The 55,639-nt window shown below is 69.9% G+C and carries 60 protein-coding genes and 1 riboswitch (2 of these 61 only partly in view); of the genes, 27 read left to right on the top strand and 33 right to left on the bottom strand.

The window, feature by feature from the left end; translation table 11 throughout:
• The 7 genes from ACWEPG_RS15340 to ftsH all read right to left on the bottom strand — a co-directional run.
• A protein-coding gene (locus ACWEPG_RS15340) for a DUF6779 domain-containing protein (RefSeq protein WP_450112353.1) crosses the window boundary here: on the bottom strand, positions 1–847 show its 5' portion. It extends 215 nt beyond the left edge of the window; only the first 847 of its 1,062 coding nucleotides appear in the window; the start codon lies at positions 845–847; its stop codon lies off the left edge, out of view.
• A gap of 70 nt (positions 848–917) precedes the next feature.
• Positions 918–1,385, bottom strand: coding sequence for a DUF3180 domain-containing protein (locus tag ACWEPG_RS15335; protein ID WP_452594815.1), 468 nt, complete (start codon positions 1,383–1,385; stop codon positions 918–920).
• Entirely contained in the window at positions 1,385–1,891 is a 507-nt protein-coding gene (gene folK, locus ACWEPG_RS15330) for a 2-amino-4-hydroxy-6-hydroxymethyldihydropteridine diphosphokinase (RefSeq protein WP_452594736.1), read from the bottom strand. The genes ACWEPG_RS15335 and folK overlap by 1 nt, the downstream gene beginning before the upstream one ends.
• The gene (gene folB / locus ACWEPG_RS15325) at positions 1,888–2,262 is read right to left on the bottom strand and encodes a dihydroneopterin aldolase (protein ID WP_452594735.1); all 375 of its coding nucleotides are present in this window, start codon (positions 2,260–2,262) and stop codon (positions 1,888–1,890) included. Before folB ends, folK begins: the two co-directional genes overlap by 4 nt.
• Positions 2,255–3,106 carry a dihydropteroate synthase gene (gene folP / locus ACWEPG_RS15320; protein ID WP_450112356.1) on the bottom strand — a complete coding sequence of 284 codons (852 nt, stop codon included), beginning with the start codon at positions 3,104–3,106 and terminating at the stop codon, positions 2,255–2,257. The genes folB and folP overlap by 8 nt, the downstream gene beginning before the upstream one ends.
• Positions 3,103–3,720 carry a GTP cyclohydrolase I FolE gene (folE, locus tag ACWEPG_RS15315; RefSeq protein WP_450112357.1) on the bottom strand — a complete coding sequence of 206 codons (618 nt, stop codon included), beginning with the start codon at positions 3,718–3,720 and terminating at the stop codon, positions 3,103–3,105. Before folE ends, folP begins: the two co-directional genes overlap by 4 nt.
• Before the next feature lie 106 nt (positions 3,721–3,826).
• Positions 3,827–6,208: an ATP-dependent zinc metalloprotease FtsH gene (gene ftsH / locus ACWEPG_RS15310; protein WP_450112358.1), complete on the bottom strand. Its 2,382-nt coding sequence runs from the start codon at positions 6,206–6,208 to the stop codon at positions 3,827–3,829.
• 240 nt (positions 6,209–6,448) lie between these two features.
• Between ftsH and ACWEPG_RS15305 the strand changes: the two genes are divergently transcribed.
• Together ACWEPG_RS15305 and ACWEPG_RS15300 are read left to right on the top strand one after the other, a co-directional pair.
• A complete protein-coding gene (locus ACWEPG_RS15305; protein WP_452594734.1) occupies positions 6,449–7,081 on the top strand; it encodes a maleylpyruvate isomerase family mycothiol-dependent enzyme in 633 nt (210 codons plus the stop codon).
• A gap of 101 nt (positions 7,082–7,182) precedes the next feature.
• Complete coding sequence (locus ACWEPG_RS15300) at positions 7,183–9,204, top strand: serine/threonine-protein kinase (protein ID WP_452594733.1); 2,022 nt, start codon at positions 7,183–7,185, stop codon at positions 9,202–9,204.
• 40 nt (positions 9,205–9,244) lie between these two features.
• On the opposite strand, the gene ACWEPG_RS15295 is transcribed toward ACWEPG_RS15300, so the two are convergent.
• From ACWEPG_RS15295 to dacB, 5 genes are all read right to left on the bottom strand, one after another.
• Entirely contained in the window at positions 9,245–10,579 is a 1,335-nt protein-coding gene (locus ACWEPG_RS15295) for an amidase (RefSeq protein ID WP_450112361.1), read from the bottom strand.
• Positions 10,580–10,693: 114 nt separating this feature from the next.
• On the bottom strand, positions 10,694–11,248 hold the full coding sequence (gene hpt, locus ACWEPG_RS15290) for a hypoxanthine phosphoribosyltransferase (protein ID WP_450112362.1): 555 nt from the start codon (positions 11,246–11,248) through the stop codon (positions 10,694–10,696).
• Between the two features lie 20 nt (positions 11,249–11,268).
• Positions 11,269–12,324, bottom strand: coding sequence for a tRNA lysidine(34) synthetase TilS (gene tilS, locus ACWEPG_RS15285; protein ID WP_450112363.1), 1,056 nt, complete (start codon positions 12,322–12,324; stop codon positions 11,269–11,271).
• A complete protein-coding gene (locus tag ACWEPG_RS15280) occupies positions 12,321–13,373 on the bottom strand; it encodes a zinc-dependent metalloprotease (protein WP_450112364.1) in 1,053 nt (350 codons plus the stop codon). The genes tilS and ACWEPG_RS15280 overlap by 4 nt, the downstream gene beginning before the upstream one ends.
• A complete protein-coding gene (dacB, locus tag ACWEPG_RS15275) occupies positions 13,370–14,803 on the bottom strand; it encodes a D-alanyl-D-alanine carboxypeptidase/D-alanyl-D-alanine endopeptidase (RefSeq protein ID WP_450112365.1) in 1,434 nt (477 codons plus the stop codon). Before dacB ends, ACWEPG_RS15280 begins: the two co-directional genes overlap by 4 nt.
• A 76-nt stretch (positions 14,804–14,879) precedes the next feature.
• On the opposite strand from dacB, the gene ACWEPG_RS15270 reads away from it, so the two are divergent.
• Both ACWEPG_RS15270 and lexA read left to right on the top strand, forming a co-directional pair.
• On the top strand, positions 14,880–15,371 hold the full coding sequence (locus ACWEPG_RS15270) for an inorganic diphosphatase (RefSeq protein ID WP_450112366.1): 492 nt from the start codon (positions 14,880–14,882) through the stop codon (positions 15,369–15,371).
• A gap of 123 nt (positions 15,372–15,494) precedes the next feature.
• Positions 15,495–16,157, top strand: coding sequence for a transcriptional repressor LexA (gene lexA, locus ACWEPG_RS15265; protein ID WP_450112367.1), 663 nt, complete (start codon positions 15,495–15,497; stop codon positions 16,155–16,157).
• 8 nt (positions 16,158–16,165) lie between these two features.
• Here the strand turns inward: lexA and arcA are convergent, their stop codons facing one another.
• From arcA to ACWEPG_RS15240, 5 genes are all read right to left on the bottom strand, one after another.
• The gene (gene arcA / locus ACWEPG_RS15260) at positions 16,166–17,404 is read right to left on the bottom strand and encodes an arginine deiminase (RefSeq protein WP_450112368.1); all 1,239 of its coding nucleotides are present in this window, start codon (positions 17,402–17,404) and stop codon (positions 16,166–16,168) included.
• 10 nt (positions 17,405–17,414) lie between these two features.
• Positions 17,415–18,851 (bottom strand): basic amino acid/polyamine antiporter, encoded by a 1,437-nt coding sequence (locus tag ACWEPG_RS15255; RefSeq protein ID WP_450112369.1) that lies wholly within the window; start codon positions 18,849–18,851, stop codon positions 17,415–17,417.
• 116 nt (positions 18,852–18,967) lie between these two features.
• Positions 18,968–20,674, bottom strand: coding sequence for an MDR family MFS transporter (locus ACWEPG_RS15250; RefSeq protein ID WP_452594732.1), 1,707 nt, complete (start codon positions 20,672–20,674; stop codon positions 18,968–18,970).
• Positions 20,671–21,141: a MarR family winged helix-turn-helix transcriptional regulator gene (locus ACWEPG_RS15245; RefSeq protein WP_450112371.1), complete on the bottom strand. Its 471-nt coding sequence runs from the start codon at positions 21,139–21,141 to the stop codon at positions 20,671–20,673. The genes ACWEPG_RS15250 and ACWEPG_RS15245 overlap by 4 nt, the downstream gene beginning before the upstream one ends.
• A gap of 148 nt (positions 21,142–21,289) precedes the next feature.
• On the bottom strand, positions 21,290–22,135 hold the full coding sequence (locus ACWEPG_RS15240; protein WP_450112372.1) for a crotonase/enoyl-CoA hydratase family protein: 846 nt from the start codon (positions 22,133–22,135) through the stop codon (positions 21,290–21,292).
• Positions 22,136–22,257: 122 nt separating this feature from the next.
• On the opposite strand from ACWEPG_RS15240, the gene ACWEPG_RS15235 reads away from it, so the two are divergent.
• Positions 22,258–22,782, top strand: coding sequence for a 2-oxo-4-hydroxy-4-carboxy-5-ureidoimidazoline decarboxylase (locus ACWEPG_RS15235; RefSeq protein ID WP_450112373.1), 525 nt, complete (start codon positions 22,258–22,260; stop codon positions 22,780–22,782).
• 95 nt (positions 22,783–22,877) lie between these two features.
• On the opposite strand, the gene ACWEPG_RS15230 is transcribed toward ACWEPG_RS15235, so the two are convergent.
• Positions 22,878–23,447 carry a TetR/AcrR family transcriptional regulator gene (locus ACWEPG_RS15230; RefSeq protein ID WP_450112460.1) on the bottom strand — a complete coding sequence of 190 codons (570 nt, stop codon included), beginning with the start codon at positions 23,445–23,447 and terminating at the stop codon, positions 22,878–22,880.
• Positions 23,448–23,636: 189 nt separating this feature from the next.
• On the opposite strand from ACWEPG_RS15230, the gene ACWEPG_RS15225 reads away from it, so the two are divergent.
• The 4 genes from ACWEPG_RS15225 to ACWEPG_RS15210 all read left to right on the top strand — a co-directional run bounded on the left by ACWEPG_RS15225 (position 23,637) and on the right by ACWEPG_RS15210 (position 26,557).
• Positions 23,637–24,695, top strand: coding sequence for a hypothetical protein (locus tag ACWEPG_RS15225; RefSeq protein ID WP_452594731.1), 1,059 nt, complete (start codon positions 23,637–23,639; stop codon positions 24,693–24,695).
• A gap of 48 nt (positions 24,696–24,743) precedes the next feature.
• Positions 24,744–25,217, top strand: a complete 474-nt coding sequence (locus ACWEPG_RS15220; protein WP_450112375.1) for a YbaK/EbsC family protein — start codon at positions 24,744–24,746, stop codon at positions 25,215–25,217.
• A gap of 215 nt (positions 25,218–25,432) precedes the next feature.
• Positions 25,433–25,993, top strand: coding sequence for a flavin reductase family protein (locus ACWEPG_RS15215; RefSeq protein ID WP_452594730.1), 561 nt, complete (start codon positions 25,433–25,435; stop codon positions 25,991–25,993).
• Positions 25,994–26,086: 93 nt separating this feature from the next.
• Complete coding sequence (locus ACWEPG_RS15210; protein WP_452594729.1) at positions 26,087–26,557, top strand: winged helix-turn-helix domain-containing protein; 471 nt, start codon at positions 26,087–26,089, stop codon at positions 26,555–26,557.
• Positions 26,558–26,661: 104 nt separating this feature from the next.
• Here the strand turns inward: ACWEPG_RS15210 and ACWEPG_RS15205 are convergent, their stop codons facing one another.
• Genes ACWEPG_RS15205 through ACWEPG_RS15195 form a run of 3 tightly spaced genes read right to left on the bottom strand, consistent with a single transcriptional unit; the run spans position 26,662 to position 28,717 of the window.
• Positions 26,662–27,285, bottom strand: coding sequence for a hypothetical protein (locus ACWEPG_RS15205; protein ID WP_452594728.1), 624 nt, complete (start codon positions 27,283–27,285; stop codon positions 26,662–26,664).
• Between the two features lie 48 nt (positions 27,286–27,333).
• A complete protein-coding gene (locus ACWEPG_RS15200; RefSeq protein WP_450112379.1) occupies positions 27,334–27,426 on the bottom strand; it encodes a putative leader peptide in 93 nt (30 codons plus the stop codon).
• 10 nt (positions 27,427–27,436) lie between these two features.
• The gene (locus ACWEPG_RS15195) at positions 27,437–28,717 is read right to left on the bottom strand and encodes an aminotransferase class V-fold PLP-dependent enzyme (protein ID WP_452594727.1); all 1,281 of its coding nucleotides are present in this window, start codon (positions 28,715–28,717) and stop codon (positions 27,437–27,439) included.
• 50 nt (positions 28,718–28,767) lie between these two features.
• Positions 28,768–28,884, bottom strand: a riboswitch (SAM riboswitch).
• Positions 28,885–29,072: 188 nt separating this feature from the next.
• Between ACWEPG_RS15195 and ACWEPG_RS15190 the strand changes: the two genes are divergently transcribed.
• Together ACWEPG_RS15190 and ACWEPG_RS15185 are read left to right on the top strand one after the other, a co-directional pair.
• A complete protein-coding gene (locus ACWEPG_RS15190; protein ID WP_452594726.1) occupies positions 29,073–29,702 on the top strand; it encodes a LysE family translocator in 630 nt (209 codons plus the stop codon).
• Between the two features lie 78 nt (positions 29,703–29,780).
• On the top strand, positions 29,781–31,013 hold the full coding sequence (locus ACWEPG_RS15185) for a L,D-transpeptidase (RefSeq protein ID WP_452594725.1): 1,233 nt from the start codon (positions 29,781–29,783) through the stop codon (positions 31,011–31,013).
• A 51-nt stretch (positions 31,014–31,064) separates the two neighbouring features.
• On the opposite strand, the gene ACWEPG_RS15180 is transcribed toward ACWEPG_RS15185, so the two are convergent.
• Positions 31,065–32,240, bottom strand: coding sequence for a 4-hydroxybenzoate 3-monooxygenase (locus ACWEPG_RS15180; protein WP_452594724.1), 1,176 nt, complete (start codon positions 32,238–32,240; stop codon positions 31,065–31,067).
• Positions 32,241–32,286: 46 nt separating this feature from the next.
• Positions 32,287–33,054, bottom strand: a complete 768-nt coding sequence (locus tag ACWEPG_RS15175) for an IclR family transcriptional regulator (RefSeq protein WP_450133236.1) — start codon at positions 33,052–33,054, stop codon at positions 32,287–32,289.
• A gap of 70 nt (positions 33,055–33,124) precedes the next feature.
• Between ACWEPG_RS15175 and pcaH the strand changes: the two genes are divergently transcribed.
• Positions 33,125–33,925 (top strand): protocatechuate 3,4-dioxygenase subunit beta, encoded by an 801-nt coding sequence (pcaH, locus tag ACWEPG_RS15170; protein WP_452594723.1) that lies wholly within the window; start codon positions 33,125–33,127, stop codon positions 33,923–33,925.
• Complete coding sequence (gene pcaG, locus ACWEPG_RS15165) at positions 33,922–34,515, top strand: protocatechuate 3,4-dioxygenase subunit alpha (RefSeq protein WP_450133238.1); 594 nt, start codon at positions 33,922–33,924, stop codon at positions 34,513–34,515. The genes pcaH and pcaG overlap by 4 nt, the downstream gene beginning before the upstream one ends.
• On the opposite strand, the gene ACWEPG_RS15160 is transcribed toward pcaG, so the two are convergent.
• From ACWEPG_RS15160 to ACWEPG_RS15135, 6 genes are read right to left on the bottom strand one after another with little or no spacing between them, the layout of a single operon-like run.
• A complete protein-coding gene (locus ACWEPG_RS15160) occupies positions 34,512–35,510 on the bottom strand; it encodes a heme-dependent oxidative N-demethylase family protein (protein ID WP_452594722.1) in 999 nt (332 codons plus the stop codon). The two genes, pcaG and ACWEPG_RS15160, sit on opposite strands and share 4 nt — an antisense overlap.
• A gap of 26 nt (positions 35,511–35,536) precedes the next feature.
• Complete coding sequence (locus ACWEPG_RS15155; protein ID WP_452594721.1) at positions 35,537–36,031, bottom strand: dimethylamine monooxygenase subunit DmmA family protein; 495 nt, start codon at positions 36,029–36,031, stop codon at positions 35,537–35,539.
• Positions 36,028–37,023, bottom strand: coding sequence for a heme-dependent oxidative N-demethylase family protein (locus ACWEPG_RS15150; RefSeq protein ID WP_452594720.1), 996 nt, complete (start codon positions 37,021–37,023; stop codon positions 36,028–36,030). The genes ACWEPG_RS15155 and ACWEPG_RS15150 overlap by 4 nt, the downstream gene beginning before the upstream one ends.
• A complete protein-coding gene (locus tag ACWEPG_RS15145; RefSeq protein ID WP_450112390.1) occupies positions 37,020–38,009 on the bottom strand; it encodes a PDR/VanB family oxidoreductase in 990 nt (329 codons plus the stop codon). The genes ACWEPG_RS15150 and ACWEPG_RS15145 overlap by 4 nt, the downstream gene beginning before the upstream one ends.
• A gap of 51 nt (positions 38,010–38,060) precedes the next feature.
• Positions 38,061–38,579, bottom strand: a complete 519-nt coding sequence (locus ACWEPG_RS15140) for a dimethylamine monooxygenase subunit DmmA family protein (protein WP_450112391.1) — start codon at positions 38,577–38,579, stop codon at positions 38,061–38,063.
• Positions 38,580–38,599: 20 nt separating this feature from the next.
• Positions 38,600–38,980, bottom strand: coding sequence for an ethanolamine utilization protein (locus ACWEPG_RS15135; RefSeq protein ID WP_452594719.1), 381 nt, complete (start codon positions 38,978–38,980; stop codon positions 38,600–38,602).
• A 319-nt stretch (positions 38,981–39,299) separates the two neighbouring features.
• Here ACWEPG_RS15135 and glnT point away from each other — a divergent pair, with 319 nt between their 5' ends.
• The 9 genes from glnT (at position 39,300) to ACWEPG_RS15090 (ending at position 48,037) form a co-directional block, all read left to right on the top strand.
• Positions 39,300–40,670, top strand: coding sequence for a type III glutamate--ammonia ligase (gene glnT / locus ACWEPG_RS15130; RefSeq protein WP_452594718.1), 1,371 nt, complete (start codon positions 39,300–39,302; stop codon positions 40,668–40,670).
• Positions 40,671–40,702: 32 nt separating this feature from the next.
• Entirely contained in the window at positions 40,703–41,590 is an 888-nt protein-coding gene (locus ACWEPG_RS15125; RefSeq protein ID WP_452594717.1) for a glutamine amidotransferase, read from the top strand.
• A gap of 100 nt (positions 41,591–41,690) precedes the next feature.
• Positions 41,691–42,392, top strand: a complete 702-nt coding sequence (locus ACWEPG_RS15120) for a GltB/FmdC/FwdC-like GXGXG domain-containing protein (RefSeq protein WP_450112395.1) — start codon at positions 41,691–41,693, stop codon at positions 42,390–42,392.
• Positions 42,393–42,459: 67 nt separating this feature from the next.
• Positions 42,460–43,785 carry an FMN-binding glutamate synthase family protein gene (locus ACWEPG_RS15115; protein WP_450112396.1) on the top strand — a complete coding sequence of 442 codons (1,326 nt, stop codon included), beginning with the start codon at positions 42,460–42,462 and terminating at the stop codon, positions 43,783–43,785.
• Entirely contained in the window at positions 43,782–44,105 is a 324-nt protein-coding gene (locus ACWEPG_RS15110) for a WhiB family transcriptional regulator (RefSeq protein WP_450133249.1), read from the top strand. The genes ACWEPG_RS15115 and ACWEPG_RS15110 overlap by 4 nt, the downstream gene beginning before the upstream one ends.
• Entirely contained in the window at positions 44,102–45,331 is a 1,230-nt protein-coding gene (locus tag ACWEPG_RS15105) for an allantoate amidohydrolase (protein WP_452594716.1), read from the top strand. Before ACWEPG_RS15110 ends, ACWEPG_RS15105 begins: the two co-directional genes overlap by 4 nt.
• Entirely contained in the window at positions 45,332–45,913 is a 582-nt protein-coding gene (locus ACWEPG_RS15100; protein ID WP_452594715.1) for a HutD family protein, read from the top strand.
• Between the two features lie 169 nt (positions 45,914–46,082).
• A complete protein-coding gene (locus ACWEPG_RS15095) occupies positions 46,083–47,276 on the top strand; it encodes an NAD(P)/FAD-dependent oxidoreductase (RefSeq protein WP_450112400.1) in 1,194 nt (397 codons plus the stop codon).
• A gap of 113 nt (positions 47,277–47,389) precedes the next feature.
• Positions 47,390–48,037: an SDR family oxidoreductase gene (locus tag ACWEPG_RS15090; protein WP_452594714.1), complete on the top strand. Its 648-nt coding sequence runs from the start codon at positions 47,390–47,392 to the stop codon at positions 48,035–48,037.
• Here the strand turns inward: ACWEPG_RS15090 and ACWEPG_RS15085 are convergent.
• Complete coding sequence (locus ACWEPG_RS15085) at positions 48,027–48,386, bottom strand: YybH family protein (protein ID WP_450133254.1); 360 nt, start codon at positions 48,384–48,386, stop codon at positions 48,027–48,029. The genes ACWEPG_RS15090 and ACWEPG_RS15085 overlap by 11 nt on opposite strands.
• Positions 48,387–48,481: 95 nt before the next feature.
• Between ACWEPG_RS15085 and ACWEPG_RS15080 the strand changes: the two genes are divergently transcribed.
• Entirely contained in the window at positions 48,482–49,351 is an 870-nt protein-coding gene (locus ACWEPG_RS15080; RefSeq protein ID WP_452594713.1) for a LysR family transcriptional regulator, read from the top strand.
• 4 nt (positions 49,352–49,355) lie between these two features.
• Here ACWEPG_RS15080 and ACWEPG_RS15075 read toward each other — a convergent pair whose 3' ends face one another.
• Positions 49,356–49,634, bottom strand: coding sequence for a DUF1905 domain-containing protein (locus tag ACWEPG_RS15075; protein WP_450133256.1), 279 nt, complete (start codon positions 49,632–49,634; stop codon positions 49,356–49,358).
• Between the two features lie 162 nt (positions 49,635–49,796).
• Here ACWEPG_RS15075 and ACWEPG_RS15070 point away from each other — a divergent pair, with 162 nt between their 5' ends.
• On the top strand, positions 49,797–50,444 hold the full coding sequence (locus tag ACWEPG_RS15070) for a helix-turn-helix domain-containing protein (RefSeq protein ID WP_450112405.1): 648 nt from the start codon (positions 49,797–49,799) through the stop codon (positions 50,442–50,444).
• Positions 50,445–50,449: 5 nt separating this feature from the next.
• Here the strand turns inward: ACWEPG_RS15070 and ACWEPG_RS15065 are convergent, their stop codons facing one another.
• Positions 50,450–51,220 carry an IclR family transcriptional regulator gene (locus tag ACWEPG_RS15065; protein ID WP_450112406.1) on the bottom strand — a complete coding sequence of 257 codons (771 nt, stop codon included), beginning with the start codon at positions 51,218–51,220 and terminating at the stop codon, positions 50,450–50,452.
• A gap of 201 nt (positions 51,221–51,421) precedes the next feature.
• On the opposite strand from ACWEPG_RS15065, the gene ACWEPG_RS15060 reads away from it, so the two are divergent.
• From ACWEPG_RS15060 to ACWEPG_RS15050, 3 genes are read left to right on the top strand one after another with little or no spacing between them, the layout of a single operon-like run.
• On the top strand, positions 51,422–52,189 hold the full coding sequence (locus ACWEPG_RS15060; protein WP_450133257.1) for a CoA transferase subunit A: 768 nt from the start codon (positions 51,422–51,424) through the stop codon (positions 52,187–52,189).
• Entirely contained in the window at positions 52,186–52,839 is a 654-nt protein-coding gene (locus ACWEPG_RS15055) for a 3-oxoacid CoA-transferase subunit B (protein WP_450112408.1), read from the top strand. The genes ACWEPG_RS15060 and ACWEPG_RS15055 overlap by 4 nt, the downstream gene beginning before the upstream one ends.
• Before the next feature lie 29 nt (positions 52,840–52,868).
• Positions 52,869–54,065, top strand: a complete 1,197-nt coding sequence (locus ACWEPG_RS15050) for an acetyl-CoA C-acetyltransferase (protein ID WP_452594712.1) — start codon at positions 52,869–52,871, stop codon at positions 54,063–54,065.
• 63 nt (positions 54,066–54,128) lie between these two features.
• Here ACWEPG_RS15050 and ACWEPG_RS15045 read toward each other — a convergent pair whose 3' ends face one another.
• Positions 54,129–55,639, bottom strand: partial view of a flavin-containing monooxygenase gene (locus tag ACWEPG_RS15045; protein ID WP_450112410.1) — the 3' portion only. 37 nt of this gene lie beyond the right edge of the window; the window shows 1,511 of its 1,548 coding nt (coding positions 38–1,548); the start codon falls outside the window, past its right edge — the gene reads right to left on this strand; its stop codon occupies positions 54,129–54,131.

Here is a 55,639-nt window from a genome sequence, read left to right as displayed (position 1 = left end):
GCACCTCGGCCACGGACGTATCGATCCGGGGCGCACCGGTCGAGGGCGCATCCGTCGAGGTCTTCGGCGGTGTCGGTGTCGCCGCCTGCGCCGGCACCGGCTTCCGCGGTCCCGACTCGGCCGACCGCGAGTGCGGCTGCGGCTGCGGCTGTGGCTTCGCGGGCTGCGGCTGTGCGGGCTGCGGCTGCAGGGACTGCGGCGCCGCCACCCTCGGGGGCTGGCCCGCATCCGTCGGCTCGTCCTCCTCCCCGACCACGGACACCTCCGCCGTCACCGGCTCGTCGAACGGTGTCGCGAAGGTGGGGCCGGACCCGGGATCGGCGTACGCGGGATTCGGCGCGAACGGTACCGGTGGCCGGACGCCCTCGCGCGCGGCCGAGAGCTGGCCCATCCGGGACCCCTCGGCCTCGATCGCCACCCGGTCGGCGGGCAGACGACCGTCGAACAGCACCTCGAGGCTGCCGCGCAGGGCGGCGAGTTCGACCCGCAGTGCCGCGATCTCGGACACGTCGACGTTCACTTCGCTGCGCACCCGCGCCTCGACCCCGGCCTCGTACTCGCGGCGGGCACTGATCTCCCGCTCGAGCTGGAGTTCGTACACGGTCTGCAGGTCGCGGATCTTGGCCTTGTCCGCCGCGGACTCCCGGCGGTAGCGGGTCATCGCGATTGCGCCGATGACAGCGGCCCACAGCGCAGCCATCAGACCGATGCGCAGCACCTGCACGCTGTCGCTGAAGATCAGGAACAGGCTTGCGACCACAGCCAGCACCACGAGGCCGGCCACGATCATCTGGCTCGCGCTGCGCTTGTTTCTCCGCATCGAACCCGCGCGACCAGAAAGCGTCATGGCGCCCAGGATAGCCGTCTCCGACGACTACTCCGGAGTACGTCCGCGGCGATTCCCGTACCTGCGCGAACTACATCGCCGGTTCGTCCGGGGGCTCGTCCGGCGTCTTGCAGCAATGTTCGAGCCACATCGCCGCGGCGGCCAGGGCCACGCCACCCACCAAACCCACCAGCGTTCCGGTGGTGTCCTGTGCCGCCGCGTCGACCTCCGCCCGCTCCGGCAACAGGAACAGCAGCAGACCGAGCCACACCCCCGCGCTCGCCGCACCGACCAGGGCGGACGCCTTGGCAAGGGCGACCGCGCGGGCCGCGGTGATCGGGTGCAGCTGATGCCGGTCCGTGCCGATTCGATGGTCCTCCACGCGTGACCGGATCACGAACGCCAGGACCACCTCGATCAGTGCCACCGGATACAGCGATGCACCCGCAAACATCGAGATCGGAGGGAGTGAACCGTAGAAGGTCCGGACGAGGAGCCAGGTGGCGAGGGCCGCGAACAGCGCCAACCCGAGCAGGTCACGGACCCGCGTGGGCTTCATCACGACGTCACCAGGACCGCGTCGGTGCGGCGGACACCCGCCGTCTCCGTCCGGTCGAGCCCGGCCAGCAGATCGCGGACCCGAACCCGCGCGCCGTCGACGACCAGCACCGCGTCCGGCTCGATCTCCAGCCACGGCATCAGTACGAACGCGCGCAGGTGGGCGCGCGGGTGCGGCAGCGTCAGCTCCGGGTCGTCACTGACCACGCCGTCGCAATCCACCACGTCCACGTCCAGGCTGCGCGGACCCCAGCGCACGTCCCGAACCCGGTCCGCCTGCTGTTCGAGTCCCTGACCGAAGGTCAACCAGCCCCGGCAGTCGAGATCGGGGTCGTCCACGATCAGCGTCGCGTTGAGGAAGTCCTGCTGTTCCACGCCGCCCCACGGCGCGGTGGCGTACACCCCGGACGCCGCGACCAGCCTCGGGCCCAGCGCCTCGACCACCGACCGCAGGTTCGCGAGCGGGTCACCGAGGTTCGATCCGATCGACAACACCGCCCGGCTCATCGGCGCAGACCCTCGCGGGAACGCCGGGCGACCACCGCCACGTCCGCAAACGTCAACGGGATCGGCGCCGACGGCTTGTGCACGGTCACCTCCACCGCGCTCACCCGCTCGTCACGCAGCACCGCCTCCGCGATCTCGGCGGCGACCGTCTCGATCAGGTCCCGCGGTGGTCCGGCGACGATGTCCGCAGCGGTCCGCGCCAGCGCGCCGTAGTCGAGGGTGTCGGAGAGATCGTCCGAGGCGGCGGCCGGCGCGAGGTCGAGCCAGACCGTCACGTCGATGAAGAAGTCCTGGCCGTCGCGCTTCTCGTGCTCGAACACCCCGTGATTTCCGCGCACCTTCAGCCCGCGCAACTCGATGCGGTCAGACATCACCGACCTCCTCCGCCGCGGACCATGCCCGCTCCACCGCGATCGCATCCCGTGACGCACGCACATCGTGCACCCGAACTCCCCAGGCGCCCTGCCGAGCGGCGAACGCCGACACCACCGCGGTCGCGACCTCGCGGCCGTCGGGGACGCGGTCACCGTCCGCATCCGCAAGCAGGGTGCCGAGGAACCGCTTGCGGGAGGCCCCGATGAGCACCGGGAACCCGAGCGCGTTCAGCCTCGGCAGCGCGCCGAGCAGGGCCCAGTTGTGCTCGGCGGTCTTCGCGAACCCGAGGCCCGGGTCGAGAATCAGCCGGGACGGGTCGACACCGGCGCCGACCGCGGCGTCGACCGACTGCATCAGCTCGTCGCACACGTCGGTGACCACGTCGCCGTAGTGCAGCACCCCACCCGCGTGCACGTACTCGCCGGCCGACCGCCAGTGCATCAGGATCCACGGCAGCCCGGCATCGGCCAGGACAGACGCCATCGCCGCATCCGCGCGTCCGCCGGAAACGTCGTTGACGACGCTCACGCCCGCTTCGATCGCCGCCTCCGCGACGGACGCGCGCATCGTGTCGACGCTGACCGGGATACCCTCTGCGACGAGGTCGGCGATGACCGGTGCCACGCGACCGGCCTCGACGTCCGGATCCACGCGCTGGGCGCCGGGACGCGTCGACTCACCGCCGACGTCGATGATGTCCACGCCGAGCCGACGCAACTCCAGCCCGTGCGCGACGGCCGCGTCCCTGTCCAGGTACCGGCCGCCGTCGGAGAAGGAGTCGCTGGTGACGTTGAGGACACCCATCACGACGCAGCGCCCCGGCGTCGGGAGCACGGTCACCTGCGGACGATGAGATCCAGCGCCTCGGCACGCGAGGCGGCACTGGACTGGAAGATGCCCCGGACCGCCGACGTGGTGGTGCTGGCGCCCGGCTTGCGGATGCCGCGCATCGCCATGCACAGGTGCTCGGCCTCGACGACGACGATGACACCGCGCGGATCGAGCTTGCGGACCATCGCGTCGGCGATCTGACTGGTCAGCCGCTCCTGCACCTGCGGGCGCTTCGCGTACAGGTCGACCAGCCGCGCCAGCTTCGACAGCCCGGTCACGCGGCCCGTGGCCCCCGGGATGTACCCGACATGCGCGACCCCGTGGAACGAGACCAGGTGGTGCTCGCAGGTGGAGTACAGCGGGATGTCGCGGACAAGCACCAGTTCCTGGTGTCCCTCGTCGAACGTCGTGTTCAGCACCTCGTCGGGCTCGGTGTACAGGCCCGCGAACACCTCCCGGTACGCCCGCGCCACCCGCGCCGGGGTGTCGAGCAGGCCGGGACGGTCCGGGTCCTCGCCAACGGCGATCAGCAGCTCACGGACCGCCGCCTCGGCCCGAGGCTGGTCGAAGGCACGACCGGTCTCGATCGACCGCAGCACCTCGTCTGCCTCATTCGTTCCCACGCCACCGAGTTGATGAACCGACACCTGATCGCACCTCCACTTCGTTCGAAACCCGCGTCCGCGGTCCGTTTCGGGACGGACCGTGCAAAACACTATGCGTCGCGACCTACTGCTGTCCGTTCGGCCCTTCCCAGCGCTGAGTGGAGACGTCCTTGTCCTCCACCGGCGGGTTCGGGTGCGTCGGCTGAGGCTGGTGCGTCGGCTGAGGCGGGTGCGGCGGCGGGTTCCACTGGGGGTACCCGGCATACGGGTTCTCCGCCTGCTCCGGATACGGGCTGCCCGCGGGGCGGGCGTGCTGCGCCTCACCGCGCGGAGGCCAGCCCGGCGCCGACCACCCGGCCGGGGCGCCGTAGTCCGGCATCGACCCTTGCGGCTGCTGCGGCGGCGGGTACGGCTGGTAGCCCGCGGGCGGAACCTGGTAGCCGTTCTGCGGCGGCTGCGGAACACCCTGCTGCGGGACGCCGGCCTGCGGCATCCCCGCCTGCGGGGTGGACGGCCCGGCCGGGACCGCCTCCCGAGTCGCGAACGTCGGCGTGCGCGACGGCTCCTCCGGCAACGGCTCACCGCGCTCGATGGCCAGCTCGCGCGGGGTCTTGATCGGCGGCTTCTCCGACGGGGTGCGGTCACCGAAGTCGTTGAACGCGGTGATCCGCGGCCGCTTCTCGACGCTGGTGAAGATCTTCTCCAGGTCCTTGCGGGTCAGCGTCTCGTGTTCGAGCAGTTCCGCCGCCAACACGTCGAGGACGTCGCGGTACTCGTTGAGGATCGACCATGCCTCGGTGTGCGCGGCCTCGATCAGGTTGCGCACCTCCTCGTCGATCTCCCGGGCCACCTCGTGCGAGTAGTCCGACATCTGCCCCATCGACCGGCCCAGGAACGGGTCGCCCTGCTCCTGGCCGTACCTGACGGCGCCGAGCTTGGCGCTCATGCCGTACTCGGTGACCATCGCGCGGGCGATCTTGGTCGCCTGGTCGATGTCCGAGGAGGCGCCGGTCGTCGGCTCGTGGAACACCAGTTCCTCGGCGGCACGGCCACCCATCGCCATCACCAGTCGCGCGATCATCTCCGAGCGGGTCATCAGACCCTTGTCGTCCTCGGGGACCGTCATCGCGTGACCACCGGTTCGCCCGCGGGCGAGGATCGTGACCTTGTAGATCGGCTCGATGTCCGGCATCGCCCACGCCGCGAGCGTGTGTCCGCCCTCGTGGTACGCGGTGATCTTCTTCTCGTGCTCGCTGATGATCCGGCTCTTGCGCCGCGGGCCGCCGATCACACGATCGACCGACTCCTCGAGCGCGGCCTCGGTGATCACCGCGCCGTTCTCGCGGGCGGTGAGCAGTGCCGCCTCGTTGATGACGTTGGCCAGGTCGGCACCGGACATGCCGACGGTCCGCTTCGCCAGACCCTCGAGGTCCGCGTGCTGGTCGAGCGGCTTGCCCTGCGAGTGCACCCGCAGGATCGCGCGGCGGCCAGCGAGGTCCGGGTTGGTGACCGGGATCTGCCGGTCGAACCGGCCCGGGCGCAGTAGCGCCGGGTCCAGGATGTCGGGGCGGTTCGTCGCGGCGATCAGGATGATGCCGGTGCGGTCGCCGAAGCCGTCCATCTCGACGAGCAGCTGGTTGAGGGTCTGTTCGCGCTCGTCGTGACCGCCGCCCAGGCCGGCGCCACGCTGGCGGCCGACGGCGTCGATCTCGTCGACGAAGATGATGCAGGGGCTGTTCTGCTTGGCCTGCTCGAACAGGTCGCGGACGCGCGAGGCGCCGACACCGACGAACATCTCGACGAAGTCCGAACCGGAAATCGTGAAGAACGGCACCCCGGCCTCACCGGCGACCGCGCGAGCGAGCAGCGTCTTGCCGGTACCGGGAGGGCCGTACAGGAGCACACCCTTCGGAATCTTCGCGCCCAGCGCCTGGTAACGGGCCGGGTTCTGCAGGAAGTCCTTGATCTCGTAGAGCTCTTCGACGGCCTCGTCGGCGCCCGCGACGTCCGCGAACGTGTTCTTGGGCATGTCCTTCGACAGCTGCTTGGCCTTCGACTTGCCGAAGCCCATCACGCCACCGCGGCCACCGCCCTGCATGCGGCCCATCACGAAGACGAACAGGCCGAGCAGGATCACCATCGGCAGCACGAACAGCAGGATCTGGGTCAGCCAGCCCTGCTGCGTGATCTTGGTGTTGTACTTGTCGAGCCCGGCCTGCTGCACCTCGGTGAAGATCTGCTCGGAGGCGGCGCTCGGGTACTTCGCGATGATCTGCGTCGAGTTGTCGGTGGCCTCGTTGCCCTGCTTGAGGGTCAACCGGATCTGCTGCTCCCGGTCGTCGATCTGCGCGTCGGTGACGTTCTTGGCGTCGAGCTGCGCGATCGCCACCGAGGTGTCGACACTCTTGTACCCGCGGGTGTCGTTGCCGAAGTAGCTGAACGCATAGATGATCAGCAGGATGCCGGCGACGATCGCCAGGTTGCGAAACACTGTCTTGCGGTTCATACAGGTTCAGCCGCTGGGGCCAGTCCTTTCCAGTTCCGGTCGAGCCTTACAGCTCGGGTCGAGCTCGGTGCGCCGGCGTTCCGGCTGCTCACCGGACAATCAAAGATTACCGCGAACACCACCGGTGATCGCCGTTAGCACGTCCGTGTGCGTGCACGACTCCCTTGCTCCAACGCGCGAGAGGGCGCGATGGTTCCGAGATCGCGCCGGGCGTGGCGGCGACCACTACTCTCTGCAGCCATGACGCTGTCCTATGCCGAGGTTGTCGATCAGGTCGCGCGGTCGCAGGCACGTGTCGAGGAGACACTGACCACCCTCACCGCGGCCCGGGCGCGGGCCGCGTCGGCGCTGCCCGGGTGGAGCCGCGGCCACGTGATCACCCACCTCGCCCGCAACGCCGACGGGCTGCGCCGGTTCGTGCTCGGGGTCCGGGCCGGAACGGCGAACGAGATGTACCCGGGCGGCCCCGACGCCCGCGCCGCCGCGATCGAGGAGGGCGCCGACCGGCCCGTGAACCTGCTCACCGCCGATCTGCGCTTCGCCGGCCGCCGGCTCGTCGACGACCTTCGCGCCGCCGCGCCCGACCGGCTCGACACCCCGGTGAAGTGGCGCAAACCGGTCACCGCGCGCGACATCCCGGTGCTGCGGTGGCGGGAACTCGAGATCCACCACCTCGACCTCGACCTCGGCTACGGCTGCACCGACTGGCCGACGGAATTCGTCGAGTCCACGCTCGCCACCCAGCTGCCCGAACTCGCGGCCGTCGCGCCGGACGTCGAGCTCCCCGACCTGCCGCCGGCCGAGCTGCTGTCCTGGCTGATCGGCCGGCCCACCCGCCCCGACCTGCCCGAGCTGCCCGGGTGGCCGTTCTGAACCCGTCGACGCCGCTGGAGCGGCACCGGTCGGGACTATCCTGAAGGTTCGAGGCTCCCTCCACGGCAGGTCACGGCCGCAAGCGGCCACGGGTAGATGTCATGACGCAGCGCCACTCCCGATCGATTCCCGACCCGACGACCGCGGCCCACGCGGCCGAGCAGACTGCTGCGTTCACCGACACCGCCGAGTCGGCCAACGAGCTCTCCCGCGAGGTCCCCGAACGGGCCGGTGAACTCGAGGACCTGATGACCGGCACCGCGCGTGATCCCGCCCATCCCGACGACCTGTCGACCCTCCCCGCCGGGGACCGCCGCACCCTCGACGACCTCGACGTCGGTGAGCGGGTCGACGACTTCGACCTGCTCGTCGCGCTCGGCCGCGGCGCCTTCGCGCGGGTGTTCCTGGCCCGGCAGCGGTCGCTGCAGCGGCTCGTCGCGGTCAAGATCTCCCGCGACCACGGCACCGAACCGGAGACGCTCGCCCAACTCGACCACGACTACATCGTCCGGGTCTTCGACCAGCGCGTCGTCCCCGACCTGGAGATGAAGCTGCTGTACATGCAGTACGTGCCCGGCGGCACGCTGCTCGGGGTGCTCCGCCGGGTGCGCGACACCCCGGCCGGGCAGCGATCCGGGGCGGTGCTGCTCGCGGCGATCGACGCCACCCTCGACGCGAAGGGTGAGATCCGCCCCAGCGATTCGAGCGTGCGCGACGAGATCGCGGCGCTGTCGTGGCCGGAAACCGTCGCGTGGATCGGGAGCCGCCTCGCCGAGGCACTCGACTACGCCGGGAAGCACGGAGTCCTGCACCGCGACGTGAAGCCCGCGAACGTGCTGCTGACCGCCGAGGGCGTCCCCAAGCTCGCCGACTTCAACATCAGCTTCAGCGACCGGATCGCCGGCACCAGCCCCGTCGCCTACTTCGGCGGTTCGCTCGCCTACATGTCGCCCGAACAGCTGTGCGCATGCCACCCGGGACTGCCCGGCGCCGCGGCCGACCTCGACACCCGCAGCGACATCTACGGGCTCGGGGTGGTGCTGTGGGAGCTGCTCACCGGGCACAGGCCCTTCCCCGATGTCGATCCCGCCGACCCGGCCGCGCTCGACCGGATGGTCGCCCTCCGCAAAGCCGGGGTCGGGCCCGAGGCGGACTCCAGCCTGCCCCCGGACTGCCCGGCGACGCTGCGGCGAGTGCTGCGCACCTGCCTTGACCCGGATCCGGAACGACGCTGGCCGAGCGGCGCCGAGCTGGCCCGGCAGTTCGACCTGTGCCTGGACCAGCACGCACGAGCCCTCGTCGACCCGCCGCCGAGCCGCTGGCGGTCAGGTCTGCAGCGCTGGGCGGTCCCGATCCTGATCGCCGCGGTGGTGATCCCGAACGCGCTGGCCGGCGCCTACAACTATCACCACAACAAGACGCTGATCATCAGCACGCTCGCCCCGCTGGTGCAGCGGCACTTCGAGCAGATCCAGTACGTGATCAACGCCGTCGCGTTCCCCCTCGGCGCGATCGTGCTGCTGTACATGTGCCGATATCCGCTGACCGTGCCGCGCGGTCTACGCAAGGGGCGCCGCTACGACGCCCAGACCCTGGCCCGGGCGCGCACGGACACACTGCTGCTCGGCGACCGCGTCGTCGTGGTGGTCTTCGGACTGTGGGCGATCGCCGGCCTGGTCTACCCGGTGACCCTGCAGATCCTCACCGGCGGCATCCCGGCGGGCGCGTACGTGCACTTCCTGGGTTCGCTGATCGTGTGCGGGGCGATCGCCGTGGCCTACCCGTTCTTCTTCGTCACCTTCTACGCCGTCCGCTACCTGTATCCGGTGCTGCTGCCGTACGGCATCAGCAGCAGCGACGACGACCGCAACCTCCGCGGCCTGGACCGTCGCAGCACCCGCTACCTCGCGGTCGCGGCGTCGGTACCGCTGGTCGCGGTCGCGGGCGTGACCTTCCTGTCCCCGCAGCAGATACCGGAGATCATCGGCGCGGTCCGGGTGCTTTCGGTCGGCGCGATCTTCGCGTTCGTCGGCGCCTACTGGCTGTTCCGGCAGCTGGAGACGGATCTGCACGCGCTCGAGCGAGTGGTCTCCCACGCGCATCGGAGTCCGGACCTGACGTAGAGCGGCACCGCCGCGCCGTTGCCGAGTCTCGGACTCCCCCTCACACCTGAGCGACCCGTTGCCACGGCAACAGCCGCTCCAACTGTGCCGCCACCGCGAGGATGCGGCCCTCGCCGCCGGGCGGAGCCGCGATCTGCACGCCCAGCGGGGTGCCGGTCGTCGGGTGGATCCCGGCCGGGACGCTGGCCGCCGGCCAGCCGGCGAGGTTCCACAGCGACGGGAACGGCGCGTACCGGATGTTCGCGACCAGGTTCGCGAGCCACGCGCGGTCGCTCCACCTCGTCGCCGCGATCGGCGGCGCCGCCAGCGTCGGCGTGATCACCACGTCGTGTTCGGCGAAGAACCCGCTCAGCGCCCGGTCCAGCCGGGCGACCTGCTCGGGTTTCACCGTGCGGGCCAGCACCTTGCCCAGTGCCACATGGCCCCGGGTACGCCGCTGCAGCAGCGACGAGTCCAGTCCGGCCGCGTCGGCCGCGGTACCGGCGGTCCAACGGGCCAGCAGCGGAACCGGATTCACCGGATACGGCAGCGACGCCGTCGCGACGTGGTGCCCCACCCCGCCGAGCACGGCGGCCGCCCGTTCCGCCGCGGCCCGCCAGTGCGGGTCGACGCGGACCATCGGCAGCGGCGCCCGCACCGACACCGCGATCCGCAACGATCCCGGGTCGGCGATCTCGGCGAGATCCGGGCGATCCGCCATCACCGACAGCAGCAGGGCGGCATCTGCGACGGTCGTCGCGATCGGCCCGTTCTCCGACATGCCGAACCAGGAGTCCACGCCGAGTTCGGCGGGCACCACCCCGCGTCCCGGCTTGATGCCGAACACCCCGCACGCCGCGGACGGGATGCGGATCGACCCCATGCCGTCGGCGCCGTGCGCGGCCGGGACCATGCCCGACGCGACGGCGACGGCGGACCCGCCGGACGATCCGCCGGAGGTGAGGCCGGGATTCCAGGGGTTGCGGGTGATCGCGTCCGGCGTGTCGGTGGCGCCCCACACGCACAGTTCGGGGACCGCGGTCAGGCCGACGGGGACCGCGCCTGCGGCGCGCAGTCGCGCCACCACGGGATGGTCGGCGGTCGCGGGCGTGACCGGACTCGCCTGCGAGCCGTTGCCGAGGCGATGCCCGGCGACGGGCACGTTGTCCTTGATCGCGATCGGCACCCCGGCCAGCGGCAGCGCCGTCAGATCAGGGCGAGCGGCCACCGCAGCCGCCTCCGCACGCGCCGCATCCGAGCGGACGGTCACGAACGCCCCCAGCCGCGGGTCCCGCTCCGCGATCCGTGTCAGTGCGTCGTCGACGGCCGCCATCGGGCTGAGCGCGCCGTTGCGCACCCGCTCGGCGATGGAGGCGACGGTGAAGTCGGGATCCATCCGTCGATTATGCCCGGTGACCACCCAGATCCCGGACGGTCGGCCGCCACATCGGCGGTGCCGATCAACCGCCACAGCGGCGGTGCCGATCAACCGCCACAGCGGCGGTGCCGATCAGCCTCCGTAGACGCTGGGGTCGAGGGTGCCGATGTACGACAGGTCGCGGTAGCGCTCGGCGTAGTCGAGGCCGTAGCCGACGACGAACTCGTTCGGGATGTCGAAGCCGACCCACTCGACGTCCACGTCGATCTTGGTGGCCTCCGGCTTGCGCAGCAGCGTCACCACCGTCAGCGACGCCGGGTTGCGAGTCGACAGGTTCCGCATCAGCCACGACAGCGTGAGCCCGGAGTCGATGATGTCCTCGACGATCAGCACGTTCCGGCCGGCGATGTCCTTGTCGAGGTCCTTGAGGATGCGGACGACGCCGGACGAGGAGGTGGACGAGCCGTACGAACTGACGGCCATGAACTCCATCTGCGTCGGAATCGGCAGCGCCCGCGCCAGGTCGGTCATGAAGAAGATCGCGCCCTTGAGGACGCCGACCAGCAGCAGGTCCCCTTCAGGGGAACCGTCGGGGAACTTCTCGGCGATCGCGGCGGCCAGCTCGGCCGTCTTCTCGCGGATCTCCTCTTCGGAGATCAGAACCGATGCGATATCGCCTTCGTACACGGCGCTAGCCCCTTTGTTCATTACCGATCCGGCTCATTGCTGACCCGCTCTGGCTCGCGCGCGACGAACCCGACCGACAGCCTGCCATGCCGCCGGGACAGCACCAACCTGACATCCCGTCCGCCGCCGCCGAGGGCGACACCGCCCTGGCCTCGCCACCGCCCGACGAGGTCGTCGGCGGCCCGCAACTGCGGCTCGGTCAGCCCGTTCACGCCGCTGACCTGCAACCATTCGCGCAGGGCGCGGCGACGGATCGCCGGGTGGGCGGTGACGAGGACCTCGGTGTCGAGTTCGTCACGCCCCGTTTCCAAGTGCACGGTCGCGGCGCGCCGCAGTTCGGTGGCCGCCGCGTCCAGCACCTCGCCGTCCTCGCGGAGCTGTTCGGCGGTGCGGGCCAGCGCCGGGGCCACGCCGCCGCCGAGGATCTGTTCGAGCAGCGGCAGTGCCTCGGTTCGCACCCGGACCCGGGTGAACGCGGGACTCGCGTTGTGCGGGTCCCGGTGGGGCTGCAGTCCCAGTTCCGCGCAGGAATGGTCGGTGACCGCGCGGCGGACCCTCAGCAACGGTCGCCCCCACGGGTCGTTCCACTCCCGCATCCCGGCGATCGACCGGGGTCCGGACCCGCGGGCCAGCCCGAGCAGCACCGTCTCCGCCTGATCGTCGAGGGTGTGACCGAGCAGCACCGGGCGCCCGTCACGAGCCGCGTCCAGCGCCGTGTACCGGGCGCTGCGGGCCGCGGCCTCGAGCCCACCCTTCCCGGTCACGTCGACCGGCAGCACCCGGGCCGAGGCGCACCCGAGCAGACGGGCGCGGCCGGCGGCCTGCTCGGCGACCCGATCGGAGCCGGCCTGCAGCCGGTGGTCCACGACGAGCGCGTGCACGGGCCCTGCCTCGGCGACGGCGGCGGCGGTCAGGGCCAGCGAATCGGCGCCTCCCGACAGCGCGACCGCGACGCCGTCCAACGGACGGTGTGCTGCGACCCAGCGCCGGACCGCGTGTCGTACCTCGAGCAACGCGGGCCCTTCGGGCAGTCGCGGCGGGCCGCCGGTCGTGCCCGCCGGCGGGCCGTCGGTCATGACAGGACCCGGCCGATCCACGCCTTCGGGTTCTCGATCTCACCGGTGCGCGGCAGGGTCTCCGGGCCGGTCCAGATCGTGTTGAACGCGGCCATCCCGACCTCGCCGACCACCGCGTCGACGAACGCCTTGCCGCGCACGTACTGCGCCATCTTCGCGTCGATCCCCAGCAGTGCCCGCAGCAGTCGCTGGAGTGGATTGGTCTGGCGGGAGCGCCGCGCGTCGAACGCGCGCCGGATCCGGGCCACCGACGGGACGACGTCGGGCCCGACCGCGTCCATCACGTGGTCCGCATGCCCCTCGAGCAGGGTGCCGAGCATCAGCAGCCGGTCCAGCGCCTCGCGCTGCGGTTCGGCCTGGGTGGCGCGCAGCAACCCGAGCACGCCGCGGTCCTCGGGGGCCTGCTCCTGACCGGATCGTCGGGCCCGCAACGCCGAGGCGAGCCTGCCGATCAGGTCGGCGACCGAGTCGTCTCCGGCCGCGCCGAGGGTCGCGACCGTCTCCCGCATGTGGTCCGCGATCCAGGGCGCGGACGAGAACTGCACCCGGTGCGTCACCTCGTGCAGGCACACCCACAGCCGGAAGTCAGCGGACGGCACCTTGAGGGCCCGCTCCACCCCGACGACGTTCGGCGCCACCAACAGCAGGGTGCCGTGTTCGCCGGTGAACGGGTCGTACTGGCCGAGGATCGCCGACGACAGGAAGGCCAGCATCGCGCCGGCCTGCACACCGGCCGGGCGGCCGCGCAGCAGACCGCTGTCGGTGTCGGTGTCGTCGCCGGTCAGGTTCGCCATCGACGCGGACGCGGCCCGGATCCAGCCGGCCCGGTCCACCACCCGCGCCTGCGGGACCGGCAGTCCGTCGGCGAGCCCGGTCACGTCGCGGACGGGGCCCTCGGCGCGCACCGAGGCCTCGGACAGTTCCGCGACGACCGCCTCGGCGGCCGCACGACTGGTGCGCGGACCGGGGCGGACCAGGCGGACGCCGGTGCGTGCGGCCAACTCCCAGTCGACCGCGCCACCGAGTCCCCCGGACCGCTCACCGGTCATGTGCACCCGCAGGACCGCAGTGTGGAGGCGATGGCGTCGAGGGCGGGTCGGCTGACGTCCGGCGATCGGTCGTTCGACATCAGAGAGAAGGTCAGCACCCGGTTGCCGACGTCGGTGACGTACCCGGCGAGGGCGCTGGCCTGCGAGAGGGTGCCGGTCTTCGCGCGCACCCAGCCGGCGCCGGAGCCGTTGCCGTACCGCTCGGAGAGGGTGCCGGTCGCACCAGCGACGGGCAGGTAGTCGAGCATCGGCCGCAGCTTCGGCTGGGCGTCGCCGGTCGCGGCGGTCAGGACCTGGTCGAGCAGGCGGGCCGGGATGCGCCCGTCCACCGACAGTCCGCTGGCGTCGTGCAGGGTGACGCCGCCCAGGTCGAATCCGGCCCCGGCGAGGGTCTTGGTGATCGCCGCGGTCGCGCCGGCGAACGAGGGTTCCGAGCCGACCTGCTCCGCGACCTCCCGGCCGATCGCCTCGGCGAGCACGTTGTCGGAATGCCCCATCATCTGGGCGAGCCGGTCGCGCAGCGGCGCGGACTCGACCGACGCCAGCGGCGCCGCGCCGGACGGCGCCGTGCCGAGGGTGACCCGGTCGGGGGCGACCCCGAACGCGGCCGCGAGGGCGCGCCCGGTGTCGAGCGCGGGTGTTCCGCTGCGCGGGGACTCGTCCTCCAGCGGTTGCAGGCGGGCGCCGTCGAGCATCACCGGTTCGATCGGCGCGATGTACCCGGCGGCGACGTCGCCGGGTGACCAGCCCTGTGCCATCGGCGGTCCGGCATAGGCGCCGGTGTCGACGACGACGGACTGCACGGCGGCGCCGGCGCCGCGGATCTGCGTGACCAGGTCCTCGAGTCGCGGCGCGCCCGGATAGAAACCGGGCTGCCCGGCGGGCTGGGCGGTCAGCGTCACGTCGCCGCCGCCGACGAGCACGATCTGGCCGGGCTCGGCGCCCTGCACGACGCGGGTGGCGACGCGATGTTCGGCGGGCAGCGCCAGCAGCGCCGCCGCCGCGGTGAGCACCTTGGTGGTGGACGCCGGGATCATCGGCGTGTCGGGGCCCTGGCTCCACAGCACGGTCCCGGAGATCGCGTCGGAGACGACGCCGGTGAACGATCCGAGCGCGGGGTTGGCGAGCGCGGGACCGAGGGCCGCGGCCAGGGCCGCGGGGCTCGGCGCCGGGGCGTCCGCGGGGACCGGCGCGACCTGCGGTGTCGCCAGCACCGGGGGCGGTGCTGCGACCGTGGTGGTGACTGCGCTGGCGCCGAAGCCCAGGTCCGGGCGCTGCACGACGAGCACCGCGACTGTCGCGCCGATCGCCACGACAGCGACCGTCCCGAGCAGGATCCGGACCCGCTTCCGTCGTTGCGCGGCCAGGGACCCGATCTTGCGGTCCTTCGCCCCTGCCTTCGCCAACGTCCCTCCGATTGGTCGCTCCATGTAGTTCACCGCCATTATCCCTGACGGGCTACCCTGTCGATCGCACCATCCACCTGAAGGCAAAGCGAGGAAACGCGTGTCGTTCGACGTCACCATCGAGATCCCGAAGGGTCAGCGCAACAAGTACGAGGTCGACCACGAGACCGGCCGCGTCAAGCTGGACCGCTACCTCTACACCTCGTTCGGCTACCCGGCCGACTACGGCTACATCGAGAACACCCTCGGCGAGGACGGCGATCCGCTGGACGCGATGGTGCTGCTGCCCGAGTCGGTGTTCCCCGGCGTCATCGTCGAGGCCCGCCCGGTGGGCATGTTCAAGATGGTCGACGAGGCCGGCGGCGACGACAAGGTGCTGTGCGTGCCCGCGGGCGATCCGCGCTGGGACCACGTCCAGGACATCTCCGACGTGTCGCAGTTCGAGCTGGACGCGATCAAGCACTTCTTCGTGCACTACAAGGATCTCGAGCCGAACAAGCACGTCACCGGCGCCGACTGGGTCGGCCGTGACGAGGCCGAGAAGGTCATCGCGGAGGCGTTCGACCGGCTGAAGGCCAACGGCGGCCACTGAGCTCGACTCCTATCGACTGAAGGTGCCCTTCGTTCGCGTCAACCGAACGAAGGGCACCTTCGGCCGTTCCGGGGGTGAGCGGGCTGCGGGCGGTGTCGGCAGCGCCCTCTACGATCACGCCCCGTGAGCGGATACGACGACCTCGACCCCTTCGGCGGCCTCGACCCTGCGGCGTTGCCGCCGCGGCAGCAGCAGATTCTCGTGACGATCCGGGACTGGGTGGTCGAGTACGGTTTCGCGCCGAGCACCCGCCAGCTCGCGGACACGGTCGGGCTGCGCTCCACCTCGACGGTGTCTCGGCACCTGAAGGCACTGGAGGACAAGGGATTCCTGCGCCGCAGCGCCGCGGTCTCCCGGCCGATCGATGTCCGCCCGTTCCTGCACGGCACCGCCACCGGCACCGCCTCTGACGACTCGGTGGCGGTGCCCGTGGTCGGCGATATCGCCGCCGGCGCGCCGATCCTCGCCGAGGAGCACACCGACGACGTGCTGTCCCTGCCTCGGGAGCTGGTCGGGTCCGGCACCGTGTTCGGGTTGAGGGTGCGGGGCGAGTCCATGGTCGACGCCGCGATCTGCGACGGCGACATCGTCGTGGTGCGCCAGCAGCACGAGGCGCATTCGGGTCAGATCGTCGCCGCGATGATCGACGGCGAAGCCACCGTGAAGGTGTACCGGCGGCGCGGCGGACACGTCTACCTGGAGCCGCGCAACGCCGCCTACCCGGTCATCGACGGCGACGAGGCCGTGGTGCTCGGCAGGGTCGTGTCGGTGATGCGGCGGGTCTGACCACGCGGTCAGAAGTCGACGGCGTCCCGGACGATCGGGCAGGTCATGCAGTGTCCACCACCGCGACCGCGCCCGAGTTCGGCACCGACGATGGTGATCACCTCCACGCCCTCCTTGCGCAGCGCCGAGTTCGTGTGGGTGTTGCGGTCGTAGGCGAACACCACGCCCGGTTCGACGGCGACGAGGTTGTTGCCACTGTCCCACTGCTGACGCTCGTTCGCGTAGTGGCCGCCGCCGGTCGGAACCACACGCAGTTTCTTGAAGTTCAGTGCTTCGGCGACGACGTCGACGAACGGCTTGCTCTCCTCGGTCACCTCGGGTGCCTTGTCTCCGGGGCGCAGCGAGAAGGTGTGGATGCCGTCGACGATGTCCGGGAAGACGGTGACCAGGTCGCGGTCCGCGAAGGTGAAGACGGTGTCCAGGTGCATCGCGGCGCGCAGTTTCGGCATCCCCGCGACGATCACCCGCTCGGCGGCGCCCGCGTCGAACAGCGACTGCGCCACCTGGGTGATCGCCTGCCGGGAGGTCCGCTCGCTCATTCCGATGAGCACCGCGCCGTTCCCTACGGGCAGCACGTCGCCGCCCTCGAATGTGGCCATCCCCCAGTCCTGTTCGGGGTCGCCCCACCACACGGTGGCCGCGGTGAAGTCGGGGTGGAAGGTGTAGATCGCCCTCATCAGCAGGGTCTCGTCGTGCCGCGCCGGCCAGTACAGCGGGTTGAGGGTGACGCCGCCGTAGATCCAGCAGGTGGTGTCCCGCGTGTAGAGGGTGTTCGGCAGCGGCGGCATCAGATACTCGCGGACACCGGACTGCTCGCGGGCCAGGGAGAAGTAGCCGGGACGGAAGTCGTCGGGCAGGTCGGAGGTGGCCAGGCCGCCGATCAGGAACTCGGCGAGGGTCCGGTTGTCGAGGCTCTCCAGGTAGGCGCGCACGTCCTCGACCAGGCCGAGTCCCACCTCGTTCGCGACGATCTTGCGGTCCAGCAGCCAGTCCTTCGCCCCGGGCACCCCGAGGGTCTCGGTGAGCAGGTTGTGCAGCTCGACGACCTCGACGCCGCGGTCCCGCATCTTCGTCATGAAGTCGAAGTGGTCCCGTTTGGCGTTCTGTACCCACAGGACGTCGTCGAAGAGCAGGTCATCGCAGTTGCTCGGGGTGAGCCGCTCGTGGGCGAGGCCGGGAGCGCAGACCAGCACCTTGCGCAGGGTGCCGACCTCCGAGTGGACGCCGAGGGTAGCGGGGACGGTCATCGTTGCACTCCTAAATGGTGATCGTGCCGGTCGCGAGGCCGACGATTCCGGCGATGGCGCCGAGGGTGACGGCGGCGAAAAGCGCCGCCTCCCAGGGGGAGAAGAGTCGCTTGCCCGCTTCTCGGCGGGTGAGTACGAACAGAATGGTGCCCGGCGCGTAGACGATGCAGGACAGCAGCAGGAACTCGAGTCCAGCCGCGAAGATCATGAACGCCGTGTAGAAGGTGGCGACGGCGGCGAAGATCAGCTCCTTGGTGCGGTTTTCCGGGTGCAGCTCGTCGTAGGTCTCACGGGTCCAACCCAGCTTGAGCGCGTACGCGGCGGCGAGCAGATACGGCACCAGCGACAGCGCGCTGCACAGCTTCAGCGTGAAGGTGAACGCGTCGTCGGAGAACAGCGTGGTGACCAGCACGAGCTGGATCAGCACCGTGGTGAACAGCAGCGCCACCATCGGCACGTTGCGGCCATTGGCGCGCGCCAGGAACGACGGCATGTCGCGGTCTTCTGCGGCGACGAAGAGCACCTCGGCGGCCATCAGCGTCCACGCCAGGTAGGCGCCGAGCACCGAGATGATCAGCCCGATGCTGATGAACCAGGCACCCCAGGTGCCGACCGCGGACTCGAACACCCCCGACATCGACGGCTGCTGCAGCTCGGCCAGCTCGTCGCGCGGCATGATGCCGTACGACACCATCGTCACCGACGCGAAGATGGCCAGCACGCTGAGGAATCCGAGCACCGTGGCGCGTCCGATGTCCTCCCGCCTGCGGGCGTACCGGGAGTACACGCTCGCGCCCTCGATACCGAGGAAGACGAACACCGTCACCAGCATGGTCGCGCGGACCTGCTCGAACAGCGACTCCGAGTAGGCGTCTCCACCCATGAAGTTGTCGGCGAAGACTCCGGCGTCGAAGTAGAACAGCATGATCACGATGAAGACCAGGATCGGGACCAGCTTGGCGACGGTGACGATCTTGTTGATCGTCGCGGCTTCCTGCACGCCGCGCAGCACCATGAAGTGGAAGGCCCAGATGCACACGGTCGAGAGCAGGATCGCGGGCACCGTGTTGCCCGCCCCGAAGATCGGAATGACCTGGCCGAGCGTCGACTTGATGAGCACCCAATAGCTGACGTTGCCCACGCACGTGCTTGCCCAGTACCCGAACGCCGAGAAGAAGCCGAGGTACTCGCCGAAGCCGGCCTTCGCGTAGGCGTACACACCGGCGTCGAGGTCGGGTTTGCGGATGGCCAGCGATTGGAAGACGAAGGCCAGCATCAGCATTCCGGTGCCGGCGATCGCCCAGGCGATCAGTGCGCCGAGGCCACCGGTCGCGGACCCGAAGTTCCGCGGCAGCGAGAACACGCCTGCACCGACCATCGACCCGACGACCATCGCCGACAGCGTCAGCAGCGGCATCTGTTTGGTTGAGGTGGTCTCCGTCGTCACAGGCGATCTCCACGTCTCCGGGGTTCAGCCGACCCGTTCGACGCGATCCTCGCAGCAGCCACGGCGGTTTGGCCGCACGCCACGCGGACGACCCCCGGCCTCGTGGCCGGAACCACTCAGTCGGTGTCGGCCGCAGCCGCCGCCCTGGCGCGGTCCGCCGCGATGGCCGCGAGACCGCCGCCCGTGCGCAGCGGCACTTCCTTCCAGAACAGCACCAGCACGAGCCCGATCAGGGACAGGACCGTCACGCCGAGGAACACCGTCGACATCGAGTCGGCGAAGCCGGCCTTGAACGGCTGCGCCAAAGCCGGGCTGAGCTGCTGGATCACCGAGCTGTCCTGCAGTACCTCGCCGGCGACGGAGGTGTCACCGTTCGCCAGGCCGGTGGCGAACGCGGTGTCGACGGGGTTGCTGCTGTGCACGTTCTCGGCGACAGCCTGACGGAAGGCCGAATCGGCGCCTGCGGACTGCAGCTCACCGGTGATGTTCGGGGTCATCTGCGCGAACAGGATGGACAGGAACACCGCGACGCCGAGGGTGCCGCCGATCTGGCGGAAGAAGGTGGCCGATGCAGAGGACACCCCCATGTCCTGCGGCGGGAGCGCGTTCTGGATGGCGAGGGTCAGCGGCTGCGTCACGTTGCCGAGGCCGAGGCCGATGAGTGCCATGGCGACCATCGCGACGGTGAGGGGACTGTCGGCATCGACGACGTACAGCATGAACGCGCCGACGGTGAGCATGACGGCGCCGGCCAGCGTGAAGACCCGATAGCGACCGGTCCTGGCGATCAGTTGCCCGGTCAGGATCGACCCGGCCCCCGAACCCAGCACCATCGGCATCATCTGCATTCCGGCGAGGGTCGGACTCGACCCGTGGACCACCTGTAGGTACTGCGGGAGCAGGGCGATCACCCCGAACGTCGCGGCGCCGACCACGGCCGAGATGGCGATACCCAGTGCGAAGGTGGAGTTGCGGAACATACGCAGGGGAAGCACGGCCATGTCCCGCATCCGTCGCTCGACGAGGATGAACGCGAGCACGCCGACCGCGCCGACCGCGTAGCACGCGATCGCCGGACCACTGCCCCAGCCCCACCCGCGGCCCAGCTCGGCCACGATCAGCAGCGGGACGACTCCGACCACCAGCGCCACCGTCCCCCACCAGTCGATCCGGACATCGGGGTGGCGCACCTTCGGCAGGTTCAGCACCTTCCACACCACGGCCAGTGCCAGCACGCCGATCGGGACATTGACGAGGAACACCCAGCGCCAGCCGGTGATCCCGGCGATGACGTCCTGCCCGGCGAACAATCCCCCGAGAACCGGCCCGAGCACCGCCGACGCACCGAACACCGCGAGGAAGTAGCCCTGGTACCTGGCCCGCTCCCGGGGACCGACGATGTCACCGAGGATCGCCAGTGCAAGCGAGACCAGACCGCCCGCACCGATTCCCTGGATCGCACGGAACACGGCCAGCATGTACATCGACTGCGAGGCCGCACACATCAGCGAACCGACCACGAAGATGATGATCGCGGCCAGATAGAACGGCTTGCGGCCGTACATGTCGGAGAGCTTGCCGTACAGCGGTGTGACCAGCGTCGCGGTGACGAGGTATGCAGTCGTGGCCCAGGCCTGCAGCGCATAGCCGTCGAGGTCGTCGGCGATGGTGCGGATCGCGGTCGAGACGACCGTCTGGTCGAGCGAGGCCAGGAACATGCTGATCATGAGCCCGGACAGGACGGCGAGGATCTGCCGGTGGGTGAAAACGCCGTCGCCGCCGGATTCGGCGGCGACGGTGGTGCTCTCGGCGGTGTCGGTCATCGGGCGTCCTTCGCGAACACCGGCCGCAGCCGCTCGTAATCCTCGACGAACCGGTCCAGCAGCCGGGTGAACTCACGGAGGTCGTCGACGGGCCAGTCGGCGAGGAGGCGGCCGAGTCGCTCGTTGCGCAGCGCCCGGATCCGGGCGGCCGCGTCCCGGCCGCTGTCCGTGACGGCGAGAACGCTGGCCCGGCCGTCGGTGGGGTCGGGTTGCCGCTCCACGTGGCCGCGGTCGACGAGTTGGGTGACCTGTCGGCTCACCGTCGAAGGATCCGTGTACATCGCCTCCGCGAGCGCGCTGGACCGCATCGGCCCGTCGTGGATGAGCCGGAAGAGGCAGGCGAACACCGCGGGATCGATGCCGTCGGTCGCCTTCGCGTGCGCGATGGTCCGGTCGCGCACCCGCTGCAGGCGGACCAGGTCGTTGCCGATCCTGTCAGCCAGGGGCGCAACGTCGTCCGGGGTCATCTGTCACTCCTTGCGTGCGTCACTCAAGCGTTTGGCGCCGCAAGTATGTGGTGTACCCCACCCCTCGGGCAACCGGCTGACATGCCTTTACCTCTGCACGGTCGGCCGGTCGCCCGGAGCGTCGGTGTCCCGGGGGGTCCCAGTGGAGTCAGCGGCCCTTGAATTCCGGCGCACGCTTCTGGAAGACCGCGGCCATCGCCTCGCCGATGTCCTCGGACGGCAGGAAGGCCGCGTTCCACGCCGCGACGTAGCGGAGGCTGTCGTCGACCTCGGAGCTGCGGCTGTGGTCGAGCACGTCCTTGATGCCGTGCACCACCAGCGGCGGGTTGGCGGCGATCTCGGCTGCGGTGGCGTGGGCGGCGGCCAGCACGGCGTCCGCGTCGTCGAACACGTCGTTGACCAGGCCGATCTTCTCGGCTCGGGCGGCGTCGATGTCCCGGCCGGTCAGGGCCAGTTCACGCATGTGGCCATCGCCGACGATGCGAGGCAGGCGGGCGAGACTGCCCATGTCGGCGACGATCGCGACCTTGACCTCCCGGACGCTGAACTTGGCGTCGGCGCTGGCGTAGCGGATGTCGGCGGCGGTGATCAGGTCGACGCCGCCGCCGATGCACCAACCCTGGATGGCGGCGACGACGGGCTTGCGGCAGTCGGCGACCGCGTTGATCCCGCGCTGCATCGCCTTGATGTCGCCGTGGAACGTGGTCCGCGGCGCCGCCTGCGCCTTGTCCCCGAGGACCGGGGCCATCATCGGTGCCATCGCGGCGAGGTCGAGGCCGAAGGAGAAGTTCTTGCCCTGGCCGGCGAGCACGATCGCGCGCACCTCGGGGTCGGCGTCGAGCGCGCCGAACAGCGGAACGAGCTCGCTCCAGAAGTCGGGACCCATGGCGTTGCCCTTGCCGGGTCCGATCAGCGTCACCTGGGCGACGTGGTCCTTGATTTCGACGGTGAAGGCCTTCAGGTCGAGGCTCTGAGCGCGTGCATCTTGAGTCATTACTCAAGAGTAACCACGCGGACCGTTCGTCGTTAAGCCTGTGAAAACTTCCGGCCCGACAACTGGCCCGACCGCAGCCGGCGTTTCACCATGAACCCACACGGATGCGCCGGGAGGTCACGATGCTGATGCACCAGGGAATCGGGCTGGACAGATTCAACGACCTGCCACACCGCAGCGCGATGCACGCCCTCTTCGAGTGTTGCTGCTCGGCGATCTGGGCGGGCCGGGTCGCCGCCGGGCGGCCGTACGCCACTCGCGAGGCGTTGCTCACCAGCGCCGACTCCGAACTGTTCGAACTCTCCCCGGCCGACATCGACAGCACCCTCCAGTGCCATCCGGCGGTCGCGCGGCGGGCCCACACCACCGCGTCCGCGCTCGAGCAGTGCGCGGTGTGGGCACCGGACGAGGCGACGATGCGGACCGTGCTCGCCGAGTGCGCCCGCTACGAGCAGCGGTTCGGATACCCGTACCTGTGGTGCGCGGCCGGCCGTGACGCCTCCGCACTGCTGAGCGACCTCGCACTGCGTCTGGCCCACTCCCCCGACATCGAACGCAAGACGATGCTCGGCGAACTGGCGAAGGTCAACCGCACCCGCATCGAGCGCATGCTCGGACCCGAGGGCGGCTACGACAACTACGCCTGACCACCCTCCGCTTCCGGCCCTCCCGTCCCCGACCGAATGGGCCATTCGGTCGGTCCATGTGAACGAATGGCCCATTCGTTCACCGGGGATGGAGGTCAGGTGCGGGTGAATGCACCGGCGAACACCCCGGCGACCGCGGCCTGCACGGCCCGCCGGTCCACCTGTTCCGGGTCGACGGCGTGCTCGAGCATCAGGCCGGAGATCAGCGCCATCACGGTGATCGCGAGGGTGCGAGCGTCGACGCTGTCCGCGATCCCCCACTCGACGGCCCGTCCGGTGATCAGTTCCTCGAGTTGTCCTCGCAGCGAGCGCCGCTCCCGCAGGTAGGCCTCCGCGATGGCCGGTTCACGGGCGGCCTGTACGCCGAATTCGAGCACGAGCAGTGCCCATCCCGGGTCACCGACGAGCCACGTGCTGATGGTCTCGCCACCCCGACCGGCCGCGTCGACCGCGCCGAGTCCGGCGATCTCGGCGAGCACCCGGCCCGCCACCTCGAGGGAGCGTTCGGCGAACAGCTCCGCGAACAGGTCCTGTTTGGACTCGAAATTGGAGTAGACGGCGCCCTTGGTGAACCCGGCCCGGCGGGCGATCTCGGCGAGCCGGGCCGAGGCGAATCCGCGTTCGGCGAACTCCTCGGCGGCGGCCTCGAGCAGACGCCGACGCACCTCGGTCCGGGACGGCCGGGACAGCGCCACCGGGCCGCCCTGTGACGCAGCTCTCGGGTCGTCATCCATTGTCGCGCTCGACTCAGTTGCCACGGTTGTCCACTTTCGCCCTTGACCTCGTGAATTCTGAATACCTACGGTATTCAATACCTTGGGTATCGGCAATGGCGTGGGAGCACCGAAAAACACATGAGCATCACAGACGTCGACGCGGCGACCGAAACCGCACCGCACCGGTCCACCAGTCCGACCGACCGCTACACCCCGCGTCAGATCCTGATCGCGGTGACGATCGGCGTACTGCTCCTCCAGCTCGGGTTCATCACGAGCTACGTCGCGGCGTTCCATCAGCCGACCCCGCGTGACATCCCGATCGCCGTGGTCGCCGAGGCGGGTCTGCCTGCAGGGATCGACCAGCAGGTGGCCGACCGGCTGAACGACATCGACGGTCACCCGGTGCAGGCGCGGGTCGCCGCCAGCACCTACGAGCTGCGCACGCTGATCGCCCAGCGCGAGGTGATGGGCGGGTACGCACTCGCCGCAACCGGTCCCGACACCCTGATCACCGCGAGCGGCGCGGGCACGTCCGCCGCATCGGCCCTGGAGGGCATCTTCACGAAGGTCACCGCCGAGCAGGGCCGCACCTTCGTGGTCCGCGACGAGGTCCCGGTGGGCGCGCACGACAACCGCGGACTGTCCGGGTTCTACCTGTCGATCGGCTGGGTGGTCGGCGGATACCTGCTGGCCGCGGCGATCGGCCTGCTGATCGGGGCGCCGCGGACGCTGCGCGAGGCCGGCCTGCACACCGCGCTCATGGCCGCGTACTCGCTGGCCTCCGGATTCCTCGGCGCACTGGTGACCACGAACCTGCTCGGCACCTTCACCGGGCACCTGCTGCCGCTGTCGCTGCTCGGCGCCGGGGTGGTGTTCGCGACCGGCATGTTCACGATGGGCATGCGCGCGGCTCTCGGCATCCTGGCCGTGCCCCTGGCGATCCTGATCTTCGTGGTGCTCGGAAACCCCAGCGCGGGTGGAGCATTCGGATCGAACGTGCTGCCCACCTTCTACGCGGCGATCGGCCGCTGGATCACCCCGGGCGCGGGGACGGAGGGGGTGCGCAGCATCGTCTATTTCCACGGCACCGGCGTCGGAGCCCCGATCGTGACACTCGTGGTCTACACCCTCGTCGGACTCGCGGCGGTGTTCGCCTGCACCGCCCGCGCCGCCCGCCGCCCGCATTCGGACTGAACCGGCGCTTCGGCGCGCACGAGATGCCCTGCGGTCATATGGTGGGGCATGGCGAGGACACTGCATCCGGACGCGGCGAATGTCGCGAGGACGCTGATCGCGCGGGGCCACCACGGGGTGGTGGTAACGCAGGACCAGCCCACCCACACCGCTGCCGAGGCGGCCGCGACCCTCGGCGTCGACATCGGGGCGATCACCAAGTCCCTGGTCTTCCTCCTCGACGACGAGCCGGTCCTGTTGCTGGTCTCGGGTGCGCACCAGGTGGACGTCGAACGCACCGGCAAACGCCTCGAGGGCTCGTTGGCCCAGGCCCCCGCATCACTCGTGCGGGAGGTGACCGGTCAGCCGCTCGGCGGTGTCGCCCCGGTCGGGCATCCGACCAACCTGTCCACCTACGTCGACTCCGCCCTCGAGGGGTATCCGGAACTGTGGGCGGCCGCGGGGCGTCCCGACACCGTGTTCCGGACCACCTTCCGCGAACTGATTCGAATCACCGCGGGTCTGGCCGTCGACGTCGACTGAGGACCGGCTTATAGTGGGGCAAACCGATTCTGGAGGCACCCGTGACCGTGCAGTGCTGGCGGCGTAGACACGTCGACCTGTGCCGTGTCACGTCGTGGCGCTGTCCGCGCTGATTCGACCCGGCGGCGCCCACCCCTGTGTGCGGCTTCCCGTGCCCCCTGAATCCGCACGCACGTGCATCCCGAAGTCACGTGCATCCCGAATCGGAGTACCTCATGCCACAGCCCCTGGAACCGCAGCACGACGACCGCGCCGCCGATCTGCCCGCGGACCCGCACACGGTCACGGCCGACCAGTACCGCACCGCGATGCGCAGCTATCCGGCGGGCGTCACGATCGTCACCCTCGACTCCGATTCGGGGCCGGTGGGTTTCACCGCGACCTCGTTCGCCTCGCTGTCGCTGGACCCACCGCTGGTGTCGTTCAACATCGCGCACACCTCGTCGTCGATCCGTGCGCTGCACGCGGCGGACTCACTGGTCATCCACCTGCTCGGCGAGCACCAGCGGCACCTGGCGCAGCGGTTCTCCCGCAGCGCCGACGAGCGCTTCTCGGACACCTCGCTGTGGAAGCGACTCGAGACCGGGGAACCGGTGCTGCACGGCACCCCGATCTGGCTCCGCACCACCGTGCATCAGTTGATCCCGGCGGGCGATCACACGCTGGTGATCGGGCTGGTGACCCGGATCCACGACGAGAACGACGCGGAGGCCGCGGCCGCTCCACTCCTCTACCACGGCGGCCGCTACCACCGGTCCAGCCCACTCGACGAATGACCGTCGCCTCCAACGGCATCCACGTCGAACGGGAATGTCACGGCCCGCACTGACCCGGCCGTCACACCCGATCCATCCGACATCGGAGCCCCCATGACCGATTCGTCAGTTCCGAGGTCGAGCACCGACCTCGTGCTCACCATGCAGTTCTCCGGATCCGCCGACCGCGGTCAGTTGACAGCGCTCGCCGATGCACTGCGCGTCAGCGCGCGTGAACTGTTGCCGGGCGTCGCGGTGCGCGCGGGCGTCGATGCGACCGCCCCACTGCTGATCGATCTGCCCGCTCGGGAAGCGCGACTCGACGGGGCGCCGATCTCACTGAGCCACACCGAATTCGAGATACTCTCGCACCTGGCCAGGCGGCCGCGTGAGGTCGTCTCGCGTCGCCGGATGCTGCAACTGAGCGGCACCCTCGGCGAGCGTGACCGCGCCGGGCGCAGCGTCGACGTGCACGTCTCGCGGGTCCGAACCAAGCTGGGCCGCTTCGGCGGACAGGTGTCGACGGTGCGCGGGTCCGGCTACCGCTTCGATCCGGACCCGCGTATCCATGTCGTCCTGGGGTGACGTGGTCACGCGTCGCCGACGACAGGCAAACCCCGTTTCGTTCTCCACCGGCTGAAGGCCACCTTCAGCCGTGAGGGGTCACGCCCGGAGCGGCGCGCGGCGGGTCAGGACGCGAGCGCGCGCCGGTCGGGTGACAACCCGAACTGCCCGAGAACCTCGCCGAGGACCGCGGACGGCTCGGTCACGCCACCCTCGTGCAGCATGGGCAGCACGTCGTCGACGACGCGGTCGAGCACCCTGGGCAGGACCAGGGGCAGCAGGGTGACACCGTCCGCCACTCCGGCGGCGCGGATGTCGGCGATCAGACCGGCCAGGCCGGACGGGGTGCCGATGTACGAGAGGGACTCCGGCACATGGGGTTCGATCAGGCCGGCATCCAGGCGGGCCAGTTCGCGCCGGGCGGCACGGTGATCGTCGGCGAGGAGCACCTCGACGTCGAGCAGGACCGCGACCGTGTCGGGGTCGCGGCCGTCCGCCGCCGCGCGGATGCGGGCGGTCTCGCGGCGCCGCTGCGCCTCCCCGAGGTCGCGGGCTCGCACCCGGATCACGGAGCCCGGATCCCCGACGAGATCGAGGGTGGAGGAGGTGAGCTGAACCCAGTAGTCACTGAGCCCCAAAGGGATTCGGAAATCGGTGTGGGCAGCCGACGCGGGGTGGTGGCCGGCGCCGGAGAGTTCGACGGCCACATGCAGCGGCCGGACAGGACGGGACGAAAACGATGCAGACATGACTGTCCTCGGGAAGGTGGTGGAGTGACGGGTCCGGCGAGGCCGAGCTCAGACCGGACACATACCCGAGGCGGTACGGCACAGGTCGACGTGCCGGCGGCACCACTGGCCACCGATCAGGTCCACCGCGTCCGTAGTCATGACGCCGATGTTACCGTGCAGGAACACCGTTCGTCGCGCGCAGCGCGGCGAACTCGCCGACTGCGGCGATCAGGCGATCGACGTCCGCGCTGCTGCTGCCGAGTCCGAGGCTGGCCCGAACCGCCCCCTCGGCGTACCCGAGGCGCGACAGCAACGGGTGGGCGCAGAACTTGCCGTCCCGCACTCCGATGCCGTGCAGGTCCGACAGGTGGGTCGCGACCGCGCGCGGCTCGGCGCCGGCGACGGTGAAGGTGACGATGCCGACGGCGTCCGGCGAGTCCGGCCAGATCCGCAGCACCCGGACACCGTCGATCGATTCGAGTCCGGCCGTGAGTCGGTCGCACAGCACGCGCTCGTGCAGCTCGACGGCGTCGGCGTCGAACCCGGCGAGTGTCTCGCATGCCGCGGCGATCGCGACGGCGCCGAGCACGTTCGGGGTGCCCGCCTCGTGCCGCTGCGGAGCGGCGGCCCACTGCACGGCGTCGATCTCGACGTTCTTGGTGGCGCCGCCGCCGGCAAGGTAGGGCTCGGCGGCGTCCAGCCAGTCGGCGCGGCCGACGAGGGCGCCGGCGCCGAACGGCGCGTACAGCTTGTGCCCGGAGAAGGCCAGGTAGTCGACGCCGAGCTCGGCGATGTCGACGCGGCGGTGCGGCAGCAACTGGGCGGCGTCGACCAGGATCCGGGCGCCGCACTCGTGGGCGATCCGCGCGAGGCGGGCGATCGGCAGCACCTCGCCGGTCACGTTGGAGGCGCCGGTGACGGCGAGCAGTGCCGCCGGGCGGGTGCACAGTTCGGCGACGATGCGCTGGACGGTTTCCTCGACGGTGTCCGCGGAACGGACGACGCGGGCACCGTTCCGGTTCCAGGACAACAGGTTTGCGTGGTGCTCGATGTCGAGGACGACGGTCTCGCCGGGCACGCAGGAGGCGAGCAGGTTCAGTGCGTCGGTGGTGTTGCGGGTGAACACCACGACGTCGTCGGTGCGGGCCCCGACGAAGTCGGCGACCACGTCACGGGCGCCCTCGTACCGCTCGGTGCAGACCTGGGAGGCGTAGCCGGCCCCGCGGTGCACGCTGGCGTAGAACGGCAGCAGCGACTGCACCCGCTCGGCGACGGCGGACAGCGCGGGGGCACTGGCGGCGTAGTCGAAGTTGGCGTACGCGATCGAAGTGCCGTCGGCGAGCGGCGCGATCAGGTCACTGCCACAGACCGGCGCGAAAGGCGCAGTGCCATCACAGTTTTCGTTGCGAACGGCGTCGGCACAGAGGGTGGTGTCGAGTACAGCAGTCATGGCGTCATCCCTTACGTCAAGGGACTCGTGCGGTGAGGGTTGATGCATCGAGTCCGCGCTTGCCGTGTCCGGTATTGGATTCACGGCCTGGTCGTCACCCGGGGCACCCCACCGCGGTGGAGGGTTGCCGGCCAGCAAGCCGGGGCTACGCGCTGGCACTCATGACCTGAGCCGAGAATGGCAGCCGTTCGGCCGCGCTGTCAACCCGGCCACACCGAGTTCGCTGTGACTTCCATCACCTCACGCTGCGCTCGGATGCCGAATCCCGGTGCGCGGCGTGCACTCCCGACCGGCACCGGACCTGCACCCGGAAATTGGTTTGAAAACCACACCGGAACTGCGGTTTCCTGGTTCGGTGACCACCGCAACCCTGATCAGTTTCGCGGGTGTCTGCCTGCTGCTGGCGATCATGCCCGGACCCGACTCGTTCCTCGTGCTGCGCTACAGCATCGGGGGCACCCGTTCGGGTCTCGCCGCCGCGCTCGGCGTCAGCCTGGGTGGTCTCCTGTGGGCCGCGGTCGTCGCACTCGGGTTGGCGACGCTGCTCGAACAGTCGGCGAGCGCATACCGGGTCCTCAAGATCGCCGGCGGCCTGTATCTGCTCTACCTCGGACTGCGGGCGCTGCAGCGCCGTCGTGCGGCGACGGTCGCGGACGCACCCGCCCCGGTCGCCGCGGCCACCCGCCCGGTTTCGGCGTTCGGGGCGGGGGTGCTCTCGTGCGCGCTGAACCCCAAGGTCGGCTTGTTCTACCTGGCCGTCGTGCCGCAGTTCCTCGGTCGGGTCACGCTCGGATCGGCGATGACGCTCGGTGCGGTGGAGGCCGCGGTCGCACTGGTCGTGATGAGCGGGTTCGCGGTCGCCGCGTCCCGACTGGTCGCTCTGCTGCGTAGCCCGCGGATCACAGCGCGGCTCGAGAGCGTGAGCGCAGGCATTCTCGCTGTGCTCGGCGTCGGCACCCTGGCATCGGCCGCCGGAAACGCCTGAGCCCCGTGCGCCGATATCCTGAACTGGCAAGTCGAACGTGCGGTGCATCGTGTCCGCTCGAATCCTGGAGGGCATGAAGTGTCGCGTTTTCGTCGCAAGTCCACCGCACTCGCGGCCGTGGTGGCCGCGGCGCTGTTGTTCGGCGGATGCTCGGACGGCGGCGACACCGGGTCCTCCGGCGCCGCGGCGTCCGCGACCCAGGAGTCCGAGGCGTCGATCACCTTCACCCCGGGCGACACCGACACTCCCGTGAACCCGCTGAGCCCGATCCGCGTCGACGTCACCCAGGGCACGCTGACGTCGGTGAAGCTGACCAACCCGGACGGCAAGGTCATCGACGGCATCACCACACCGGACAAGACGTCCTGGAAGCCCGCCGAACCACTCGGATACGGGAAGACCTACGACCTGGCCGTGGCAGCGACCGACTCCCGCGGCGTCGCGACCACCAAGGACACGACCTTCACCACCGTCGCGCCGAACAACCAGACCCGGCTGTACCTGAACACCACCGGCGGACAGTCGATCACGGACGGCGGCACGTACGGCGTCGGCCTCGTTGTGGTGGCGCACTTCGACGAGGAGATCGGCGACCGGGCCGCCGCGGAGAAGGCGATGACGGTCACCACCACTCCCCCGGTGCAGGGATCCTGGTACTGGCTCGACGACCAGAACGCGCACTGGCGTCCGCAGGAGTACTACGCACCCGGCACCACCGTGTCGGTGGACGCGAAGATCTACGGCACCCAGCTCGGGAAGGGCCTCTACGGCGAGCAGGACGAGAAGGTCTCGTTCCGGATCGGCGACTCGCACGTCTCGATCGCCGACGACGACACCAAGATGGTGACCGTCTACGAGAACGGCCAGGTGGTCCGCGAGATGCCGACGTCGATGGGCATGGGCGGCACCGAGACGATCGGCAACACGACGCTCTCGTTCTGGACGCAGCCCGGCACCTACACGGTGATGGACAAGGCGAACCCGGTGATCATGGACTCGTCGACCTATGGGCTGCCGATCAACTCGCGCCTCGGCTACAAGGAGTCGATCAACTGGGCCACCCGGATCAGCACCGACGGCATCTACCTGCACGAGCTGGCGTCGAGCGTGTGGGCGCAGGGCAACACCAACACCTCGCACGGCTGCCTGAACCTGAACCCGACGAACGCCCAGTGGTTCTTCAACTTCTCGCAGCCCGGCGACGTCGTCGAGATCCGCAACACCGGCGGCGCCCCGCTCGAGGTGTGGCAGAACGGCGACTGGAGCGTGCCGTGGGACCAGTGGCTGGCCGGAAGCGCGCTGCACCCGTGAGTCCTTCCGTCCCCCTGACGGGCCGGACGGACTCACGGGCACGGAGACTCCTCACATACCGATCGGGAGTCCGGCGTAGTTCTCGGCGAGTCCGGTGGAGCCGGCCGCGCTGCCGGCGATCCACTGCAGTTGCGAACGCTGCAACTGCGCGTCGAACGGATCGCCGCTCTGATGCAGCATGGTCGTCATCCACCAGGAGAAGTGGGTGCAGCGCCAGACGCGACGCAGTGCGCTCTCGCTGTAGCCGTCGGCGAGGGTCTCGTCGTCCTTGCGCAGCAACGCAATCAGCGCGGGTGCCAGCAAGGCCACGTCGGAGGCTGCGAGATTCAGTCCCTTCGCCCCGGTGGGCGGGACGATGTGCGCGGCGTCGCCGGCCAGGAAGAGCCGCCCGTGCCGCATCGGGGTCTGCACATAGCTGCGCATCGGCAGCACGCTCTTCTCGGTGATCGGTCCGGATTTCAGTGTCCAGCCGTCGATTCCATCGCCGAGACGCCGGCTCAACGCCTCCCAGATCCGGTCGTCCGACCACTCGGCGAGATCGGTGCCGTTGGGAACCTGGAGGTAGAGGCGGCTGACGGTGTCCGAGCGCATCGAGTGCATCGCGAAGCCGTCAGGGTGCCAGGCGTAGATCAGTTCGTCGGTGGACGGCGGCACGTCGGCGAGCACGCCGAGCCACGAGTACGGGTAGGTGCGTTCCCAGGTCCGGCGGACGCTGTCCGGAATTGCCGCCCGGCTCGGTCCGAACGAGCCGTCGCACCCGGCGATCACGGCCGCGTCGACACGGCGCTCCACACCTTTCGCGTCCACGAACGTCACGTAGGGCGAGTCGCTGTCGATGTCGTGCAGTGCGGTGTCGGTGACCTCGTAGAAGAACGGCTGGCCGGCGCCCTCGCGGGCCGCGACGAGGTCCTTGGTGACCTCGGTCTGCCCGTATACCCAGACACTGCGCCCACACAGTTCGACGAAGTCGACGTGGTGCCGTTCGCCGGGCGTCTGCAGATAGATGCCGCGATGCTCCTGGCCCTCGCGGCGCAGCCGCTCGCCGAGCCCGACGGAGTCGAGCAGTTCGACGGTCGAGTGCTCGAGGATGCCCGCGCGGATGCGGGAGAGCACGTAGTCCTGGGAGCGGGTCTCGATCACGACGGAATCGACACCCTGCTCGGCGAGCAGATGAGACAGGAGCAGGCCCGCGGGGCCGGCGCCGATGATGGCTACCTCGGTACGCATGACCGACAGTGAAGCGGCCACGCCGAGTGACGGCCAGCACATTATTTCACTGAGCGGAAGATCCCCCGCGGAGGCTGCGTTCGACGCCACGCGCGGCAACTTGGAGTGCGGCCACGAGCCGGGATCGATCCCGCGCGAGGGTCGGCACGACGAGCCCGAGGGCCGCGATCACCCTGTCGTCCGGCGCCCGGACCGGGACCGCCACCGAGCAGGCACCGAGGCTCATCTCCTCGCGGGTCTCCGCGAAACCGTCCCGGTGCACGCGACGCAACTGGTCCCGGAGCCGGCCCTGGTGGGTCACGGTGTACGGGGTGATCCGCGTCAGCGACGCCAGTACCGCCTCCTGGACGTCCGGCGGCGCGTATGCCAGCAGCACCTTCCCGACGGCGGTGGCGTGCAGCGGCAGGGTGGAGCCGATGGTGCTGACCACGGGCACCGACGCGTGACCTCGAAGCCGATCGAGGTAGAGCACCTGGGTGCCCTTGCGCACCGCGAGGTGCACGGTGGCGAGGGTGGCGCCGTAGACGTCGTGCAGGAACGGCGAGGCGATCTCGCGGATCCCGGTCTGGACCGGGGCGAGCAGGCCGAGTTCCCACAGCCGCGGGCCCACCACGTACTCGCCCGTGTCCCGTCTCGCCAGAGCCCCCCACGCCACGAGCTCGCCGACCAGCCGGTGCGCCGTGGGGACCGCGAGACCGGCACGTCCCGCGAGCGCCGTGAGCGTCTGCGCCCGATGCCCGTCGTCGAAGGCGCCCAGGATCGCGAGGACCCGGGAGACCACGGTCGTGCCCGGGGCGGCGGTGTTTCCGGCCATGCTCGACGTCCTTCCACTCAGTGAAAGACTACCCTCGCGGCGGCGCGCGGCGGCGCCCTAGCCTGCCGCTGTGACCACACCATCTGACCTCCGGGCGAGAGCATCCTCCGATGCCGCCGCATCGACCCAGTCGGAGATCCTCGCCGAGATCCGCGACATCGAGGCGGAATACACCGATGCCGGCGTGGAGGAGTTCCAGCCCCGCCTCGACTACCCGCCCTACCGGAGCAGCGTCCTGCGCCACCCGACGAAGGACCTGCACCACGCCGACCCCGAGGGCGTCGAGCTCTGGGCGCCGGTCTTCGGCAACCAGGACGTCGATCCCCTCGAAGCGGACCTGACGATCCAGCACCGCGGTGAGCCCGTCGGCGAGCGCACGGTCGTCACCGGCCGGATCGTCGACGGCGAGGGCAGGCCGATCGCCGGGCAGCTCGTCGAGATCTGGCAGGCGAACGCGGGCGGCCGGTACATCCACAAGCGCGACCAGCACCACGCCGCGATCGACCCCAACTTCACCGGCGTCGGACGCTGCCTCACCGCCGCCGACGGTTCGTACCGCTTCACCACGATCAAGCCCGGACCGTATCCGTGGCGGAACCACCACAACGCCTGGCGGCCCGCACACATCCACTTCTCGCTGTTCGGAACCGATTTCACGCAGCGGATGATCACCCAGATGTACTTCCCGGGCGACCCGCTGTTCGAGCTGGATCCCATCTTCCAGTCGATCACGGACCGGAAGGCGCGCGAACGCCTCGTCGCGCAGTACGACCACGACGTCACCTCGCACGAGTGGAGCACGGGCTACCGGTGGGACATCGTCCTGTCCGGCAGCGCCAAGACCTGGACGGAACCGGAGGATCACGCGTGAGCACCCACCTCGCCCCCACTGCCCTGCCCCCGACCCCGGGCCAGACGGTCGGACCGTTCTTCGGCTACGCGCTGCCGTTCGACGGTGACAGCGAGCTCGTCCCGCCCGCCCACCGCGAGGGCGTCCGCCTGCACGGCCGGGTGCTCGACGGCAACGGCGACCCGGTGCCGGACGCGCTGCTCGAGATCTGGCAGGCCGGCCCGGACGGGCGGGTCGTGCAACGTGCCGGCTCCCTGCACCGCGACGGCTGGACGTTCACCGGCTGGGGCCGCGCCTCGACCGACAACCAGGGCGCCTACTCGTTCTCGACGCTCGCTCCCGGGGTCGGCGAGGACGGCCGGCCGCCCTTCTTCGCGGTGACCGTGTTCGCACGAGGGCTGCTCAACCGGCTGTTCACCCGCGCCTACCTGCCCGCCGACGAGGGCGTGCTCGCCACCGATCCCCTGCTCGCGTCGCTCGAACCGCCGCGTCGCAGCACACTCGTGACGACCCGGGACGCCGACGGCTACGTTTTCGACATCCGGCTCCAGGGCGAGAAAGAAACGGTCTTCCTGACCTACCGTGACCGTTCGCCCGGCGCGACCTCCTAGCGGGCGCCGCCGATTCGCGACCGTAGCCACGCCATCGCCGGCATCCGGTAGCCGTCGATCCCCTTGTAGGCGGCGATATCCGCGGGCAGTTCCTCGACGATGTCGGCGAGCTGGCCGGCCCACTCGGGGACGGTCGCGATCTCGGCGAGCGGCGCCATGTAGGTCCGGATGTTGAACACCAGCGCGCCGGTCATCGGCAGCCGGATCAGGTGCTCGAGTTCGATGCGCAACTGGATGCGGCCCCAGTCCTCGTCGGCGATCAGGCGCGGCATGTCGTGCATCCACCGCGGCATCGTCTCGAGGCTGGTGTCTCGCAGCCGGGAGCCGACCGCCGAGAACGTCCAGTTGACCCGCCGGTACACCTGGTCAGTGGTGAGCCTGCGCATGAACTGCTCGGCTCGGCCGGTCACCCCGCCGGGTGTCAGTCCCGGTACCGGCCGGTGGATCTCGTCGAAGCTCATGCCGATGTCGAACTTGACCGACCAGTCCGCGGACGAGGTGACGAGCGCGGCGTCGAACCACAACCGGCCGTCGCGTTCGGTGAGCAGCAGGATGTCGTCCGGCACCTGCCGTCCGATGAACGCCAGGGGGTGCTCGGGCAGGGTCCCGGAATTACCGAGCAGGAAGTCCTGGTCGATCCCGAGAAGCCGATTCACCCAACGGTATTCGGTGCCGTCACGGTGCAGCTCCATCGTGTCCGGATACGACGACGCCAACTGCCCCATCAGGTAGAGCATCACGTCCCAGCAGGCGGGTGTCATGTGCGCAAGCACCTGTACCCGTTCCGGATCCGCGGCCAGCACCGCCGCGCGGAGCGTCATCATCTCGACGTAGTCCGGGCCGAGGTCCACGACGTGCTCGCCCCAGCCGCCGGTCGCGGTGGCGGTGAAACGCGGGGCGGGCTCGACGTTGACGGCGTAGCGGAAGGTGTTCTCGTTCTCGGGGAACGGCCAGGGCAGCCGCTCGAGGTCACTGGCATGCACACTCGTGGTCAAACGTCACTCCTTCGATCGATCGAGGGTCAGGCGACCTCGGCCACCGCGCCGAGATAACTGCCGTGGTGCGACGAGCGGTGGGAACGCACCTCCAGCACGGTGCCGCACGACCGGCACGGGACACGGTCACCGGGCGCGGCGGCCGTGTCCGCCGCGGTGGCGCAGTGTGGGCAGAACACCGCGACGGCACCCGGCGCGGTGAGGTGGGTGGTCACCTCGCAGGGCAGCGCCCCCGCGGCCCGGACGCCGGCCACCGCGGCCATCACGTCCCGTTCCGGCCCCGCCAGCATCACGCGGGTGCCCGCGCTGGCGCCGAGCACCGCGGTCCGGACACGCTCGGCGTCGGCGTCGACCATCACGGTCGCGGTGCGGCCCAGCGCGATCGCCTGCGCGACCCATTCGGCGGCCACCCGGCGTCCGTCCGGACACCGACCGAGGGCGGCGACCAGGAACACCCGCCCGGCGCCGTCGATGGCGTCCGGTTCCCCGCCGACACCGCCGCGGTCGAATCCGGCGCTCACGCCGACACTCCCGCGTACTCGCGGAGCCAGGCGATGCCGGGACCCCGGGTCCGGGTGATGCCCTTGTAGTCGGCGATGTCGTTGGGCAGCTCGACGAGGACATCGTGCAGGCGCTGCGCCCATCCGGGCACGAGCGCGACCTCCTCGAACGGCAGCAGGTGGGTGCGGATCAGGAACATGATCGAACCGGAGGCCCCCAACCGGACCAGGTGCTGCACCTCCACCCTCAGGTGCAAGCGGGCGCCCACGTCGACGCCCGGGCCCTCCGCGACGAGCCGGCGGTCCCGGCCCCAGTCCGGATAGGTCTCGGTGGCGGTGTCCAGTCGCCGGTCCACGGTCAGGGTCCAGTTGGTCCGCCGATAGCGTTGTCCCGGTTGTAATCCCATCAGGAACTGTTGCGCGCGGGGGATTACTCCTTCCTCGTGCACGCGCGGGACCGGCCCGTGGATCTGAAGGAAGCTCATACCGACGTCGAAGCGCAGCGACCAGTCCGCCGCGAAGGTCACCAATCCGGCGTCACCCCAGAGCGCTCCCTCGCGTTGGTCGAGCAGGACCACGTCCTCCTGGATCTGCCCGCCGATGTAGCGCAGCGGCGCTTCGGGCAGGGTGTCGACGTCGCCATGGATGAACGACTGCCGACACCCGAGTTCAGCGTTGCTCCAGAGCCATCCGTCTCCCTCTCGTGTGAGCGAGAACCGGTCCGGGTAGGCGTGGGCGAGCATCCGCATCAGCGTCACCATCGCCTCCCACTGCGCGACGTCCATGTGCGACAAGGCCTGGAACCGGGACGGATCCCCCGACAGGATGCGCCGCCGCTCGGCGAGCTCCTCGTGGTACCACTCGTCGATGTCGACGGGATGCTCGCCCCAGCTCCCCGCCGCCGTGACCGCGCGGGTGCCTGCGGGCTCGACATTGGTGCTGTAGCGGTAGGTTTCGTGTGGGAACGGAAACGGAAACCGCACCACGCGGGCGGGCAGGGCAACGGCGGTCACAGGTCCACCTCGATTCGGTCACCGGCGGCGCGGGAGACGCACGGCATGAAGTGCGTGCCCGCACTCTTCTCCGACTCGGTCAGGTACAGGTCGCGATGTTGTGCGGCGCCACCGACCGTCGCGGTGCGACATTCGCCGCACACACCCTGGCGGCACAGGTTGGGCACCGGCACCCCGTGCTGCTCGAGCGCCTCGAGGGCGCTCACCCCCGCGGGCACCGGCACGTCGATCCCGCTGCGCCGCAGGCCCAGCGTGAACGGCTGCCCGGCGTCGAGGGCGCCGACACCGAAGTGTTCGTGGTGAATTCGGGCGGGTGGCCATCCGGCGTCGGCGGCGCGGGCGGTGAGCTCGTCGATGAGTGGCGCAGGACCGCACGCGTACAGGTGGGTGCCCAGCGGGCGGTCGAGCAGGGCGGGTGCCAGTTCCGTCCAGAGCTCGGCGGGCGTGTGAAAGGTGCGCAGCCGGTCACCGCACAGCTCGCGCAGTTCGCGCAGGTGCGGGCCGTCCCCGGGGCGGAAGACGTAGTGCACCTCGAACGATCGTCCCCACGTGGACGCCGCCCGGACATGCGACAGGATCGGGGTGACCCCGATGCCGCCGGCGACGAGCAGGTGATGTCGTGCCGTCAGGACCGGAGCGAAAGCGCTACGCGGACGGCCGATCTCGACGGTGTCACCGGGTGCCAGGTCGTGGATCCAGCGGGAGCCTCCCCGGCCGGCTGGGTCGAGCCGCACCGAGATCTCGTACGCGTCGGGTTCGAGTTCGGGCCCGGTCAGCGAGTACGAGTTGCGTCGGGGGCGCCCGTCGTCGTCGACCCCACAGGTCACCACGACGTGACTGCCCGGGGTGAAGGACGGCAAGGGCGCACCCTCCGGATCGACGAGGCGCAGATGACGCACACCGTCGGCGGGCATGCCGACGGCAGCGACCACGAGTACCCGGGTCGGTGCGTCACCCCGCACACGGATGTCGGACGTCTGCGTCATGGAGATTCCTCCGTCATCGGCGTCATGGAGATTCCTCCGTCATCGGTGTCATCAGCGATCCTCCGCATCGATCATGTAGCCGAGGTACGCGCCGGTCCGGCGCGACAGATGGTGGTAGACAACGAGATCGGCCGCACATTCGGGGCATCGAGTCAGCCCGCCGACGGGCACCGCCACCGAGTGGACGGTCGCGCAGTGCGCGCAGTGCACCCGGCGGACGTCGGCGTCCGCTCCCCGAGCCGGAACGACCTCGGCGAGGATCTCCTCGCTCAGCAGGCCCGCGGCGAGGGCGCGGGCCTGCGCCGCGAGCACCGGCTCCTCGGCGCCGACCAGGACCAGTCGCCAGCCGACCCGGGCGGCGACGAGCTGCCGGTCCAGGACGTCGCCGGCGAGTTGGGTCCACCCGGGCGGCAGGCGCAGCCAGTTCACCCGGGTGCCGGAGAAGCCCGCGACCAGCTCGTTCGCCCGGTGGCGGGCCTCGCCACCGAACGACAGAACGGTGACGACCCGGCCACCGTCGGCGACGTCCACCCGTTCCGAGTGCCAGCGCCCGACGCTGGTGGTGTCCATGCAGACGGTCACCACGCCCCCTAGGGCGCGAAGGTGCGCTGGCCGACGTAGAACGCCAGTGCACCGGATGGGGTGGTGAACCGGATACGCGAGCCCTTGGGGAAGAAGATCGCATCCCGGGGCCCGGCGACCTCGACCTGTCCGGTGTCGAGGTTCTCCAGCCGGAATTCGCCGTCGAGGACCACCTTCATCTCGTCGTACTCGTAGGTGTAGTCGAGTGGGGCGTCGGTCGGGTCGAGCTTGAAGTACCCGGCAGCCATCTCCGAGCCGTCCGGGTTGGGGTAGACGTCGTCGATGTAGCCCTCGGTGCCGGGGAACTCCGCCACCGGCATCTGAGGAAGCGTCTTCCAGAAGTCGGAGGTGACGCGGAACGCGGGGACCGTGGTGGTGCCGTCTGCCATGAGAACTCCTGGTCACGGGGCCGGCCGAACAGGCCGGAGAAGCAAGGGGAAGGAAGAACGCCGAATCGCTGGCGTGAAACAGACACTACTGAGAGGAAACACACAGCGAGGTTGCGTCGGGATAAATCGATGTAACCAAATCCTCTCGACCGCAACCGAATTGCCCTCGCCGTGCCGCCAGTGAAGTCGTCACCGCAACCTGACCTGGCCGTAACACGACCGTCACGGATGCTATGTTTCCTGGTATTCGACAGCGATTCACCTAATGAAACTTCCTCACTGATTCATTACTTCGCAGCCGAGAAGACCAGGAGCCCCGATGACGCTCGACACCACCGATCTGAACGTGACGCGTCTGCCCTCATCCACCGACCTCACACCGACCGGCACCGATCTCGCCAGCCTCGCTCGCGCCACCGGCACCCGCTTCATCCTCGCGGTCTTCGTCAATCTCGCAGGCAAGCCGTGCGCGAAGCTGGTTCCCGTCGAATCGGTCGACGAGCTGGCCACCGAGGGAGTCGGTTTCGCGGGTTACGCGGCCGGCGCGATGGGACAGGAGCCCAAGGATCCCGACCTGGTCGCGATCCCCGACCCCTCCTCGTTCACCCCGATCCCGTTCGTCCGCTCCGGCCTGGCGCTCGTCCACTGCGACCCGCACGTCGAGGGCAAGCCCTGGCCGTACGCCCCGCGGGTCATCCTGAAGTCGGCGCTCGCTCGCGCCGCCGCTCAGGGTCTCGAGGTGAACGTCGGCGCCGAGATCGAGTACTTCCTGGTCAACAAGGACGAGGCCGGCGGCCTGCGAACCGCCGACGCACTCGACACGTCCCGACAGCCCTGCTACGACGCCCGCGACGTCACCCGGATGTACGAGCACCTGACCTCGATCTCCACCGCCATGAACGAGCTCGGCTGGGGCAACTACGCCAACGACCACGAGGACGGCAACGGTCAGTTCGAGCAGAACTTCAACTACTCGGACGCGCTGACCACCGCCGACCGGGTGGTGACCCTGCGCTACCTGATCTCGGTCCTCGCCGAGGAACGCGGCATGACCGCCACCTTCATGCCGAAGCCGTTCGCCGACCGCACCGGCAGCGGACTGCACATGCACCTGTCCCTGTGGCGTGACGGCGAGTCCGCCTTCCCGGACGCCTCCGACCCGCGCGGCCTCGGACTCTCGCAGACCGCGTACTCCTTCATCGCGGGCATCCTCGAGCACGCCTGCGCGCTGCAGGGAGTGATCGCGCCGACGGTCAACTCCTACAAGCGAACCGGCGCCACCGCGACGAGCAGCGGCGCCACCTGGTCGCCGCGCCGGGCCACCTACGGCGGCAACGATCGAACCCACTACCTGCGCGTGCCGGACCACAACCGCGTCGAACTGCGCGGCGGCGACGGCTCGGCGAACCCCTATCTCGCCGCGGCGGCCGCGATCGTGGCCGGGCTCGACGGAATCGAACGCAACCTCGACCCGGGCGAGCCGGGTGCGGGAGCCGGGCCGGGCACCCTGCCGATGACGCTGCTGCACGCGATGGACGCGCTCGCCGCCGACCCCGTCGTCTGCGGGGCACTCGATGCCGCCGGCCCCGGGGTCGCCGACTACTTCACCGGCCTCAAGCGCGAGGAGTTCTTCCGGTGGCACAACTCGGTGACCCCCTGGGAGGTCGAGACCTACCTCACCGCCTTCTGACCAACCCGAACCCCCTGACAAGGAGACTGCCCATGTGCGGCATCGTCGGGCTCCACCTTCGCGAGCCCTCCCTGCACCCTCGACTGGGTGAACTGTTGACCGGCATGCTCGGCGAGATGGTCGACCGCGGACCGGATTCCGCGGGCATGGCCATCTACGGCGACCCCGCCTTCTCCCCCGCCGGGCACGCCGCGGTGTCGGTGCTCGGCGCGGAGCCGGGCCTGGCCACCGCCGCGAGCGCGGTGCTCGGCGTGGGGGTCACCGCGATCGAACTGCCACCGACGACGGTGCTGCACGCCCCGGTCCCGGCCCACGAGCTCACCACCGCGATCCGTTCCGTCGCACCGGACGCCACCGTCATCGGATTCGGCGACGAGGTCACCGTGCTCAAGGGCATGGGCGACCCGCTCGATCTGGCCCGCGGATTCGGCCTGCCCGCAGCAATCGGCTGGCAGGGTGTGGGCCACACCCGCATGGCAACCGAGTCCGCGGTCACGGCCGCCGGCTCGCATCCGTTCGCCGTCGGTCCGGACCAGTGCCTGGTGCACAACGGGTCGTTCTCCAACCACCTGTCGGTCAAGCGTGAACTCGAGGCGGAGGGCATCGAATTCGACAGCGAGAACGACACCGAGGTCGGCGCTCGCTTCGTCGCCAAGCATCTCGCCGAGGGCGCGGACCTCGAGAAGGCACTGCGTCTGCTCGGCGAGCGTTTCGACGGCTTCTACACCCTGCTGGTGTCCACCTCCGATTCCTTTGCAGTGGTGCGTGATCCGATCGCCTGCAAACCCGCGATCGTCGCCGAGACGGACGCCTACGTCGCGATGGCCTCGGAGTTCCGCGCCCTGGCGCACCTGCCGGGCATCGCCGACGCGCACCTGTTCGAACCCGAACCGGACCGCGTCTACGTCTGGAACCGCTGACGCTCTGCGTCCGACAGCACCGACGCTCTGCGTCCGACAGCACCGACGCCATGCGCCTGGCAGCGCTGACCCGACATCCCCACACCCTTCGGAGCCGACCGTGACCCTCACCGACACCCACACCGTCACCACCTCGTACGACCTGGCCGAGATCTCGACGCGTGAGCTCAACGCCGCGCTGCACGCCACCGAGTCCCCCGCCACCGTGCGGGTCGTCAACCCGCAGGGCGCCCACGCCCTCGCCTGCGGCCTGGACCGCCCCCTCGACGTCACCATCGAGGGCCACACCGGCTACTACACCGCCGGAATGAACAAGCATGCCTCGGTCACCATCGCGGGCAATGCCGGCGTCGGCGTCGGCGAAAACATGATGTCCGGCACCGTCCGGGTCACCGGCGACGCCTCGCAGTCCGCGGGTGCCACAGCGCACGGCGGACTGCTGGTGATCGAAGGCAATGCCGCAGCCCGCTGCGGGATCTCGATGAAGGGCGTCGACATCGTCGTCGGCGGCGACATCGGCCACATGAGCGCTTTCATGGGCCAGGCCGGTCGGCTCGTCGTCCTCGGTGATGCCGGTGAGGCGCTCGGCGATTCGCTGTACGAGGTGCGGATCTACGTGCGCGGCACCGTCGCCTCGCTCGGCGCGGACTGCGTCAAGAAGGAGATGCGTCCCGAGCACCTCCAGGAACTGCGCGAACTGCTGGACGCGGCCGGCCTCGACGCCGACCCGGCCGATTTCACCCGCTACGGCTCGGCCCGCAACCTCTACCACTTCCACGTCGACAACGCTTCCGCGTACTGACCGTCCGGCGCACCACACCCGCCACTTCCGCGATACACCCTGCCTTTTCAGCACCCAGGAGTACACCATGACGACGTTCCAGCCCGGTCTCCGCGAGTCGGCCACCTTCGACCGCAGCGTCATCCACGAGATCCAGCGTGCCGCCGACACCGGTATCTACGACATCCGCGGCTGGGGCGCCAAGCGCAAGGTCCCGCACTTCGACGATCTGCTGTTCCTCGGCGCGTCGATGTCGCGCTACCCGCTCGAGGGCTACCGCGAGAAGTGCGAGACGGACGTCGTGCTCGGTGACCGGAACGCGAAGTACCCGCTGCACCTCGAGACTCCGGTCACCATCGCCGGTATGAGCTTCGGTGCGCTCTCGGGCCGGGCCAAGGAGGCACTCGGCCGCGGAGCCAGCGAGGTCGGAACGTCGACGACCACCGGTGACGGCGGCATGACCCCGGAGGAGCGCGGCCAGTCCAAGCACCTCGTCTACCAGTACCTGCCGTCGCGTTACGGCATGAACCCCGACGACCTGCGCAAGGCCGACGCGATCGAGATCGTTCTCGGTCAGGGCGCAAAGCCGGGTGGCGGCGGAATGCTGTTGGGCCAGAAGATCACCGAGCGGGTCGCCGGGATGCGCACCCTGCCGGTCGGCATCGACCAGCGCAGTGCGTGCCGGCACCCGGACTGGACCGGGCCGGACGACCTGGCCATCAAGATCATCGAGCTGCGTGAGATCACCGGCTGGGAGAAGCCCATCTATGTGAAGGTCGGCGCCACCCGCACCTACTACGACGTCAAGCTCGCGGTGAAGGCCGGAGCCGACGTCGTCGTGGTCGACGGCATGCAGGGCGGCACCGCCGCCACCCAGGACGTGTTCATCGAGCACGTCGGCATCCCGACCCTGGCCGCGATCCCGCAGGCCGTGCAGGCGCTGCAGGAGATGGGCATGCACCGCACCCCCGGCGGCGTGCAGCTGATCGTGTCGGGCGGCATCCGGTCCGGCGCCGACGTCGCCAAGGCGATGGCGCTCGGCGCCGACGCGGTTGCGATCGGCACCGCGGCCCTCATCGCGCTGGGCGACAACGACCCCAAGTACCAGGCCGAGTACGAGAAGCTGGGCTCGGCCGCCGGCTTCTACGACGACTTCCAGGACGGCAAGGACCCGGCCGGCATCACGACCCAGGACCCGGAGCTGCAGGCCCGCTTCGATCCCATCGAGGGCGGCCGCCGCCTCGCCAACTACCTGCGGGTGCTCACAATGGAGGCGCAGACCATCGCCCGCGCCTGCGGTAAGTCGCACCTGCGCAACCTCGAGCCGCAGGACCTCGTCGCGCTGACCGTCGAGGCGTCCGCGATGGCCCGCGTCCCGCTCGCCGGAACCACCTGGATCCCAGGCCGGATGTGAACCGGGACCACCCCGTCACGTTGCCCACTCCCGTCGTCGAGGCGTGGGAGTGGCAACTGCGGGCCCGGTGCCGCACCCACGACGTCGACTTCTTCGGCGAGACACCGGAACTGGTGCGCCACGCCAAGTCGGTCTGCGCCGGCTGTCCGGTGCGGGAGGAGTGCCGCTGGTTCGCGGCGCGGGCGGGCGAGACCCACGGCGTGTGGGGCGGGGTGTCGGCCGACGAGTTGCCAAGGTACCGATGGCTCCCCCCGCCGCACTCACTCCGCCGCGCGCACTGGGAGCACACAGCACACATTTCGAGAGGACAGACCGCATGACCGCATTCGACTCGCTCTGGGCGTCGATCATCGACGTCGGCAAGCACGCGACGACCGGCGGCTACCGACGATTCGCCTGGAGCGACGCCGATCTCACCCTCCGCGAATGGTTCCGCGGCTGCGCCGCCCAGCGTGGCATGGATGTCGAGGAGGACCGGAACGGCAACCTGTGGGCCTGGTGGCTGCCCGAGGACTGGGTCGGGGATCCGACCGGCGCCTTCGTGACCGGCTCGCACCTGGACTCGGTCCCCGACGGCGGCGCCTTCGACGGTCCGCTCGGCGTGGTGTCGGCCTTCGCCGCGGTGGACCTGCTCCGCGAGCGCGGCGTCCTCCCGACGGTTCCGATCGCGATCGCCGCGTTCTCCGACGAGGAGGGGGCACGGTTCGGGGTGGCCTGTGTCGGCAGCCAGCTCACGACCGGGGCACTGACCGCCGAGCGGGCCCTCGGGCTGCGCGACCGGGACGGAATCACGCTCGCGGAGGCCATGGCCCGGGCCGGACGCACACCCGAGCACGTCGGCGTCGACGAAACCCTGGTCGACCGGGTGGGCGTGTACGTCGAACTGCATGTCGAGCAGGGCCGCGCCCTCGACCTCGTCGACAGGCCGATCGCCGTCGCGTCGTCGATCTGGCCGCACGGCCGGTGGCAGTTCACCTTCAGCGGGGAGGCCAACCACGCCGGCGCGACCCGACTGGTCGACCGCCGGGATCCGATGCTCGCCTATGCGTCGTCCGTGCACAGTGCGCGATCCTGCGCCGCCGGCCTCGGCGCGGTCGCCACATTCGGCAAGCTCGAGGTTCTTCCCAACGGCGCCAACGCGATTCCGTCGGAGATCAAGGCCTGGCTCGACGCTCGCGCCGCCGACGAGGAGACGTTGACCAAGCTGGTCGCCGAGATCGAGGCGGACGCCCGCCTGCACTGCCTTCCGGATGGGATCGGTCTCGACGTCTTCACCGAGTCGATCACGCCGATCGTGGAGTTCCCGCCCGAACCGCGCGAACGCCTGCGCCGCGCCCTCTCCCACCTCGGTGACATCCCGGTCCTGCCGACCCAGGCTGGACACGACGCCGGCATCCTGTCCGAGAAGGTGCCGACCGCGATGCTGTTCGTGCGCAACCCGACCGGGGTGTCGCACTCCCCCCACGAGTTCGCCGAAGCCGACGACTGCAACATCGGGGCGCAGGCCCTGGCCGACGTCATGGAGGACTGGACGGCGGGCTCGTAGATGCCGATCCGGGTGGTCCATGACACCGACCGCCGACGGGTGGTCCATGACACCGACCGCCGACGGGCGCCGTGGCGCAACGGCGCCGGGGCGACCGAGGAGGTCGCGATCGGGCCGGACTCGGTTGGCGGGCAGCCGATCTGGCGGATCAGCCTGGCCGATCTGGGTGACGCGCCGAGCAAGTTCTCGGCCTTCCCCGGGGTCGACCGGATCTTCACCGTCGTCGGCGCGCACGGCGTGACTCTGGACCGGGGACGACACGGACCGGAACCGTTGACGCCCTGGCGTCCCCACGCGTTCGCGGGCGAGGACGCGCCCCGGTGCGTCCCGGCCGGGAACACGCGCGCGTTCAATGTGATGACCGAGCGCGGAGCGGCCACCGCGACCGTCGAGCCGGTACGCGTGGACGGTCCGCTGCGCACCCACGCGGACGAGGTGACCGCGCTGTTCGTGCGGGCCGGTGCGGTGCACGCCGGGCCCGAGCGGGCCGCTCCTGGCGACTGCATCGTCGTCCGGAACGAGGCGATCGACCTGTTCGGCGCCGCCGACGGCCTGGTCGTCCGCATTCGAACGACCGGGTGAGGCGGAGCCGTCACCACCGTCCCACGAGAGTTAACACCTTTGTCATGCACTGGAGGTTTCCTGGTAGAAGACGACGATTCATAATTGGAAACGCCCGAGACTCGCGAACCACCCGACCACCCCACAGCCCTCCCCGCCCGGGAGGCCCTCTCCCCGAAGGATCCTCACCGTGACGGACACGACCAAGTTCTTGATCGTCGGCGGCGGCCTCGAAGGCCTGGCCATCGCCTACTCGCTCGCCGACCGAGGCGAGACCGACGTACTCGTGCTCGAGCGTGACACCCTGTGCTCCGGTATGACCGGCAAGTCCAGCGGCGTCGTCCGGTGCCATTACGGCACACCGTCGTTGGCGGCGATGTCCTGGTACGGCGTGGACATCTTCACTCGCGCGACCGAGATCTTCGGCGACGACATGGCATTCCGGCAGTGCGGTTACGTCGTCGGCGTCGGCGAGAACAACGTCAAGCCGCTCGAGGCGAACATCGAGATGATGCAGTCGCTGGGTATCGCGACCGAGTTCATAGCCCACGACAAGATGGCCGAGCTCTGGCCGGGGATGAACCTGGACGACTTCGCGCTCTTCGCCTACGAGCCGCTAGGCGGTCGTGGTGAGGCCTACATGACCGGCATGGCGTTCGCCGCGACTGCGCGGAAGATGGGCGTGAAGATCCGGCAGAGCACCCCGGTCGTCTCGCTCCTGCAGAACGACTCGGGACGCGTCTACGGCGTCACGCTGGCCGACGGCTCGGAGGTCCACGCCGAGCACGTCATCGTCGCGGCCGGCCCGTGGACGCCGGCCCTCGTCGCCGGGGTGGGCGTCGATGTCGACGTCAAGGCGCAACGCGCACAGCTGGTGCTCGTCGATCAGGGCGTTCCCACCCCCGAGGTTCCCGTGCTGTCCGACCTCGCGGGTCTGCAGTACATCTGCCGGGAACCGAACGGCGAACTGCTGGTGGGCAATTCCGACCACCAGGCGCCGGAGTACATCGACCCCGACAACTACAGCAACCGCGCGGACGACAGCACCATCGAGAAGAACATCATGAAGCTGGGCAACCGCTTGCCCGACATGCCGGATCCGCGGATCACCAGCAGCTACGTCGGCGCCTACGACGTGACGCCGGACTACAACCCGATCATCGGTCCCGCTCCCGTGGACGGTCTGTTCCTGGCCACCGGCTTCTCCGGCCACGGATTCAAGATCTCCCCCGCCGTCGGCAAGCTCGTCGCCGACATGCTCCTCGACGACGGAAAGACCACCCTGCCGAACGTCAACCCGCACGACTTCCGTTACTCCCGCTTCGAGGAGGGTGACCTGCTACTGAGCCTGAACCAGTACGAGGGCGCCGGCGAAATGCGCTAGGCGCCGCCGGCACCCGTGCGCCTTCTTGGTGGTCCCAACTCCGAAAAGCCGCACGGGTGCGGAGCACCTGTAGGTTGGGACGCGGCCCCGGATTCCCTACGGAAGGAACGGTCATGGCTCGCGTCGTCGTCATCGGTGGACACGGCAAGGTCGCGCTGCATCTGGAACGGATGCTGGCGGCACGGGGCGACACGGTGACCGCCCTGATCCGCAACCCCGAACACGCCGCCGACATCGAGGCCACCGGAGCCACTCCGGTCGTCGCCGACGTCGAGAACGTGAGCACCGAACAGATCGCGGAGGTTCTGCGGGGACACGACGCCGTCGTCTGGTCGGCCGGTGCCGGCGGCGGCAGCCCGGCGCGCACCTACGCCGTGGACCGGGACGCCGCGATCCGCTCGATGGACGCGGCAGCGGCGGCCGGGGTCCGCCGGTACGTGATGGTGTCCTACCTCGGGTCGCGACCCGATCACGGAGTACCGGAGGACAATTCGTTCTTCGCCTACGCCGAGGCGAAGGCCGCCGCCGACGAGTACCTGCGGGCGACCGATCTGGACTGGACCGTCCTCGGTCCCGGAACGTTGACTCTCGATCCCGGAACGGGGCTCGTCGAGGTGTCCCCCACACCGGCCGCGAAATCGGTTCCGCGCGAGGACGTCGCCGCGGTCGTCGCCGCGACTCTCGCGGATCCGACCACCGTCCGCCGCACCATCCCCTTCAACAGCGGGCAGACGCCGATCGCCGAGGCTCTCACCCGCTGACCGCGACGAATTCGGGCTGGTCGAGGACGCGCAACCAACTGCCGTCGGGCTGACGCCGGACCACCTGGGCTCGGGCACCGGCGCCGTCCCTCGGCGGCGTCGACGTCAACGCGAGATCACCGCAGACCAGCGTCGGCAGCGGCTCCTCGGCCTCGAAGTGCGGCCGGTTGGCGAGCACGGACTGCCAGAGTGCCTGGATCGCCGCCCGTCCGACGGTGGTGCGGCCAGGCGGGTACGCCATCACCGCGTCCTCCGCGTACAGGGCGGCGACCCCGGCGGCGTCCCCGGCATTGGAGCGCTCGACGAACAGCCGGGTGATGTCCTCGGGTCGCATCGCCTTCTCGTACATGGGTTCCTCCTGCCATCGGTTCGACACCTCCAGCCTCGCCACCCACAGTTCAGAAGTCCAACAGATGGATCTGATCAGAACTAGAATCTGAAGTTATGGACCTGAGGCAGCTGGAGTACTTCGTCGCGGTCGCCGAGGAGCGCAACTTCACTCGCGCCGCCCAGCGGGTGCACATCAGCCAGTCCGGGGTCAGCGCTCAAATCCGCGCTCTCGAGCGCGAACTCGGCGCCGAACTGTTCGACCGCTCCACCCGCAGCGTGACGTTGACCGTCGCGGGCAAGGCCGCGCTCGAGCACGCCCACGCCGCACTGGCGTCGGCGGAGGCACTGGGACAGGCCGTCGGTGAGGTCACCGATCTGATCCGTGGGCAGCTCACCGTCGGGATGGTCGTCGGCTGCACGATCACACCGCTGTTCGACGCGCTCGCCCGGTTCCACCTTGCCCATCCCGGAGTGGAACTGACTCTGACCGAGGACAACTCGGAGCGGCTACTGGGCGCGGTTCGTGACGGCACCGTCGACCTGGCGCTGGTCGGCACGGCCACGGCCCCCACCGACCTCGAATCGCTCACCGTCGTCAGCGAACCGCTGGTCGTCGCAGTACCCGCCGATCATCGGCTTGCCCGACGCCGGACTGTCACCCTGCGCGACGTATGCACCGACACCGTCGTGTGCATGCCGCCGGGCACCGGCCTGCGGTCCGTCTTCGACAATGCCTGCACCGCAGCGGGACTGACACCGCGGATCGGCCTGCAGGCGGGTGCCTCCGACGCGATCGCGGACCTCGCCGCGCGCGGTCTCGGGGTGGCGATCCTCAGCGAGTCGATGGCCTCCGCCCACCCCCATCTCGTCGCCCGCGCTGTTGACGACCTGGACGCTCCCGCGCTGCTGGCGCTGGTGTGGCAGAACGCCAACCGGCCCGCGGTCCGCGAACTGCTCGCGCACTGCCGCCGCGCATTCGCATGAGCCGTCAGCCCAGACGTTCGAGCAGTCGCACGGTCACGTCGTCCCCGGCCTGCTTGCCGATCGCGTCCCGCACCGACGCCTTGACCGGCAACTTGTGGGTGCCGTCGCCGAGGGCCATGAACGAACTCTCGAACGGGTGCCCGTCGACGGTTCCGCGGACCTTCACCAGTCCGCGGGTACCGAAGTACGCGACGGACTCAGGCCACACCAGGTACGTCCAGCCGCCCTTCGCCGGGCTCTTGACCAGCGTGGCGACGAACTCTCGATCCAGGGCAGTGGTCATGACACGCCTCCTCACGTGAGTGTCCCTCTGGAGGGTTGGACCGCGCGAGCGGCCGGAACTCATCGCACACAGCGTCACCGAAAGGCTTGCAGCGCGCCGTGCCGACTGCGGCTTGCAGCGCGCCGTGTCCACTGCCGGGAAACACCCCGCTAGGCTGGGTGGATGGCCAGCCCGAAGCGCCCCGTGCACCACGACACCGCGCAGCGCGAGGTGCCTGCGGACACCCCGACCGGCGTCGACCTCGAACGCGTCATCGCCGAACAGGTCCGCAAGCTCCGGCTGGCGAGCGGGCTGTCCGTCGGCGACATGGCCGCGAAGATCGGGATCTCGAAGGCAATGCTCTCGAAGATCGAGAACGCGCAGACCTCGTGCAGCCTCTCGACCCTCGCCCGGCTCGCCGCCGGCCTGGACGTGCCTGTGACGTCCCTGTTCCGCGGCGCGGACTCGACGCGGGACGCGGTGTTCACGTCGGCCGGGCAGGGCGCCGAGATCGTCGGCCGCGGCACCCGGGTCGGTCACCACTACGAGATGCTCGGGGCGCTGCGCGGGCAGCACAAACGACTCGAGCCGGTGCTGGTGACGCTGAACAACGCCAGCGAGGTGTTCCCGCTGTTCCAACACCCGGGCACCGAACTGCTGTACATGCTCGAGGGTGAGATGGTCTACGGCCACGGCGAGAACGAGTACCGGCTGCGCCCCGGGGACGCTCTACTCCTCGACGGCGAGGGCCTGCACGGGCCGAACGAGTTGGTCGAGTTGCCGATTCGATTCCTCGCCGTGACCGCCTACCCGGACAACCACCAGGGCTGACGGCGTCAGCGCCCCCGCCGCAGCCGCAGCGTCAGCCGGTGCGCCTGGCGCAGCAGCAGTTCCCCGAGCTCCTTCCGCCGTTCGAGCGGGAACCGGGATTCCACACCGGTCAGACTCAGCGCCCACGCGGGCTGCTCGGCGGTGTCGAACACGGCCGCGCCCATGCCCCAACTGCCCTCGACGAGCAGCCCGGGATTGACGCAGTACCCGGTCAGCCGGGTGGCGTCGATCCGCTCCCGAATGCCCTCGGAGCTGTGGTCGGAGCCCCACGCGGCGGTCAGCTCGTGACGGCCGAGGTACTCATCGATCTCCCGGTCCGGCAGGTGCGACAGGATGACCAGCCCCGCGGACGCGACCCCGAGCGGCAGCCGGATACCGACGTGCAGGACGTGTGAGCGCAGCGGGAAACTGCCCTCTTCCCGGGCGATGCACACCGTCTCGTCGCCCCGCCGGGCCGAGAGGAACGCGCTCTCCCCGGTCTCGCGGGCCAGGTCTCGCAGGATATCGCGGGCGACGTCGGTGATGTCGTAGCGGCCCGCGGCCTGCGCCCCAAGCAGATACAGCTCCGGCCCGAGCGACCACCGGCCCGTCTTGTGGTCCCGGTCGACCAGCCCCTCCTCGGCCAGCGAGGTCAGCAGCCGGTGCGCGGTGGGCCGGGCCAGGTCCGTGGCACGGGCGAGGTCGGAGGTGGACGCGCCGCCCGGCTCCACCGCCGAGATGGCTCGCAGCAGGGCACCGACCCGACGGATCACCTGAGGCTTGAGTGTGTCCTCCATGCCCCCGATCATACGTTCACTCAGTGAACGCATGTTTCGGAGCAGTCCACCAAACGAGCACTCTGGTCCGATTCACGATCTGCTCTTGAACCCCTGCGACCTGCGCACTTAAGTGTCGAGGAGGAAGTCCCCGCGACGTCCGCCGGATGAACACCATTCGAGGACAGGACCGCGGGATGCCACCCGAGTGGAAGGACTGGGATGGGAACGACAGTGTTCGCCACGACGACCGAAGCGGTCGCCGACATCGGCGACGGCGCCACGATCGCCGTCGGAGGGTTCGGGCTGTGCGGGATTCCCGACGCCCTGATCGATGCGCTCCGCGCGTCCGGGGTCGGCAACCTCGAGGTGTTCTCCAACAACTGCGGCGTCGACGACCACGGTCTCGGAATCCTCCTCGGCGCCAAGCAGATCAGCCGCGTCACCGCCTCGTATGTCGGCGAGAACAAGGAATTCGCGCGCCAGTACCTCTCCGGTGAACTCGAGGTCGAACTGACCCCACAGGGCACCCTCGCCGAGCGCCTCCGTGCGGGCGGTGCCGGCATTCCCGCGTTCTTCACCCCCGCCGGTGTCGGCACCCCCGTCGCCGACGGCGGCCTGCCGTGGCGCTACGACGCCGACGGCTCCGTCGCGGTCGCGTCCCCGCCCAAGGAGACCCGCGAGTTCGGCGGCAAGCGGTACGTGATGGAACACGGCATCTCCGCCGACTTCGCCCTCGTGCACGCCGTCCGCGGCGACACCGCGGGCAACCTGGTCTTCGACAAGACCGCACTGAACTTCAACCCCCTCGCGGCGATGGCGGGCAAGGTCACCATCGCGCAGGTCGAGGAACTCGTCCCCGCCGGCGAGCTCGATCCGGCCCAGGTGCACCTGCCGGGCGTGTTCGTCCAGCGGATCGTGCACACCGGCCCCCAGAACAAGCGCATCGAGAAGCGCACCGTGACTGCGACCGAAGGAGCCTCGCGATGACCGGATGGACCCGCGACGAGATGGCCGCGCGTGCGGCCGCGGAGATGATCGACGGCGAGTACGTCAACCTCGGCATCGGCCTGCCGACGCTGATCCCCGGCTACCTGACCGACGACGTGCGGGTGACCCTGCACTCGGAGAACGGCATCCTCGGCACCGGCCCGTACCCGACCGACGACGCGGTCGACCCGGACCTGATCAACGCGGGCAAGGAGACCGTCACCGTCAATCCCGGTGCCGCGTTCTTCGATTCGGCGTTGTCGTTCGGCATGATTCGCGGCGGCCACATCGACACCGCGGTCCTCGGCGGCATGCAGGTGTCGGCCACCGGCGACCTCGCCAACTGGATGGTGCCCGGCAAGATGGTCAAGGGCATGGGTGGCGCGATGGACCTCGTGCACGGCGCACGACGCGTCATCGTGGTCATGGAGCACACCGACCGTGACGGCGGCGCGAAGATCGTCGAGTCCTGCAGCCTGCCGCTGACCGGGCAGGGCGTCGTCAACCGGATCATCACCAACCTCGCGGTGATCGACGTGGTCGGCGACGGCACCCTCGCGCTGGTCGAGTTGGCGCCCGGCGTGACGGTCGACGATGTCACCGCCGCGACCGACGCCCCGCTGGACATCCGCCTGCCCGAACTCGTCTGAGCAACCTGCACTTTCGAAAGGAAACATCCGTGACGGACAACGTTTCGGTCATCGTCGCCGGATCCCGGACCCCGGTGGGTCGATTGCTCGGTTCCTTGAAGGACTTCTCGGGATCGGACCTCGGTGGGATCGCGATCAAGGGCGCGCTCGACAAGGCCGGGGTCGCCCCCGAGCAGGTCGAGTACGTGATCATGGGCCAGGTCCTCACCGCCGGTGCCGGGCAGATCCCCGCCCGCCAGGCCGCGGTCGCAGCAGGCATCCCGATGAGCGTGCCCGCGCTGACGATCAACAAGGTGTGCCTGTCCGGCATCAACGCCATCGCGATGGCCGACCAGCTGATCCGCGCCGGCGAGTTCGACATCGTCGTCGCCGGCGGCCAGGAGTCGATGTCCCGCGCACCGCACATGCTCGAGAAGTCCCGGCAGGGCTTCAAGTACGGCGACGTCACCCTGCGCGACCACATGGCCTACGACGGCCTGCACGACATCTTCACCGACCAGCCGATGGGCAACCTCACCGAATCCGCCAACGCCGGGGAGAAGTTCGTCTCCCGCGAGGAGCAGGACGCCTTCGCCGCCGCCTCGCACCAGCGCGCGGCCCGCGCCTGGAAGGACGGGGTGTTCGACACCGAGGTCGTGCCGGTGACCATCCCGCAGCGCAAGGGCGACCCGATCGTCGTCACCGAGGACGAGGGCATCCGCGCCGACACCACCGCCGAGTCCCTCGCCGGACTGCGCCCCTCCTTCTCCAAGGACGGCACCGTCACCGCCGGCTCCGCCTCGCAGATCTCCGACGGTGCCGCGGCGGTCGTCGTGATGTCCAAGACCAAGGCCCAGGAACTGGGCCTGGACTGGATCGCGGAGATCGGGGCGGCCGGTGTCGTCGCCGGACCGGACTCGACGCTGCAGTCCCAGCCCGCCAACGCCATCGCCAAGGCATGCGAGCGGGAGGGCATCGACCCGAAGGACCTCGACCTGGTCGAGATCAACGAGGCGTTCGCCGCCGTCGGCATCGCCTCCACCCGCGAACTCGGCATCGACCCCGCCAAGGTCAACGTCAACGGCGGCGCCATCGCCATCGGCCACCCCCTCGGCATGTCCGGCGCCCGCATCACCCTGCACCTGGCGCTCGAACTGGCCCGCCGCGGCGGCGGCGTCGGCGCGGCCGCACTGTGCGGCGGCGGCGGCCAGGGCGACGCCCTCATCGTCCGCGTACCCAAGAAGTAAGGCAGACAACGAAAGGCCCCGGTGTCGCGGCGGAGGTGCGCGACACCGGGGCCTCCCCGAGCTCTACAGTCGAGTTGATGGCGCCGTCACGCCGTGACGGCGCATCAACACGCGGGTGGTTCGACGGTACGACGCCGGCCGGGCGGGCAGGAACCACTGCGCGGTCCGTGTCAGCGTCCCCACGTTCGCGTCGATCTCGTCGAGCACCTCGTCGACCTGTCGCAACGAGAACGGGATGATGTTCGTGCCGCGGGCGGGCTTGCCCTCGCTGCGTTCGATCATCCAGTCCAGCCGGGTCCGCACGAAGGCGCGCCGATCCTCGAGCGGCGGCAACTGCGTGCCACCGAGCATGTGGTCGGTCGCCCACAGCGCGGCGGCCTCGGCGCTGAGCGGGCTGAACAGCGACGACCCGTAGCCGACGAAGTACAGGTTCGGGACGTCGAGCGGCAGAATCTGCCGGTACAGCTGGAAGTTGCCCTCGTCGTCGGTCAGCCTGTCCTGCATCTCCTCGGTCAGGAACGGTACGCGTTGCTGGAATCCGGTGGCGCACACGATGACATCCGCCGGAATCACGGTGCCGTCGCTGAGCTCGGCCACGGGCTTGCCGTCCTTCTCGTGCAGCGCAGTGATGACGGTCCCTCGTCGGACACCGATCGTGCCGTCCGCCACCTTCTCGTAGAACTGTTCGGTCGCCAGGCTCACCGCGTGTCGGACGATTCGCTCGAACGATCCCTCCGGCACCAGCCCGACCCGGTCGAGGAGCAACTGCTTCTGCGCGACGGACTGAACGGCGCCGAGCAGACCGTTGCGCAGGAAGCGGCCGGGACCGATGAGGAACCGCCCGAACCCACGCTGGTCGATGTGCTCGAAGAGCCCCTCACTCAGTCGGGTGAGCAGAACGTACTTGTAGTTCAGTACGTTCCCGAGCTTGCGCGGCATCTTCCACGTGACTTCGCGGGCGACGACCGTCATGGAGGCGGAGACCTCGCTGAGTGCCTCGGCGACGTCGCATGCGGACTTTCCGTAGCCCACGACCAGTACGTCCCTGCCCGCGGCGTCCTCGAGCCGATGGAAGTCGGACGCCGCACACAACCGCCCGCCCGCCTGCTCGTAGTCGTCGACACCGGGATACGGGGGCACGAACGGGTCGCAGAAGATCCCGTTCGCGATCACGAGACGGTCGTACCGCTGCTCATCGACCCGGCCGGACTCGACCTCGCGGGATGTCACCGACCAGAACCCGGTGTCCTCGTCCTGGACAGCCGCGGTCACCTCGGTGCCCAGGCGCAGGTGCGGCACCAACCCGAAGTGCTCGGCGTACCCGGCCAGGTATTGCTGCACCTGCTCGCCGCTGGGCCACTCGGGATACCCGCGCGGCATCGGGTAGTCCGAGAATGCGTAGGTGCCCTTGTTGTTCTGCGTCGTCACACCGGGGTAGCGCCGGGTGACGCTCCATACCCCGCCGACGTCCGGCGTGCGGTCGTACACCGTGACCTCGAAGCCGAACTGCCCGAGCACCTTCGCCGAGGACAGGCCAGCGACGCCGGCCCCGATGACCGCGACCCGCATCGGAT

This window comes from Rhodococcus sp. NPDC004095 (assembly GCF_053604015.1).
This window is presented reverse-complemented; position numbering and strand designations above follow the sequence as displayed.

Bases quoted from the DNA above. Each gene is read 5' to 3' on its own strand.
- ACWEPG_RS15210 (WP_452594729.1), top strand. From the start codon at position 26,087: ATGACCGATTCGTCAGTTCCGAGGTCGAGCACCGACCTCGTGCTCACC.
- ACWEPG_RS15060 (WP_450133257.1), top strand. From the start codon at position 51,422: ATGGGAACGACAGTGTTCGCCACGACGACCGAAGCGGTCGCCGACATC.
- ACWEPG_RS15140 (WP_450112391.1), bottom strand. From the start codon at position 38,579: ATGGACACCACCAGCGTCGGGCGCTGGCACTCGGAACGGGTGGACGTC.
- ACWEPG_RS15070 (WP_450112405.1), top strand. From the start codon at position 49,797: ATGGCCAGCCCGAAGCGCCCCGTGCACCACGACACCGCGCAGCGCGAG.
- ACWEPG_RS15055 (WP_450112408.1), top strand. From the start codon at position 52,186: ATGACCGGATGGACCCGCGACGAGATGGCCGCGCGTGCGGCCGCGGAG.
- ACWEPG_RS15235 (WP_450112373.1), top strand. From the start codon at position 22,258: ATGCTGATGCACCAGGGAATCGGGCTGGACAGATTCAACGACCTGCCA.
- dacB (WP_450112365.1), bottom strand. From the start codon at position 14,803: ATGGAGCGACCAATCGGAGGGACGTTGGCGAAGGCAGGGGCGAAGGAC.
- ftsH (WP_450112358.1), bottom strand. From the start codon at position 6,208: ATGAACCGCAAGACAGTGTTTCGCAACCTGGCGATCGTCGCCGGCATC.
- ACWEPG_RS15250 (WP_452594732.1), bottom strand. From the start codon at position 20,674: ATGACCGACACCGCCGAGAGCACCACCGTCGCCGCCGAATCCGGCGGC.
- ACWEPG_RS15100 (WP_452594715.1), top strand. From the start codon at position 45,332: ATGCCGATCCGGGTGGTCCATGACACCGACCGCCGACGGGTGGTCCAT.
- ACWEPG_RS15240 (WP_450112372.1), bottom strand. From the start codon at position 22,135: ATGACTCAAGATGCACGCGCTCAGAGCCTCGACCTGAAGGCCTTCACC.
- ACWEPG_RS15215 (WP_452594730.1), top strand. From the start codon at position 25,433: ATGCCACAGCCCCTGGAACCGCAGCACGACGACCGCGCCGCCGATCTG.
- arcA (WP_450112368.1), bottom strand. From the start codon at position 17,404: ATGACCGTCCCCGCTACCCTCGGCGTCCACTCGGAGGTCGGCACCCTG.
- ACWEPG_RS15245 (WP_450112371.1), bottom strand. From the start codon at position 21,141: ATGACCCCGGACGACGTTGCGCCCCTGGCTGACAGGATCGGCAACGAC.
- ACWEPG_RS15115 (WP_450112396.1), top strand. From the start codon at position 42,460: ATGACGACGTTCCAGCCCGGTCTCCGCGAGTCGGCCACCTTCGACCGC.
- tilS (WP_450112363.1), bottom strand. From the start codon at position 12,324: ATGACCGACGGCCCGCCGGCGGGCACGACCGGCGGCCCGCCGCGACTG.
- ACWEPG_RS15180 (WP_452594724.1), bottom strand. From the start codon at position 32,240: ATGCGTACCGAGGTAGCCATCATCGGCGCCGGCCCCGCGGGCCTGCTC.
- ACWEPG_RS15075 (WP_450133256.1), bottom strand. From the start codon at position 49,634: ATGACCACTGCCCTGGATCGAGAGTTCGTCGCCACGCTGGTCAAGAGC.
- ACWEPG_RS15220 (WP_450112375.1), top strand. From the start codon at position 24,744: ATGGCGAGGACACTGCATCCGGACGCGGCGAATGTCGCGAGGACGCTG.
- ACWEPG_RS15200 (WP_450112379.1), bottom strand. From the start codon at position 27,426: ATGACTACGGACGCGGTGGACCTGATCGGTGGCCAGTGGTGCCGCCGG.
- ACWEPG_RS15125 (WP_452594717.1), top strand. From the start codon at position 40,703: ATGTGCGGCATCGTCGGGCTCCACCTTCGCGAGCCCTCCCTGCACCCT.
- ACWEPG_RS15065 (WP_450112406.1), bottom strand. From the start codon at position 51,220: ATGGAGGACACACTCAAGCCTCAGGTGATCCGTCGGGTCGGTGCCCTG.
- ACWEPG_RS15225 (WP_452594731.1), top strand. From the start codon at position 23,637: ATGAGCATCACAGACGTCGACGCGGCGACCGAAACCGCACCGCACCGG.
- ACWEPG_RS15135 (WP_452594719.1), bottom strand. From the start codon at position 38,980: ATGGCAGACGGCACCACCACGGTCCCCGCGTTCCGCGTCACCTCCGAC.
- ACWEPG_RS15280 (WP_450112364.1), bottom strand. From the start codon at position 13,373: ATGACCGGTGAGCGGTCCGGGGGACTCGGTGGCGCGGTCGACTGGGAG.
- glnT (WP_452594718.1), top strand. From the start codon at position 39,300: ATGACGCTCGACACCACCGATCTGAACGTGACGCGTCTGCCCTCATCC.
- ACWEPG_RS15085 (WP_450133254.1), bottom strand. From the start codon at position 48,386: ATGTACGAGAAGGCGATGCGACCCGAGGACATCACCCGGCTGTTCGTC.
- ACWEPG_RS15175 (WP_450133236.1), bottom strand. From the start codon at position 33,054: ATGGCCGGAAACACCGCCGCCCCGGGCACGACCGTGGTCTCCCGGGTC.
- ACWEPG_RS15080 (WP_452594713.1), top strand. From the start codon at position 48,482: ATGGACCTGAGGCAGCTGGAGTACTTCGTCGCGGTCGCCGAGGAGCGC.
- folK (WP_452594736.1), bottom strand. From the start codon at position 1,891: ATGAGCCGGGCGGTGTTGTCGATCGGATCGAACCTCGGTGACCCGCTC.
- ACWEPG_RS15305 (WP_452594734.1), top strand. From the start codon at position 6,449: ATGACGCTGTCCTATGCCGAGGTTGTCGATCAGGTCGCGCGGTCGCAG.
- ACWEPG_RS15335 (WP_452594815.1), bottom strand. From the start codon at position 1,385: ATGAAGCCCACGCGGGTCCGTGACCTGCTCGGGTTGGCGCTGTTCGCG.
- ACWEPG_RS15295 (WP_450112361.1), bottom strand. From the start codon at position 10,579: ATGGATCCCGACTTCACCGTCGCCTCCATCGCCGAGCGGGTGCGCAAC.
- ACWEPG_RS15195 (WP_452594727.1), bottom strand. From the start codon at position 28,717: ATGACTGCTGTACTCGACACCACCCTCTGTGCCGACGCCGTTCGCAAC.
- ACWEPG_RS15145 (WP_450112390.1), bottom strand. From the start codon at position 38,009: ATGACGCAGACGTCCGACATCCGTGTGCGGGGTGACGCACCGACCCGG.
- folB (WP_452594735.1), bottom strand. From the start codon at position 2,262: ATGTCTGACCGCATCGAGTTGCGCGGGCTGAAGGTGCGCGGAAATCAC.
- ACWEPG_RS15300 (WP_452594733.1), top strand. From the start codon at position 7,183: ATGACGCAGCGCCACTCCCGATCGATTCCCGACCCGACGACCGCGGCC.
- ACWEPG_RS15105 (WP_452594716.1), top strand. From the start codon at position 44,102: ATGACCGCATTCGACTCGCTCTGGGCGTCGATCATCGACGTCGGCAAG.
- ACWEPG_RS15090 (WP_452594714.1), top strand. From the start codon at position 47,390: ATGGCTCGCGTCGTCGTCATCGGTGGACACGGCAAGGTCGCGCTGCAT.
- ACWEPG_RS15205 (WP_452594728.1), bottom strand. From the start codon at position 27,285: ATGTCTGCATCGTTTTCGTCCCGTCCTGTCCGGCCGCTGCATGTGGCC.